The sequence below is a fragment of the Crossiella sp. S99.2 genome (assembly GCF_023094165.1).
GTDB lineage: Bacteria > Actinomycetota > Actinomycetes > Mycobacteriales > Pseudonocardiaceae > Crossiella.
This window is the reverse complement of record NZ_JALMDK010000001.1, coordinates 1014309-1071979: the sequence shown is the minus strand read 5'-3', so window position 1 is coordinate 1071979 and position 57671 is coordinate 1014309. Positions and strand designations below refer to the sequence as shown.

Genomic DNA, 57671 nt, shown 5'->3' with positions numbered 1-57671 from the left:
GCGCGCGCTCGGTCAGCAGCACGGCCCGGCCTTCGCCGGGGTCACCGAGGTGCACGCCACCGGCGACGGTTGCGCGGCGGCCAGTGTGGTGCTGCCCGAACAGGCCCCGCCCAACCCGCGCTTCGCCGCGCACCCGGCGGTGCTGGACTCCTGCCTCCAGGTGCTCGGCGCGGCGCTGCCCCCGGCCGCGGACAACGAGTTGCACCTGCCGATGGAGTTCGGCGCGATCCGGGTCTACGGCGAGGTCGGCCGGGGCGGACTGTGCCAGGTCACGGTGTCCGGCGAGGGCGGCGGGGTGCTGGCCGACGTGCGGCTCAGCGATCCGGACGGCAGGCTGGTGCTGGAGATCAACGGCGTGTTCGTGCGCCGGGTGCAACGCACCGAACTGACCGTGCCACTGGGTGAGCTGCTGCTGGAAACCGTCTGGCAGCGCGCTGATCCACCACCCGGCCCGGTCGCGGAGACCAGCGGGACCTGGCTGGTGATCGGCGAGGACGACCGGCTGACCTGCGACCTGTCCGACGGCCTGCTCGCCGCCGGCAGGCACCCGATCGTTCTGTCCACTGTGGACATAACCCCCGAACTGCTGACCAGTGTGCTCGACCAGACCGCACCGGCCGGGATCGTCCTGGTGCAACCGGAACCGGACGGTCCCGAGGGCCTGGACGCGGCGCTGCGGCTGACCGTGGCCGCCTCCACCCTGGTCGGCGCGCTCGCCGACCGCGCGCTCACGCCCCGGTTGTGGCTGCTCGGCGCGGGTGGCGCGGATGTGGTGGGCGCGGAACTGGTCCGCCCGGCCGCGGCCGCGCTACGTGGTCTGGCCAGGGTGCTGGCCTTCGAGCAACCGGCGCTGCGGGCGAGCTGGGTCGACGTGGATGACACCGCGGCGGTGACCGGGTTGCTGACCGAACTGCTCGGCGGCGGCACCGAGGACGAGGTGGCCTGGCGCGGCGGGATCCGGTACGCGACAAGGCTTCGCCGGGCCACGCTGCCCGAGCCGGGCGAGGCCCCGGTGGTGCGTTCCGGCGGCGCGTACGTGGTCACCGGCGGACTCGGCGGGCTGGGCCTGGTGCTGGCCCGCTGGCTGGTCGAACGCGGTGCGGGCAAGGTCGTGCTCAACGGCCGGTCCAACCCGAACTCGGCCGCCCAGCAGGTGATCGCCGACCTCCGCTCGCACGGCGCGCTGATCGAGGTGGTCACCGGGGACATCGCCGATCCCGGTGTCGCGGAACGGATCGTGGCCACCGCCCAGGACGGCGCGAGCCTGCGCGGCGTGGTGCACGCGGCCGCGGTGCTCGACGACCGGGTGCTGGGCAGGCTGGACGCGGACAACGTGCGCCGGGTGTGGCGCCCCAAGGCTTATGGCGCCTGGCGGTTGCACGAGGCCACCGCCGGACTGCCGCTGGACTGGTGGCTCGGCTTCTCCTCCGCGGCCGCGCTGCTCGGCTCCCCCGGCCAGGCCGCCTACGCCGCCGCGAACGCCTACCTGGACGCGATCACCGCCCGCCGCCGCGGCGAGGGCCAGCCCGCGGCCACCATCAACTGGGGCACCTGGGCCGAGGTCGGCCTGGCCGCGGACCGCGAGGTCGGCGCGGTCGCCCCGATCACCCCGGAACAGGGCCTGACCGCACTGGAAGCGGTACTCGCCTCGGGTCGCGCGGCCACCGGCGTGCTGCGTCTGGACGTCCGGGCACTGGCCGAACTGTTCCCGGCAGCAGCCCGTACCCCGTTCTTCGCCGATCTCATCCCGGCCGCACCCGCGGCCACCCCGGACTGGCCCGGCGTCTCCGCACTGTCCACAGTGGACCCCGTTGAGGCGCGGCGGATCGCCGGTGGCCAGTTGCGGGCTCGGATCGCCGGACTGATGGGCTTCGCCGCCGAGGCGCTACCCGCCGACACTCCACTGACCGGGCTGGGCCTGGACTCGCTGCTCGCGGTCCGGGTGAAGAACGCGGTGCAGCACGATTTTGACCTCACCCTGGCCACCTCGGTGCTGCTGCGCGGGGCCAGTCTGGCCGAGCTGGAAAGCTGGCTGTTCGCCGAACTCGCGCTCGGCGCAAGGGAATCCGGCCCGGCCAAGCCAGTGCTGGTGCCCCCGAGGGACGCGGCGGAACGCCTGGTCGGCGCGGTGTGGCAGGAGGTGCTGGTGCGCCCGGTCGGCGTCACCGAGACCTTCGAGGCGGCGGGCGGCACCCCGGTGCAGGCCGAGCGGATCGCCGCGTTGCTGGCCGAGCGCAGCGGTCGCACGCTGCGGGTGGACGAGCTGTTCGCGGTGCCCACGGTGGAGGGCATGGCCCGCTGGGTGCGGGAGCGGGAGGTCGGCAGCGGGCAGTCCCCGCTGCGGGTGCTCCGCCGCGACGGCGGCCAGCCCCCGCTGTTCTTCTTCCACCCGGCGGGCGGCGACACCGCGGTGTACCGGCAGCTGGTCGATCTGCTCGATGCCGATCAACCCGCCTACGGCCTGGACCGCGTCGACCACGTGCGCGAGCTGACCGAGAAGGCCGGGTGCTACCTGGACCACGTCCGCGCGGTGGCGCCACACGGCCCGTACCGGCTGGCGGGCTGGTCACTGGGCGGGTTCCTCGCCTACGAGGTCGCCCAGCAACTCACCGCGGCCGGCGCCGAGGTCGAGTTGGTGGCGATGTTCGACTCGCTGAACCCGCTGCCGCTACCCGCGGGCCTGGACGAGGTACGGCTGGCCGAACTCCGCTTCCGGCGGTTCGCGGACTTCCTGGAAACCAGCTACGGCAGGCGGATCGAGCTGCCCTACGACGTGCTGGCCAGGCTGGGCGATGAGGAGCAGATCGATCTGCTGATCGAGCAGATGACCACGCACGAGCTGGTCAACGTCGAGGTCAGCACCGCGATCCTGCACCACCAGCGCACCTCCTTCCTGGACACCCGGGTCCTGGAGCGCTACCAGCCCGAGCTGTACGACGGCCGGGTCGTGCTCTACAGCGCCGCCGACAAAACCCCCGGCGGCCTGAAAGACCCCCGCTTCGACCGCGACGACCCGCCCCTGGGCTGGGACGAGTTCTGCCCCGGCCTGGAGGTGATCCGCGTCCCCGGCCACCACCTGTCAGTCCTCGACCCACCCAACGTCGAGGCCATCGCCACCCACCTCCGCGACCTCCTCCGCTCCCTCACCCCAACCCCCCACCACCCCTGACGCCGAGTTGGCCCAACTGGTACAGCCAGTTGGGCAAACTCGCCGTACCAGTTGGGCCAAGTGAGCGGGCTACAGCTCTGGGTCGGATTCGACCACTCGCCAGCTGACCGAGCTGATCCCGGGTTCCAGGCTCATCCGGCTGACCGCGGATTCGAGTTCGGTGCCCTGTTTGCCCTTGCCGGACAGTCTCGCGGTGACCTCGACCTTGCCGGAGGCGCCCAGGTCCTCGCTTTCCAGGCCCTGCAACACAAATCCGGCCGAGGTCACCGACTGGACCACCAGGGCCCGGATGTGCGCCTCCTCGGCGTCCCGGCAGACCGCCTTGAAGTCGTACAGGTAGCGGCGATCCGTCTCGGACTGGGTGCGGTCCACCTTGCGGGCCAGGGAACGCAGGACCACGTTGGCCAGCACGATCGCCACCGCGCCTGCCGCGGCGATCGGGTACAGGCCCGCGCCGGAGAGGCAGCCCACGCCCGCGGCGCCCCAGATGGTGGCGGCGGTGTTGATGCCGCGCAGGCTGACGCCGTCGCGGATGATCACACCGGCGCCCAGGAAACCGATGCCGGAGACCACCTGGGCGGCGATCCGGGTGGGGCTGCCCTCTCCTGGGGTCAGCACGCTGAGCAGCACGAACAGCGCCGCGCCGGTGGCCACCAGGGCGTTGGTGCGCAGGCCGGCCATCCGGGCCCGCCACTGCCGTTCCAGGCCGATCACCGAACCGAGTACCAGGGCCGAGCCCAGGCGGGCGCCGACCTCCCACCACAGCAACGTCATGACCGCTCCCCATCCGCCAGCACCAACTCGTGTGCGACCGCGTCGAAGTCGAACAGCTCGCCGTAGCGTCCCCAGTCCACCGCCACGGCGAGTTGCCGCATCGCCTCCTGTTGGGTGAAGCCGCGGCGCAGCAGATCCAGGAAGAAGGTCTGCCGCAGGCGGCCGGTGCGGCTGGTGCGCAAGGCGTGCGTGATCATGCCGATCAGCGGGGCGTTGGCCTCGGCCAGCTTGGCGAACTGGCGCTTGCTGTCCGGGATGTTCGCCTCGGCCCAGGCCTGGCCCTCCAGGGTCAGGTGCGCGCCCGCGCCTGCCACCTGGACCAGGCCGAGCATGCCCGCCGCGTCCACCAGTGGCATCAGGTCGTCGACCTCGAAGGACAGCTTGGCGGCCAGCTCGGGCAGCTCGGCCCGGCCGCCGCTGCCCGCGACCAGCTCGACCAGTCCCGCCAGGCCGCCGACGGTGGCCTCGGGCAGTGGGCGCATCAGCGGGGTGCGCGGGTCCGGGATCGAGCGGCCGGCCGCGGACCCGGTGAGCGCGGTGTAGATCTGGTCCACGACAGCCAGGAATCCGGCGCCGCGCCGGTCCCTCGGCCTGCTCAGCGGCACGCTGATCTCCGCGGTGATCCGGCCTGGGTTCGCGCCCAGCACCAGCACCCGGTCGGCCAGCAGCACCGCCTCCTCGATGTTGTGTGTCACCACGCAGATCGCCCTGGTCGGGAACTTCGCGCTGCCCCACAACGCCATCAGCTCACTCCGCAGGTTCTCCGCGGTGAGCACGTCCAGCGCGGAGAACGGCTCGTCCATGAGCAGCGCGTCCGGCTCCAGCACCAGCGCGCGGGCGAAGCCGACCCGCTGCCGCATGCCGCCGGAGAGTTCCTTCGGGTAGGCCCCGGCGAACCCGTCCAGCCCGATCAGGTCGATCATCTCCTCGGCCCGCCGCCGCCGTTCCGCCGGCGCGACGCCCCTGGCCTGCAGACCGAGTTCGACGTTCTCCCGCACGGTCAGCCAGGGCAGCAACGCGAAGCTCTGGAACACCATGGCGGTGCCGGGGTTGGCCCCGCGCAACTGCTCGCCGCGGTAGCTGACCCGGCCGCTGCTGGGCTCGACGAGTCCGGCGATGGTGCGCAGCAGGGTGGACTTGCCCGAACCGGACTTGCCCAGCAGCGCCACCACCTCACCCGCGCGCAGTTCCAGGTTGATGTCGGCCAGCACGGGCAGGCCGGTGAAGTTCTTGGAGACGTGCTCCAGCGCCACGATGGTCATCTCGGTACTCCTTGTGCTCAGAGGCGGTAGCGGCGCTGGGCGTGGGCCTGCAATGGCCGCCAGCAAAGCCGGTTGAGGGCGACGACGTAGACACTCATGACCACGACGCCGATCAGGATGTGCGGCTGGTTCCCGCCTTCGGTGGCGGTCTTGATGTAGGCGCCGAGGCCGGTGGCGGTGAGCGTGTCCCCGCCGTAGGAGACGTACTCCGAGACGATCGAGGCGTTCCACGCCCCGCCCGCCGCGGTCAGCGCGCCGGTCACCCAGGCCGGGAACACCCCGGGCAGGATCAGCCGCCGCCAGCGCAGCCAGCCGCGCAACCGCAGGTCCGCGGCGGCCTCCCGCAGGTCGGCCGGGATCGCGCTGGCCCCGGCGATCACGTTGAACAGCACGTACCACTGCGCGCCCAGGCTCATCAGCAGGATGCCGCCCCAGTCCAGCGTGACGCCGGTGCCGATCAGCAACGCGGTGACGAACGGGAACAGGAAGTTGGTCGGGAAACTGGCCAGCACCTGCACCACCGGCTGGGCCAGCCGGGACACCCTCGGATGCAGCCCGATCCACACCCCGATCGGCACCCACACCAGCGAGGACACCGCCACGATCAGCAGCACCCGGCCGAAGGTGACCAGCCCCAGCCAGGCCGCCTCGCCGACATCGGCCCAGCTCGCGGTGCCGGAGAGGTAGCCGACCGCGGACACCGTGCCCCAGCTCAGCAAGGCCAGCACCGCCACCAGCAGCAGCGCGTCCCCGAACCGGCGGCGACCCGGCGCCACCGACCAGTCCGCCCGCGGCCTGCCGAACACCCTGGCCACCCGGTCCAGCCCCGCACCGAGGGGTCGCAGCAGCGCAGCCAGGCGGCGGGGCAGGCTGGAGCGGCGCAGCAGGTCCAGCACCAGGCTGCGTGGGGCGGTCGCCGCCTCGGCCTCCTCGATCCGGAACCGCTCGGCCCAGGCGGTCAGCGGCCGCCAGAACAGCAGGTTCACCGCCAGCACCAGCAACACCATCGCGCCGATCGCGAGCAGCAGCCGGTCGTCCTGCGCGCGTTCGGTGGCCGCGGCCACGTAGGAGCCGATGCCGGGCAGCGCGTAGGTCTGGTTGAGCACGCTGATCGCCTCGGCGGCCACCACGAAGAACCAGCCGCCGCCGAAACTCATCATTCCGTTCCACAACAGCGGAATCACCGTGCTCGGCGCGTCCAGCTTCCAGAACCGTTGCCAGCGGGTCAGCCGCAGCATTGTCGCGGCCTCACCGAGTTCCCGTGGCTGGGCGCGCAATGCCTGATACCAGGCGAAGGTCATGTTCCATGCCTGCGAGGTGAAGATGGCGAAAATCGACGCGCATTCCACGCCGAGGGTGGAGCCGGGGAAAAGCCCGATGAAACCGGTGATCGTGATGGACAGGAAGCCCAGGATCGGCACCGACTGGAGAATGTCCAGCGCGGGCAGGATGACCCGCTCGGCCCGCCGGGACCGCGCCGCCAGCGTGCCCACCACCATGGTGAAGGCCAGCGAGAGCGCGAACGCGGCGAACATGCGCAGCAGCGTCCGGCCCGCGTAGTAGGGCAGCACCGCGGGATCAGTGCTGATCCGGGCCAGTGAGTGGTCGGCGGGCAGCGGGTCGAGAGTGCCCGCGCCGAGGCGGATGGCGAGGTAGAGCAGCAGGCCGACGCCGAGCGCGACGGCGGCGTCAACCGGGACGGTACGACGGCGTGCGGGCACGCCAAGGACTGCGAACATGACAAGGTTCCGAACTGTGCGAAAGCCGGAAAAGGGCAGCAGAAGTCACCGGCTACGCCAGCTCAGGGCGCACCGGGAAATAAGGAAAGAAAGAAGTCAGAAGCGACTACTAGGAGGATCACCGAGAGTCATGGGCGATCACCTCCTAGCGCGCGAAATCGAGCAAACCTTCAGCAGGCTAGCAGCGATTCCGCATCAGCTCCAGCGTTGCTCGTCCCATGTGAACGGGATCCCATGTCCGGACCCGCTGCCGAGGTGGAGAGAAATTCCAGCCGGCCACAACCGCAGCAACAGGTCGAACCGGAACAATCCGCCCACCCGTTCCCTGGGTTCGTAGACCAGCAGCGCGAGCGGACTCTCCGGCGTGGCCTGTGCCGCGGCCTCGGCCAGCACGGTCCGCCCCTGCGCGCGCTGCGCGGGCGAGACGTACTGCCACACCACCGAATGCCAGACCACGGTGAGCACGCCCGGCCGCGGCTGGGCCAGGTGCCGCCGCAGCCAGTCCGGTCCGGCGGCGCGTTCCACCTTCACCGGATCGTCCACGGCCAGCCGCATCGCGCGCTGCAACCGGCGCCAGCGATCCAGCTGGTCCGGCCAGACGAAGGAGGAGAGCTGCCGCTGACCATCCAAAGTGGACACATCCACCGGCTTGAGGTCACAACCGGCGCGCTCGACGAGTTCCAGCGGCACGTCCAGGTCGGTGGGCGGCAGGCCGGTCCACTCCGGGTCCAGCTGCAACCGGCTGCGTTTGTCCCCGAGCACCCGGCCGTCGGAGAGCCGGTAGCCGACCCGGTGCGGGCGCAGGTTGAGCCCGCCGCTCGCGCCGATCTCCAGCAGCCGCACCGGATACGGCTCGGTGCGCCCGGCGGCCTGGGCCGCCCGGCCGGCGGCCACCAGCAGCCCGCCGTAGAGCGGGGCGGTGCGGCCGGGCTCGTTGGTCTGCACGACCGTGGAGCGCACCAGGCCACGCAGTTCGTCGGCGTACTCGGCCAGCACCGGTTCGGCGTCCGACCAGAGCTTGCCCAGATCAGTCGCGCCACCGACGCTGGGGTAATGCTTTGCCAGGCCGGGGGCCTTGCCCTCCAGCACCAGCCGATGCAGTGAGCCTGCGAATCGCAGACCGGGGACAGTTCCGCGGCGGTCCCGCTCGGATCCCGCCATCACCGACGCCGTGACGCCACCGGCGGCCAGATCTTCGGCAGCGGCGGTCAGCAAGGCGTGGTTGAGCGGACTCCGCTGGCGGCAACCACGGGCGGCATCCTGGAAAAGCTCCACGAGCACAGAGGCGAGGCTAGTCCCCCGGCGCGCTGATCGGCAGTCCCCCCAAGGGTTTTCACCCTGCTGCCCAGCGTCGCCGGGGGTGCCGCTGATCACTACCGAATGTCGACCGCGACCGCGTTGTAGGGCGTGGTCGGCGTGGGCGGAGTGGTGAACCGGGCGTTCGGCAGGTACAGCCGGTGACCGAACTGGGCGACGGTGGCTGGCACGTCGAAGCGCGGGTCGGTGATCGACCGGGTCAGCTTGCCGCTGCCGCCATCCGCGGCGAGCTTGAACTCGGTGACCACGTTGAGCCGGTTCTGCACCACGTAGAGCGTGCGGCCGTTGCGCAGCAGGCCGTCGCCGTTGGTCAGCAGCGCGCCACCCAGGTCCACCGCCTTGGCCACACCGGTGCGCGGGTCGACCCGGAACAGCTTGCCGGTGTTGGACTGCACCACCAGCAAGGCGTCCCCGGCCGGCGTGGTGACCAGGCCGTTGGCGTTGACCCCCTCGCCGACCTGGGCGAAGTCCCCGGTCAGCGGGATCTTGGTGAACTTGTCCGCGGCGGGCAGCGCGCCGTCGCGACCCAGCGGCAGCCGGTACAGCGCCGGGTTGCGCGAGTCGGTGAAGTAGGCCGCGCCCGGGGTCAGCACCACGTCGTTGATGAAGCTCTTGCCCGCCTCGGCGAAGGCGTAACTGGCGAGGACCTTGCCGGACCGGGTGTCCACCACCCGCGCGTCCCCGCCGGTGCCGCCGGCGACGAACAGCCGGCCGCGCCAGTCGGTCTTAAGACCCAGCGATGGCGTGCCGGGCCCCTTGCTGAACACCGTGCCCTTGCCGCTGGCGAGGTCAACCTGGTAGATCGAACCGTCCACTCTGGACCCGAAGTAGGCGCTGGTCCCGCCGATGGCCACGCCCTCCGGCTGGAACCCGTTCGGTAGCGCGAACTCGGTCGGGAAGGGCGCCGTTCCGGCCACCGCGACCGGCGCCCCGGCCAGCGCGGTCACCACCACCGCGGTCCCCGCCAACAGTCTCCGAACGCGCATCGCTTGTTCCTCTCACCCAGGGCGAAACCTGACAGCTGGACCCTGTCGGACCCACCTGATGGTTCGCTGAAGATGTTGGCGCGACGGGGATTCAGGGGTTCATGGTGCGCGGTCCGTTGCGTGGAACGACACCCCGCCGGATGGAATCCTCATGGGTCAGCCGGACCCACAGCCGCACCCGAGGGCGGCTGAGCAGGACCAGCACCGCCACGCACGCCGCGAGCATCACAAAGGTGCCCAGCGCGGGCAGCAGCCCGACCGAGATGCCCCGCATCAGCGAGCGGACCAGGCCGATCGAGCAGATCAGGATCGGCAGCGCGGTGGCCAGCTGGGACTGCTGCAGGTTGGGGAAGTCCTGGTGCGCCAGGGAGAACGCGCCGAGCAGGTTGAGCAGGCCGGGACCGGCCACGATGACCGCGATCGGGATCATCACGACCAGACTGCCCTCGCCGCCGATGCTCGCGGCCAGGATGACCGCGCCGAAGGCCAGCATGCCGAGCGCGAGCAGGTAGTTGAGCCCGATCGCGATCGAGACCTCGCTCGGGCGGTTCGCCTGCCCGGGAAGGACCTGGTGGTACCGCGGCTGCGTCATCGTCTCCCCCTGGCTGGACTGCCCCGGCAAGCTACCGCACCCGGCGGCCGAACGGCCTACCCTCGGCCCCATGACGCGGGTGCTGGTGGTCTCCGACGAGGTGGTGGCGCAGCTCTGGACCGAGCAGGTCCGCCAGCACCGGGTCGACCTCATCCTCGGGGCAGGCGACCTGCCGTTCGACTACCTGGAATACCTGGTCAGCGCACTGGACCGGCCATGCGTGTTCGTGCCGGGCAACCACGATCCCGACCTGTCCGGCTACAGCAACGTGCGTGGTCTGTGGACCAGGGACGGCATGCCAGCGCGCTGGCCGGGCCCGGCCGGGGCGGCCAACATCGACGGCGCGGTGGTGGACGTGGCCGGGTTGCGCATCGCCGGACTGGGTGGCTCGATCCGGTACAACACCGGGCCCAACCAGTGGACCGAACGCCAGCAGGCCCGGCGGGCCCGGCGACTGGTCCGGCAGGCGAACTGGCGCAGGCTGCGCGACGGCAAACCGGTGGACCTGCTGCTCACCCATTCCCCGCCGCTGGACTGCGGGGACCGGGACGATCCGCCGCATCGCGGCTTCGCCTGCCTGCACGACACCGTGCACCGGCTGCGCCCGCGACTGCTGCTGCACGGCCACATTCACCCGCACGGTGAAACGACACCCGATCGTCGGCTCGGCGACACGCTGGTGCGCAACGTTGTGGGCTATCACCTGCTGGACATCGGATCGACCGAGGAGGTTCGGCGTGCGCGGTGACACCGGTTTCCCGCGGGCCGACGCGGAGCACGACTTCCTGCGCGCCCGGCGGCGGCAGGTGCTGTCCCGGCTGGCCGCCTGGCTGCGCCGGGAGCCCGACGACGTGAACATCATGCTGCCCTTCGACGAGGTGGTGGCCGCGCTCGGCAGGCAGAGCGAGCGGCGGCTCGGACTGCAGGTGATCCGGCTGGACTCGATCGTCGGCAGCGTGGACCGGACCAGGGATTTCGACCGCCGGTTCCGGCCGACCTCGGCCAGGGTGCGGGAACGCTGGCAGCGGCTGGCGCTGGCCCAGCGGCGCGGGGAGAGCGTGCCGCCGATCGAGGTCTACCGGATCGGCGACCTGCACTTCGTCAACGACGGGCACCACCGGGTCTCGGTGGCGCACGCGCTGGGCCTGCGCACCATCGAGGCTTACGTGACCGAGGTGCGCACCAAACTGGATCCCTACGGCGTGCGGCACCGCGGCGACCTGATCGTCAAGGACTACCGGCGGATCTTCCTGGAGCGGGTGCCGCTGGTCGGGCAGGCGCGGGCCGCGGTGGTGATGAGCGATCCGTGGGACTACGCCGAATTGGGCGAGTCGATCGAGGCCTGGGGTTTCCGGCTGATGCAGGACGAGGGCAAGTTCAGCGACCGGGCCACCATCGCGCGACGCTGGTTCGCCGAGGAGTTCACCCCGGTGGCAGGCATGCTGCGGCAGGCCGACCTCATCGGCGAGCGCACCGAGGCCGAGGCGTACCTGGTGGTCAGCGGCGAGCGCTACCGGCTGATCCGCACGCACCGGTGGAGCGATGAGGTGGTCAACGCGCTGCGGGACCGGATGCGGTCTTGATCGTGGCCCAGGCGACTCGCCTGCCGTCGCCGGTGGGCGTGTAGCCCCAGGTGTGCGCGACCGCGGCCAGCTCCCGGCCGCGGTCGACACCGCCGCCGAGCTGGGGCAGGAACGGGTCGTCCACCCGCACCGCCACGGTGAGCAGCCCGTCGCACAGTTCCACCCGCAACAGCAGGCCATCGCCCCAGGAGGCGTCCCCGGCCAGCGCCTCGAAGATCAGCTGCTCGGCCACCGTGGTCGCCGGCCCCGCGGCCCGCGGCACACCCCAGTTCCGGCACACCTCGCCGACCACCTCGGCGATCCACGGCGGGCTGACCCGGCGCACCGGCACGCTGAACCGCACCCGGTCGCGCGGCGGCGCGTCCAGCACCGAGGCCAGCGCCTGATCCACGGTCGGGAACACCGGCACGAACTCCAGCACGGTGCTGCGCTCCATCACCGCCCGCAGCTCCGGGCCGGGCTCGGCCAGCAGCAGCGGCACCCCCGGCCAGCGGGCCACGGACAGCCGGACCACGGCGAAGACCGACAGCGGCGCCGGCGTGTGCGCGGTGAGCCGGGACAGGTCGACCACCAGCGCGTGCGGGGCCGGATCCACCGCGTGCAGCAGCACATCGCGCAACTGCGGGTAGGAGCTGGAATCCAGCAGACCGTCCACCCGCAGCACCGCGGCGGCACCCCGGGGTTCGATCTTGGTCGCCAGGACGCTGTCCTCGACCGACATCATCTCCAGCCTCGATCTCGGGCGGCCCGCGAGGACTCTGATCAGGGATTAGTGGCGGTGGCGTCGATTCGAGGGGGGAGTTCGGACATCGACGCCACCCGCCTCCGGCACGGCCACGCAGGGGTCAGCAAACGCGTCGCGCCGGTCCTGAGGGCTCCCGGGGGGGTGGAACCCTCTGCCTGACATCGTCGGTCCCGCGCGCCGCCGAAAGGACGGGATAAATACCTATCTTTGGCCCGAACCGCCGGGGTGACCACGCCGGTGCGCCACCCAGGCCGCGATCCGGGCCCGCGAGCTGAAGCCCAGTTTCTGCAGGATCCGCTCCACGTGGCCCTCGGCGGTGCGCACCGCGATCACCAGCCGGTCGGCGATCTCCTTGTTGGACAGGCCCTCCGCGACCAGCTCGGCGACCTGCCGCTCCCGCCTGGTCAGCACGCTGGGCTCGGCCGTCCGGTCCGGCCGGGGCCGGGCAGCCGGGCGTTCGCCCAGGGCCAGGTCGATGGCGGCGTCGGTGGTCAGATCCCGGCCGCGTTCGTGCGCCGCGGTGAAGGCGGCCGCGCTGATGGCCGCCCTGGTGGTGTCCGCGCACCGGGCGTGCGGTTCGGTGAAGTAGCGCGAGCCGAACAGCGGATAGCCGACCGCGCCCCACTGCGCCTCGGTCGCGCCCAGCAGCACCGCGGCCCGCTCCGGCTGACCTTCGGCCGCGGCGACCCAGGCCAGCAGCTCCACCGCGAGCACGATGCCGAGCAGGTCGTGGAAGTCCCGCTTGGCCCGCAGCGCGGCACAGGCGCCCGCCCGCGCGGCGGCCAGGTCACCGCGGCAGAAGTCGACCAGGCCGAGGCAGAAGGTGGCGTAGGCACGGGCCCAGTGCTCACCGGCCGCGGTGCTCAGCGCGCAGGCGGCGTGGCACAGCTCGGCGGCGCGGTCGAACTCGCCGCGGAAGGCCAGCGCCACGGCCAGTTCGACGTAGCACATCAGCACGTGCCCATCGAGCAGGCCGAGCCGGTGGTAGTGCGCCATCGCGGTCTCGAACAGCTCGACCGCCTGGTCCAGGTCGTCGCCGATCAGGCTCAGGCAGCCCTGCCGGTGGATGGCGTAGGCCAGCGCCATGTCGTCGCCGTCGGCCTCGGCCAGCGCCCTGACCTCGGTCAGGGCGGCCACCGCGATGTCCACCCGACCCTGCAGGGTGGCCACGTAACCGTTGACCCACAACGCTTTGCGCCGGGCCGGGTGGTCCGCCGGGCTCAGCTCCAGCGCCCGGCCCAGCCAGTAGCCGCCCTCGGCCAGGTAACCGCAGCCCGCCCAGTAGCACCACAGCGCCCCGGCCAGCCGCAGCCCGTGCTCGGTCCGGTCCGCCTCACTCAGGCAGAACTCCAGCGCGGCCCGCAGGTTGGCGTGCTCGGACTCCAGCCAGCGGAAGGTCTCCAGCTGCCGCGGCCCGAACCACTCGTGCTCGGCCCGTTCGATCAGCCGCAGGTAGTGCCCGCAGTGCTTGATCCGCACGGTGGACCGGGCGGCCGCGCCCAGCTTCTCCCTGCCGAACTCGCGCAGCGTCTCCAGTAGCCGGTAGCGGGCGCCGCCGGGGTGGTCCTCCCGGCTCAGGATCGACTTGTCCACCAGCCCGGCGACCAGGTCGAAGACCTCTTCCACCAGCAGCCCGTCGCCACTGCACACCGCACCGGCCGCGGCCAGGTCGAAGGTGCCGGCGAAGACCGAGAGCCGGGCCCACAGCAGTTGCTCGCGCGGGGCGCACAGCTCGAAACTCCAGTCCACCGCGGCGCGCAGGGTCTGGTGCCTGGGCAGGGCGGCCCGGCTGCCACCGGTGAGCAGGCCGTAGCGGTCGTGCAGGCGTTCCTCGATCTCGCCGACGGTCAGCGCGCGCACTCGCACCGCGGCCAGTTCGATGGCCAGCGGCAGGCCGTCCAGCTGCTGGCACAGCCGGGCCACGGTGGGCCGGTTCTCCGCGGTCAGCGCGAAGTCCGGGGCCACCGCGGTGGCCCGTTCGGCGAAGAGGGTCAGCGCGGTGTCCGGCTGGGCGTCCGCGGCCGGATCGGGCACGACCAGTGGTGGCACCGGCCAGACCTGTTCCCCGGCCACGCCCAGCGGTTGCCTGCTGGTGGCCAGCACCCGCAACCCCGGCGCGGCCCGCAGCAGCCGGGCGGCCAGCGTGGCGCAGGCGTCCAGGAGGTGTTCGCAGTTGTCCAGCACCAGCAACAGGGTCCGGGCACGCAGTTGTTCGGCGAGCACCTCAAGGCGGTCCCGGCCGGTGTCGTCGTGCAGGCCGAGCGCGGTGGCCACCGCGTGCGGCACGAGTTCCGGACCGGTCAGGTCGGCCAGTTCGACCAGCCAGACCCCGTCCCGGAAGGAGCGGCGCAGTTCGGCGGCGGCGCGGGCGGCCAGTCTGGTCTTGCCGACCCCGCCCACCCCGGTCAGGGTGAGCAGCCGGGTGCCGCTGAGTTGTCGTTTGACCTCGGCGATATCCGGACGGCGCCCCACCAAGGTGTTCACCTCGGCCGGCAGGTTCCCCGCCGGTCGCGGTGACAGCGCGCTCCCCACGGGACGACCCTAGGTTGCCAGGGGTAGTCAATCAACCACGGTCAGCGTGGTGCGCCCGACCGGTCCACCGCTTCCTTGATCGCCCGGTCGACCGCCTGCTGGAACGCGGTGACCACGGCCCGGGTGGTGGCCGGGCGTAACTTGCGCAGGGCGACGATCAACTGCTCGCGCTCCTCGGGCAGACCGCCGTGTTCCCGGTAGGGCCGCAGCACCCGGTCGGCGAAGAGCTTGCGCAGGTCCAGCGCGATCCGCTCGGCGTGCTTGTTGATCACCTCGCCGGCGTCCATCAGCAGCTCGAACGGCATCGGCAGGTCGACCAGCTCCAGCGCCAGGGAGAACTCCACCGCGCTGGCCACCCGGAACCGGCCCTCGCCCAGGTCCTCCAGCACGTGCAGCATGACCAGCCTGCCCAGCTCCGCGTCGGTGAGCCGCCGCCCGGCCCGCCGGTCAACCGCGTCCCGGTCCATCTCCTCGTACTCATCGGCCGCCCAGGGCGCGACCAGCGCGCCGTGCAGGGCGATGTCCTGCACGGTGGCATCCGGTTCCAGCCGGGCCATGTAGCGCTCGACCGCGGCCAGGGTGAAGCCCAGGTTCTGCAGTTCGCGGATCAGGTCCAGCCGGGCCAGGTGCTCGGGGCCGTACAGACCGACCCGGCCGCGCAGTTGCGGCGGCGGCAGCATGCCCTTGCCCGCGTAGAAGCGAACCGTGCGCACGGTCATCCCGGCACGCGCGGCCAGCTCGTCCACGGTGAGCATCGGATCGGCGGCGTTGAGCACGGAGTGGACAATACACCCCTGTTGGTGTGACAGTGATGATGTCACACTCATCACGGCACGTTGACCTGACGGAGGTACGGCATGGCTGGCCCGCTGAGCGGGATCCGGGTGGTCGAGCTGTCCGGGCTCGGTCCTGGCCCCTTCGCCGGCATGCTGCTCGCCGACCTGGGCGCCGATGTGGTGATCGTGCAACGCCCCGGCGGCACCGCGCTCACCGGCGGCGGCGGCCGCTACGACCTGCTCAACCGGGGCAAACGCTCGGTGCTGGCCAACCTCAAGGACCCGGCCGACCGGGACACCGTCCTGGACCTGGTCGAACGCGCCGACGTGCTGATCGAGGGCTTCCGCCCCGGCGTCACCGAACGCCTGGGCCTGGGCCCCGAGGACTGCTGGTCCCGCAACCCCAAGCTCGTCTACGGCCGGATGACCGGCTGGGGCCAGGACGGCCCCTGGTCGGCCATGGCCGGCCACGACATCGGCTACATCGCGGTGACCGGCGCGCTGGGCGCCATCGGCCGCGCCGACGGCCCGCCCCAGGTCCCGCTCAACCTGCTCGGCGACTTCGGCGGCGGCGGGATGTACCTGGTGGTCGGCGTGCTGGCCGCGCTGCTCAACGCCAAGACCACCGGCCAGGGCCAGGTGGTCGACGCCGCCATCGTGGACGGCACCGCGCACCTGTCCACCCTCATCTTCGGCATGCTCGCCAGCGGGGGCTGGCAGGACCAGCGCGGCGTCAACATGCTCGACACCGGCGCCCCGTACTACGACGTCTACCCCACCGCGGACGGCCGCCACCTGGCCGTGGGCGCGATCGAACCCCAGTTCTTCGCCGAGCTGCTGGCCAAACTCGACCTCACCGACACCGCCCCACCCCAGCACGACCCGGCCCGCTGGCCGGAACTCCGCGGCCAGATCGCCACCGCGATCGCCGCCCACCCGCTGTCCCACTGGACCAAGGTCTTCGACGGCAGTGACGCCTGCGCCGCCCCCGTGCTGACCCTGTCCGAAGCCCCCAGCCACCCACACCTGGCTGCCCGCGACACCTTCACCACCCGCGACGGCGTCCCCCAGCCCGCCGCCGCCCCCCGCTTCTCCAAGACCCCCAACACCCCCACCGCCGCACCCCCCACCCCCGGCCAGCACACCGAGGAAGTCCTGTCGGACTGGGGCGTCCCCCGGCATGCCTGACCCCGCCAGCGCCGAGTTGGCCCAAGTCGTACGCATAGTTGGCCCAACTGGTCGTCCCACTTGGGCCAACTCGACGGCCCAGCGGCCCTGGGCCCCGCACCACGCCCCTGACACCACTTCCGGCCGCGCCGCCGCGGCCGCACCGACAGGAGACTCCGATGCGCCGCGAGATCTTCACCAGCGAGCATGACGAGTTCCGCGAGCTGGCCCGCACCTTCATCGCCAAGGAGATCGAGCCGAACCACGCCCGCTGGGAGGACAACGGCATCGTCGACCGCGAGGCGTGGCTGGCCGCGGGGCGGATCGGGTTGCTCGGCATGGCCGTGCCCGAGGAGTACGGCGGTGGCGGCGCGCTCGACTACCGGTTCAACACCGTGCTGGCCGAGGAACTCGTGCGCGCGGGCGCCAGTGGGCTGGCCCTGCCGCTGCACAACGACATCATCCTGCCCTACCTGCTGAACCTGGCCACCGAGGAGCAGAAACGCCGGTGGCTGCCCGGGTTCTGCTCCGGCGAGCTGATCAGCGCGATCGCGATGACCGAGCCCGGCACCGGCAGTGATCTTCAGGGCATCGCGACCACCGCGGTGCGGGACGGGGACGACTACGTCCTCACCGGGCAGAAAACCTTCATCAGCAACGGGATCCTGGCCGACCTGGTGATCGTCGCGGCCAAGACCGACCCGAACGCCGGAGCGCACGGAGTCAGCCTGCTGGTGGTCGAGCGCGGCATGACCGGGTTCAGCCGGGGACGGAACCTGGACAAGATCGGGCAGAAGGCGCAGGACACCGCCGAGTTGTTCTTCGACGAGGTCCGGGTGCCCGCGGCCAACCTGCTGGGCGAGGAGGGCAAGGGCTTCGTCTACCTGATGCAGAACCTGCCGCAGGAGCGGTTGTCCATCGCGGTGGCCGCGGTCGCCGGGGCCGAGCGGGTGCTGGAGCTGACCAAGCAGTACTGCAAGGACCGCGAGGCGTTCGGGCGGCCGATCGGCAAGTTCCAGCACAACCGGTTCCTGCTGGCCGAACTCGCCACCGAGATCACCATCGCCCGGGTGTTCGTGGACCGCTGCATCAGCGAGCACAACAACGGCGCGCTGGCCATCGACGAGGCCGCGATGGCCAAGTGGTGGACCACAGAGCTACAGACGAAGGTGGCGGACCGCTGCCTTCAGCTGCACGGTGGGTACGGCTACATGACCGAGTACCCGGTGGCGAAGGCATTCCTGGACGGCCGGGTGCAGACGATCTACGGCGGCACCACCGAGATCATGAAAGAGATCATCGGCCGGACGATGGGGTTCTAGCGGGAAGGATCGCACCATGGGGCGTTACCGGCGGCTGGAGATCATCCGAAGCCTCGACCCGGTCGAGGACCACTGGGAGATCTACCGCCTGTCCGCCAGTTTCGAGTTTCCCTGGGACTACCGGAAAGCGCTGGAGTTCGCGTTGTTCCGCACCTACGCGGTGCCGAGCATCTCCGCGCTGCTGGACAAGACGCGGGAGTTCGCACAGCGCCCGCAGCGGCGCTACGACGACACCCTGCTGCTGATGGGCGCGCTGACCGAGCACGGCTACGACTCCGCGTCCGGCCGGGCCGCGCTGCAACGGATCAACCAGATGCACGGCCGCTACGAGATCAGCAACGAGGACATGCTCTACGTGCTGTCCACCTTCGTCTACGAGCCGATCCGGTGGCTGGCCAAGTACGGCTGGCGCGCGCTGCACGAACACGAGCGGCTGGCCGCCTTCCACTTCTATCGCGAGGTCGGCAGGCGGATGGGCATCAAAGACATTCCTGCCGGCTACGGGAAATTCGAGACCTTCAACCGGGACTACGAGCGCGAGCACTTCCACTACCGGGACACCAATGAACGCGTCGGCACCGCCACCGTGGACCTGTTCTGCTCCTGGTACCCCGCGTTCGGCAGGCCCGCGGTGCGCCGCGCGCTGTACGCGGCCATGGACGAACCGCTGCTGCGCGCCTTCGGCTTCCCGCGCCAGCCCGCCTGGCTGGAGAAGGCGGTGGAACGCGGGCTGGCCGGACGGGGTCGCCTGGTGCGGCACCTGCCGGTGCGGCGCCACTCGCGCAGCGCGCGGGACCCGGGCAACCGCACCTACCCTGGCTACCCCGAGGGCTACCGGATCACCGATCTGGGGGTACCACCCCAGTGAGTTGGGTCTCACCGGCCTCCCGGGGCTACCATGACATCATTACTGTCACATCACCAGTGCACGATTCACGAGCCGCGATCAGGGAGGCTCCCCGCCGATGACGTCAGAGGCCTTTGTCTACGAAGCCGTGCGCACCCCGCGGGGTCGCGGCAAGCAGAACGGATCGCTGCACGGCACCAAGCCGATCAGCCTGGTCGTGGGGCTCATCGACGAGCTGCGCGCCCGGCATCCGAACCTGGACCCGAACTGGATCTCCGATGTGGTGCTGGGCGTGGTCTCGCCCATCGGCGACCAGGGCTCGGTCATCTCCCGCATCGCCGCGCTCAAGGCCGGCCTGCCCGACACGGTGGCCGGGGTGCAGATCGACCGGTTCTGCGGCTCCGGCCTGGAGGCGGTGAACCTGGCCGCGCAGAAGGTCCGCTCCGGCTGGGAGGAACTGGTCATCGCGGGCGGCGTGGAGTCGATGTCCCGGGTGCCGATGGGCTCCGACGGCGGCGCCTGGTTCCACGACCCGGAGACCAGCTACGCGGTGGACTTCGTGCCGCAGGGCATCAGCGCGGACCTGATCGCCACCATCGAGGGCTTCAGCCGCGATGACGTGGACGCCTTCGCGGTGGAGTCGCAGAGCCGCGCGGGCAAGGCCCAGGCCAACGGGTACTTCGACCGCTCGGTGGTCCCGGTGCGCGACCGCAACGGGCTGACCGTGCTGGAGCGGGACGAGTTCCTGCGCCCCGGCACCACCCCGCAGGCGCTGGCCGGACTGCAGCCCTCCTTCGCCGGCATCGGCGAGCTGGGCGGCTTCGACGCGGTGGCGCTGCAGAAGTACCACTTCGTGGAGAAGATCAACCACGTGCACCACGCCGGCAACTCCTCCGGCATCGTCGACGGCGCCGCGCTGGTGCTGGTCGGCTCCGAGCGGGCGGGCGCCGAACTGGGCCTGACCCCGCGCGGGCGGATCGTCGCGGCCGCGCTCAGCGGCGCGGACACCACGATCATGCTCACCGGTCCGGCCCCGGCCGCCCGCAAGGCACTCGGCCTGGCCGGGCTGACCGCGGCCGACATCGACCTGTTCGAGATGAACGAGGCATTCGCCGCGGTGGTGCTGAAGTTCATGCGGGACCTGGACATCCCGCACGAGAAGGTCAACGTCAACGGCGGCGCGATCGCGCTGGGCCACCCGCTGGGCGCGACCGGCGCGATGCTGCTGGGCACCGTGCTGGACGAGCTGGAGCGACGCGGCGGCCGGTACGGCCTGGTCACCCTGTGCATCGGCGGCGGCATGGGCGTCGCGACCATCATCGAGCGACTCTGAGAGCGGAAGGCGACATGTCGGAACACACCTCCACCATCCGCTGGGACGTCGACGAGGACGGCATCGTCCTGCTCACCCTGGACGACCCTGAGCAGAGCGCGAACACGATGAACGAGCGGTACCACCGTTCGATGGCCGAGACCGTCGACCGGCTGGAGGCCGAGCGCGAGCAGATCACCGGTGTGGTGATCACCTCGGCCAAGAAGACCTTCTTCGCCGGCGGCGACCTCAACGACCTGCGCCAGGTGACCCCGGCCGACGCGCAGCGGTTCTTCACCGGGCTGACCGAGATCAAGGCGCAGCTGCGGCGGCTGGAGAAGCTGGGCCGCCCGGTGGTGGCCGCGCTCAACGGCACCGCGCTGGGCGGCGGCCTGGAGATCGCGCTGGCCTGTCACCACCGCATCGCCATCGACGACGGCCGCAGCAAGTTCGGCCTGCCCGAGGTCACCCTGGGCCTGCTGCCCGGCGCCGGTGGTGTCACCCGCACCGTGCGCATGCTCGGCATCGCCGACGCGCTGCTGAAACTGCTGTTGCAGGGCCAGCAGCTGCGGCCGGCGCAGGCCAGGGAAACCGGCATCGTGGACGAGCTGGTGGGCAACCGCGAAGAGCTGATCGCCCGCGCCAAGGAGTGGGTCAAGGCCAACCCGGACGCGGTGCAGCCCTGGGACGTCAAGGGACACAAGATCCCCGGCGGCACCCCGTCGAACCCGAAGTTCGCGGCGAACCTGCCCGCGTTCCCGGCCAACCTGCGCAAGCAGCTCAAGGGCGCGCACTACCCGGCGCCGCACAACATCCTGTGCGCCGCGGTCGAGGGCAGCCAGGTCGACATCGACAACGCGCTGGTGATCGAGAGCCGGTACCTGACCGAGCTGGCCGCCGGGCAGATCTCGAAGAACATGATCAAGGCGTTCTTCTTCGACCTGCAGCACATCAACAACGGCGGCTCCCGCCCGGCGGGCGTGGCCAAGTACGAACCGCGGAAGGTCGCGGTGCTCGGCGCGGGCATGATGGGCGCCGGGATCGCCTATGTCTGCGCCCGCAACGGGATCGAGGTCCTGCTCAAGGACGTCTCGCCGGCCGCGGCGGAGAAGGGCAAGGCCTACTCCGAGGGCATCCTGGACAAGGCGGTCTCCCGGGGCAAGCTCACCGCGGACAAGCGGGCCGAGGTGCTGGCCCGGATCACGCCCACCGACAACGCCGCCGACCTGGCAGGCGCGGACCTGGTGATCGAGGCGGTCTTCGAGGACGTCTCGTTGAAGCACAAGGTCTTCGCCGAGGTGGAGCCGGTGGTCGCGCCGGACGCGCTGCTGGCCTCCAACACCTCCACGCTGCCGATCACCGGCCTGGCCGAGGGGGTGTCCCGGCGGCCGGACTTCGTCGGCCTGCACTTCTTCTCCCCGGTGGACAAGATGCCGCTGGTGGAGATCATCCGCGGCGAGCACACCAGCGATGAGGCGCTGGCCAAGGCATTCGACGTGGTGCTCAAGATCAAGAAGACCCCGATCGTGGTGAACGACAGCCGCGGCTTCTTCACCAGCCGGGTGATCGGCACCTTCCTCAACGAGGGCGTGGCCATGCTGGCCGAGGGCGTGCCGGCGCCCAGCATCGAGCAGGCATCGGCCCAGGCCGGTTACCCAGCCCCGGTGCTCCAGCTGATGGACGAGCTGACCCTCACCCTGCCGCGCAAGATCCGCAACGAGACCAAGGCCGCCTTCGAGGCCGCGGGCCAGACCTGGGTGTCCCACCCGGCCGAGCAGATCATCGACCGCCTGGTCGAGGAGTTCGACCGCAAGGGCAAGTCCAGCGGCGCCGGCTTCTACGACTACGCCGACGGCAAGCGCACCGGCCTGTGGCCGGGCCTGGCCGAGCACTTCCCGGCCACCCCGAACGAGCTGCCCTTCACCGACCTCAAGGAGCGCATGCTCTTCATCGAGGCGATCGAAACGGTCCGCTGCTTCGAGGAGGGCGTGCTCACCTCAGTGCCGGACGCCAACATCGGCTCCATCTTCGGCATCGGCTTCCCAGCCTGGACCGGCGGCGTGATCCAGTACATCTTCGGCTACGAAGGCGGCGTGGACGGCTTCGTAACCCGAGCCACCCAACTCGCCGAAAAATACGGCGCCCGCTTCACCCCACCCGCCGTCCTCTCCGACCCCTCAGCCCGAGAAAAACTCCTCGGCGCCTAACCCTCACAGCGGCCAACACTCCGAAGAGCTTGGAGCCCTTCGGAGTGTTGGCCGCTGTGGTACGGCTCGTTGGCCGTTGTGGGAATGGGTCAGGCTGAGTAGGTCAGGTTCTTGCCGGACTGGGGGTCGAAGAGCTGGATCTTGTCCGGGTCGAACCAGACTTCCAGGTGCTGGCCTTCGGTGGCGGTGGAGGCCGCGGACAGGCGGGTGATGATGGCGCTGCCTTCGGCTGAGCTGGAGCCCAGGTCAGTCAGGCCGGCGTCGGCGGCCAGTTCCTCCAGTTCCGCCGAGCTGGCCCGCTCGCCGGAGACGGTGAAGTAGGCGTACTTGTCCGAGCCCATCGACTCCAGCACGTCCACGTGCGCGGTGAACACCGCGCCGCGGGCCTTGGCGGCCGGGTCGACGACGGCGGCGTCCTCGAAGTGCTCGGGGCGTACGCCCATGATCACCTCTCGGCCCGCGCCCGCCTGTTCGACCAGCCGGCGGACCCGGTCGGACAGCGGGATCTTGCCCAGTCCGCTACAGGCCCGGCCCTCCTCCAGCCGCGCCGGGATGAAGTTCATCGCGGGCGAGCCGATGAAACCGGCCACGAACAGGTTCGCCGGGTTCTCGTAGAGGAACTGCGGAGCGCCGATCTGTTGCACCAGGCCACCGCGCATGACCACGACCCGGTCGCCGAGGGTCATCGCCTCGGTCTGGTCGTGGGTCACGTAGACCATGGTGGTGCCCAGCTTCTTCTGCAGCCGGGAGACCTCGGTGCGCATCTGCACGCGCAGCTTGGCGTCCAGGTTGGACAGTGGTTCGTCCATCAGGAACGCCTTGGGGCTGCGCACGATCGCCCGGCCCATCGCCACCCGCTGCCGCTGGCCACCGGAGAGGTTCGCCGGTTTGCGGTCCAGGTGCTGACCCAGGTCGAGCACCTCGGCGGCCTCGTTGACCTTGCGGGTCACCGTGGCGTTGTCCACCTTGGCCAGCCGCAACGGGAAGGCCATGTTCTCCCGCACGGTCATGTGCGGGTAGAGCGCGTAGGACTGGAACACCATCGCGATGTCCCGGTCCTTGGGCGCCCGCTCGTTCACGCGCTCACCACCGATGCGCAGTTCGCCGGAGGTGATGTCCTCCAGCCCCGCGATCATGTTCAGCGTCGTGGACTTCCCGCAACCAGAGGGACCCACCAGGATGATGAACTCGCCGTCGGCGATCTCGACGTTCACCTCCGAGACGGCGAGCGCGCCGTCCGGGTACTTCTTGGTCACCTTGTCCAACACGATGTCGGCCACGACTCACCTCACCCCTTCACGGCGCCGGACGTCAGTCCGGCGACGATGCGGCGCTGGAAGAACAACACGAACAGAATGATCGGCACGGTGATCACGACCGCGGCCGCCGACGTGGACCCGGTGGGGTCCTCGAACTGCGAATCGCCGGTGAAGAACGCCAGTGCGGCTGGCACGGTCCGCGAGGTCTCGGTGGAGGTCAGCGAGATCGCGAACAGGAAGTCGTTCCAGCAGAAGATGAACACCAGGATCGCGGTGGTGAACACGCCGGGCGCCGCCAGCGGCGCCACCACCTTGAAGAAGGCCTGGCTCGGGGTGGCCCCGTCCATCTTGGCCGCCTTCTCCAGCTCCCAGGGGATCTCCCGGAAGAACGCCGAGAGCGTGTAGATCGCCAGCGGCAGGGAGAAGGTGATGTACGGCAGGATCAGGCCGGGCCAGGTGTCGAACAACCCGAGCGAGCGCTCAATGTCGAACAACGGCGAGACCAGCGAGACCTGCGGGAACATCGCGATCAGCAGCGAGACGCCCACCAGCAACCGCTTGCCGGGGAAGTCCAGCCGGGCGATCGCGTAGGCGGCCATGGTGCCCAGCACCACGGCGATCGCGGTCGCGATGATCGCGATGCCGATCGAGTTGAACAGCGGCCGGAGGAACCCGGTGCTGCCGAAGATCGCGCTGTAGTTCGCCAGCGTCCACTCGGTCGGCCACAGGCCACCGTCGGCCAGCGCCTTCTTGGTCTTGAACGAGAGCGACACGATCCACAGCACCGGGAACATCGCGTACACCACGACAATGGTGTTGATCAGGCCCCAGCCCCATTTGCGGCCGGTCGTCACGGCTCCACCGATAGCCATCAACGCCTCCCCTGCGGGTCGCTGCCGGGTGCCGCGGTGCCGAACACCTTGATGAAGACAAAGGCGATGATCGCCACCGCGAGGAAGATCAGCACCGACATGGTGGACCCGATGCCGAGGTTCAACCCCTTGATCAGGTTGTTGTAGGTCAGCATCGACACCGAGGACGTCTGTTGCCCGCCCGCGGTGAGCACGAAGATGTTGTCGAAGATGCGGAACGCGTCCAGGGTGCGGAACAGCAGCGCGACCAGGATGGCCGGCTTCATCATCGGCACGATGATCCTGGTGAAGCGCTGCCAGCCGGACGCGCCGTCCAGCGCGGCGGCCTTGAGCAGGTCATCCGGCACCAGCGCCAGGCCCGCCATCAGCAGCAGGGCCATGAACGGCGTGGTCTTCCAGATCTCGGCCAGCGAGATGATCAGCAGCGACGGCACCCGCTCGGTCAGCGGCGCGCCTGCGCCGGCGAACCACTCGGCCAGGTAACCGGTTCCTGGGGTCCAGGCGTACTTCCAGGAGAACGCCGCGACCACGGTCACGATGCCGTACGGGATCAGCGCGGCGGTGCGCACCAGTCCGCGGCCGACGATCGTGCGGTGCATGACCAGCGCGAGCGCCATGCCCAGCACCAGTTCCACCACCACGGTGGCCAGGGTGACGATGGAGGTCACCCCGAAGGCGGTCCACCAGTAGCTATTGCCGAGCACCGCGATGTAGTTGTCCAGACCGATGAATTCCTGCTTGTCCGGGAACTTCAGGTCGAACCGCTGCAGGGACAGCCAGACCGAGTAGATGATCGGCCAGCCGGTGACCGCGACCATCACCAGCGCGGCGGGGGCGCACAGCAGCAGACCCAGCCGCCGCTCAGCCCGTTTTCCTTCGCTCAGAACAGCTTTCCCCATTACGGCAGCACCCCCTTCGAGTCGATGGCGTCCTGGATCTCGGTCCGCAGCCGGGCCGCGGTCTTGTCCGGATCGATCGCCGAGGGCGGGGACAGCACGGTGGAGAGCACCGAGGAGACGTTCTGCCAGGACGGCGTCAGCGGCCGGTTCGCCGCGTCCCGCAGTTCCTCGCGGATGGTCTCCTTCATCGGGTACGCCTCGATCATCTCCGGCCGGTCGTAGACCGAGTCGATGGTCGGCGGCACCCCGTCGTTGACCGCGGAGAACAGCTGGTTCTCCGGGCTGCGCAGGCACAACGTGGCCGCGAACGCGAGGTCGGGCTTGCGCGAGTGCTTGCTCACGCCCCAGTTCGCGCCGCCCAGGGTGACCTTGCTCGGCACGCCGGGCACCGCGCCCGGGTAGCGCGCCCACTTGAAGTTCTTGGCCAGCGTCGGGTTGCCCTTCTGCATGGCCGGGTAGACGAACGGCCAGTTCAGCTCGAAGGCGGAGTTGCCGGTCTCGAACTCCCGCTGGATGTCGCCCTCCTCCGAGCTGGTCAGCGAGGCGCTGGCGATACCGGCGGTGGCGAACTCCTTGAGCGTGCGCAGGGCCTTGACCGCACCCTCGTCCACCACGGCCTTGCTGCCGTCGTCGGAGACGATCTTGCCGCCGTAGGAGGCGACCAGGGTGTTGTACTGCACCACCAGGCCCTCGTACTGCTTGCCGGTGATCAGCGCGGTGTGCGGCTTGCCTGCGGCCTTGAGCTGCTTGGCCTGGGCGATCATCTCGTCCCAGGTCGCAGGCGGGGTGGTCACCACGTCATCGCGGTACCAGAGCAGCTGGACGTTGGTGTTCTTGGTGGCCGCGTAGGTCTTGCCCTTGTACTGGGTGGACTGCAGCGGGCCGGCGAGCACCCCGGCCTCGGCCGCCGCCTTGTCCTGGCCGGTCCACTCGCGCAGCCAGCCCGCCTCGGCGAACTCGGCCAGCCAGGGGTTGTCCAGGTAGAGGATGTCCATCTCGGTGTCGTCGGCGGCCAGCCTGCGCACCATCTGCTCACGCTGACCGTCCGCGCCGCGGGGCAGCTTGTTGTACACGATCCGGTACTTGCCGCCCGCCTGCTGGTTGCAGGTGTCGACCACCTTCTGAAAGTTCTGCTCCGGTGCGCCGTAGAGGTTGATGATGTTGCCGCCGGACTCGCCGTTGCCGCATGCCGCGAGCACGGGTGCGGCGACCACGGCGGCGGTGAGCAAACCTACGACCCGAGTGCTTCTGGACCTAGCGCCTCGCCAGGGGCCATCCATGCGCCCTGCCTCCCTTCCTGCTGAAACCCGGAAGGCAAGCCTGGACCGCGTGCAGACGGCCCGGACCGACAAAGCGAGAAGTCGGGCACCTCGTCGTGCCCTCCGGAGTTGGCTCCCGAACCTAGAGCCGCTGATCAGTGGCCGCAACCGGCAAGCAGCAACGATTCAGATACACGGAAGTGGGAAAATTTTCCTACCCGTTCGGCCTAGGAAGTGCCCAGTCATCCGGGCTGCTGCCCCGGCCCGCGCAGGGCGAGCTGGGCCAGCATGTCCCGGCCCTGCTCGGCGTTGCGCGGCGAGCAGAGCACGTCGTAGCGACCGGCCACCAACTGACTGGCCGAGACGAAGTCCCGCTTGCCGCGCTGGGTGGCGTACCCGGCCGCGGCGAAGATCATGAAGAACACCACGCCGGTGACCAGCGAGATCAGGATCGGCCCCAGCGCGATCCCGTCCTGGTTGAACAGACTGAGCAGCACACCCACGAACAGGCCGAACCAGGCGCCGGAGGCCGCGCCGGTGCCCAGCACCTTGCCCCAGGTCAGTCGCCCGGTGACGCGCTCGACCAGCATCAGGTCGACGCCCACGATGGTCACGTCCTGCACCGGGAAGGAGCTGTCCGCGAGGTGATCGACCGCGCGCTGCGCCTCCTCGTACTTGACGTAGGAGCCGATCGGCCACCCGGTGGGCGGGGTGGGCAGGCCACCGGGCCGGGCACCGGAGAACGAACTGGTCACGACAAGCACCTCCGCAGGACTGATACCCCAATCCTGCCAAGGTTGCCCGGTTTACGCCGCCTCGACGCGCACGGAACTAGCCACGGAGTCCATAGTCACGCAGCAAGCCCCGGCTGATGATCGTCTTCTGGATCTCGCTGGTGCCCTCGCCGATGAGCAGGAACGGCGCCTCGCGCATCAGCCGCTCGATCTCGTACTCCTTGGAGTAGCCGTAGCCGCCGTGGATGCGGAAGGACTCCTGGGTGACCTCGACGCAGTACTCGCTGGCGATCAGCTTGGCCATGCCCGCCTCGACGTCGTTGCGCGCGCCGGAGTCCTTGAGCCGGGCCGCGTTGACCATCATCAGGTGCGCGGCCTCGACCTTGGTGGCCATCTCGGCCAGCTTGAACGCGATGGCCTGGTGCTGGGCGATCGGCTTGCCGAAGGTGCTGCGCTGCTGGGCGTAGCTCACCGCCAGCTCGAAGGCGCGGATGGCGATGCCGCAGGCCCGCGCGGCCACGTTGACCCGGCCGATCTCGACCCCGTCCATCATGTGCGCGAAGCCCTTGCCGGAGGAGCCGCCGAGGATCTTGTCCGCGCCGATCCGGAAGTCGTCGAAGACCATCTCGGTGGTGTCGACGCCCTTGTAGCCCATTTTGTCGATCTTGCCGGGCACCTTCAGGCCGGGCAGCACCTCGCCGTAGCCGGTGGGCTTCTCCACCAGGAAGGTGGTCAGGTTCTGGTGCGGCTTGGGCGCGCCCTCGTCGGTGCGCACCAGCACGGCGGTCAGGTTGGAGGTGCCGCCGTTGGTCAGCCACATCTTCTGGCCGTTGATCACGAAGTCCTCGCCCTGCCGCACCGCGCGGGTGCGGATGGCGGCCACGTCGGAGCCCAGTTCCGGCTCGGACATGGAGAAGGAGCCGCGCAGGTCGCCGGTGGCCATCCGGGGCAGCAGGTCCTGCTTCTGCGCCTCGGTGCCGTGCTGCTTGACCATGTGCGCCACGATGAAGTGGGTGTTGATCACGCCGGAGACGCTCATCCAGCCGCGCGCGATCTCCTCGACCACCAGCGCGTAGGTGAGCAGGGACTCGCCGAGCCCGCCGTATGCCTCGGGGATGGTGAGCCCGAACAGGCCCATCTCCTTCATGCCCTCGACGATGTCGGCGGGGTAGCTGTCGCCGTGCTCCAGGGCCTGCGCGTGCGGGATGATCTCCTTGTCCACAAAGGAGCGGACGGTGCTGAGGATCTCCTGCTGGATCTCGGTGAGACCGGCGGTCTGGGCAAGCCTGGCCACGACTTTCCCCTCTCTCTACAGCACTGTAGGCGCGGTTTGTTACCGGCGAGTATGGCTGCTGCGGGGTGGTCGCGCGCTGTGAAGGTGCTCACCACAGCGGGTCAGCTGGCGACCAGCTCCAGGCTCGCACCGCAGTGCCGGCAGGTCTCAGCGAAAACGTGGACCTGGGCGTCGCAATCGCCGCAGGGCCGCAGACTGCGTTCCAAAAGATCATCGTCGGTGCGTTTACGGAAAAAGAACATGCCAGCAGACTCGCTGGTCAGCACCCCCGGAAGGCAAATCAGGTTGCGTTTTCGTGCGCCATCTCACTAATTCCGGCAACAATTAGTATTCAACCCATTGTGCCGCGTAGTTCGATCATGAATTACCTGGAGAACTCGTGTGGCCTGCGCTCCGGCAGCGGGTCGGTGAGGCTGGCCAGCGCGGTGACCGCGTACCCGGCGAGCACCGCGCAGGTGGTGAACCACCACCCGATCGGCAGCGCCTGGTCGGCGAAGAGCAGCGCGCCACCGGCGAAGACGGCCGCGCCGAGCAGGGTGGCCAGCACCCGGCGGTCCACCCGCATCCAGCAGGTGGCCAGCCAGGTGGTCAGCGCCGCGCCCACGGTGATCGCGGCCGGACCGAAGGCCAGTCCGGCCGAGGCCGCGTACAGCCCGCCGACACCGACCAGCACGGCGAGTCCGGCCAGCTCAGCCGGTCGCCGCACCCCGCCGGCGGACTTGCGGCGCACCGCGCGCACCGCGGCCCGCGCGGCCAGGAAGATCACCAGCGCGGTGACCACGACCAGCGCCCAGCGGCCGAAGTCCCAGCTCGTCGGGCCCAGCCGGGTCCACCAGGGGATGTCGATCCAGTCGTCCGGGCGGTGCGCGGTGAGCAGCCCGGCCAGCGCGACCGAGGCGGCCAGCAGCGCGCGCTCGGGTGCGGTGAAGAAGAACAGGAAGGCCAGCAGCAGCGGCTTGAACACGGTCATCGCCACCCGGGCGGCGATCATCGGCACTGTGTAGGACTCGGGTTTGACCGTGCGATGGGCCAGCAGGCCGAGCCGGATCGCGGTGCGCGCCACCCGCACGTCGCCGAGATCCTTGATCTCCTGGTGCCCCACCTCGTACTCGGCGGTCCGCTGCTCCAGCACGCCCGGCGGCAGCGGCGGCGCGGGCTCGGACACGACCGGGTGCGCACCAAGCTCGACACCGTCCACAAAGGACAGTTCGGCGGCCAGTACCGCCCACTGCACGCGTTCGGTGAGCGCGGCCCTGGTCTGGCGCAACGCGGGCGGCACCGGGTTGGGCGCGAGCACCTCGGCCAGTTCCAGCCGCACGGCGTCCTTGCGAGCCTCGAAGCGCTGGCCGAGGAAACGCCGCCATTCCTTGTCCGGCACCGGATTCGTGCTGCCGAGTTCGGCCGCGCCGGGCGGGGTGGTGGCGATCCGCTCGATGTCGGCGAACAGCTCGTCCAGGTCCCGGCCGCGGGCGAACTCGCGCAGCCGGGCCGGATCGGTGAGCAGCGAGACCAGGCTGGCGGCGGCGTCCAACCGGCCCCACATCCAGTCGTTGGCCCGCCATTTCGCCGAACAGAACGCGGCGAACGCGCCAAGGTCGGTGCCGCACAGCTTGTCGTCGGGGGTGAGGGTTTCCTTGCCCGCCAACAGTTTCCGGAAGTCGATCGGGGTGGGCGCGTCACTGGCGATGCGCATGAATCTGATCCGGCCGCCCGCGCTCTGCGCCGCGTGCAACGGCGCGGTCAGCGCGACCACCTGGGCCAGCACGATGGGCAGGTCCGGCGCGGTCTCCAGGAGCTGGTGCACCACCGCGTCCAGCTCGCTCTCGGCACTGCGCGAGCGGCGCGGCGCGGCCTCGGCCAGCCGGGTGGCCGCGGTGAAGACGGCGGGCCAGACCAGGCCGAGCCCGTCCACCGACCGGGGTTCCAGGTCCTCGTCCCGCTGCTCGACGCCGTCGGCCTCCAGCTCCTCGGCGAGTTCGAGCAGCCGTTCCTGGAACCGCTTGTTCGCCTCGATCTGCTCCTGCTCGTCGCCGGGATCGGGGGTGAGCGCGGCCTCCAGCACCCAGCCGAGCGGATCACGCACGCCCGGCCCGAGTTCCCGCTGCGCCTGCCGGTACTCGGTGAACGCGGTCTGCGCCCAGGCCCGCAGGTCGGTCGGCTCGCCGCTCTCCGCCGCGGCCAGCGCCAGCCAGCGCCCGTCGGCGTGATCGGCCAGCACATCGGCGATCTGGCGCAGCCGGTAGAGCACCGCCTTGACCTCGCCGATCGCGGGCAGGTAGTGCTCCTCGGCCCATCGTTCCAGTTCACGGGCCCAGCGAATGCACAGGTCGACGGCCGCGCCCAGGGCGGTGACATCGGTGAAGACGGTCTCCGGGTCCTCGGCGGCCGCGGTGCCGAGCACCTCGGTCAGCCGCGGCGCGAGTGAGCGCCGGGCCTGCGCGGACCAGGCGGCCACCGGATCGTCCTGCAGCGGGGCCCGGCGCAGCAGGCCGGGCGGGCGCTTGGCCGGGTCGAGCAGCACGCCGGTGATCCGCTCGGCGTCCAGGCAGGCCCGCAGGTGCGCGTGCACCGGCCCGACCCGCCCGATGAGTTCGGTGAGCCCGGCGGCGCGTTCGGTGGCGGGCAACGCGGTCAGCGGCGCGAACAGGGCCTGCCGGCGCAGTTCGATCCGGCGCACCTCCCGGTTGTGCGCGTCCAGCTCCTCGATGTCGGTGAGCAGCGATTCCTGGTTGTAGCGCGCGGCCAGCGCGGCCAGCCCGACCGGTAGCCCGCGCCGCCGCTCACTGACCGGTTTGGCGGTGGTGCCCACGATCGGTTCCGGGTTGAGGTAGACCAGCCAGCGATCGGTCGGCCCGTCCGCGGGCGAAGCCGCGATGGCCTTGATCGCCGCGGCCACCGGAATGTTGTCCAGCACCCCGCCGTCGATCACCTGGAACGCCTTGCCCTGGGCAGGGGCCGATTCGGAGAAACACCCCATCAGGTCGACCTCGCCGGCCGGGGTGTCCGGCTGGGCGCGCACGCTCGCGGGCTCGAAGGCCAGCGGGAAGGAGGAGGTGGTGCGGGCGGCCTGGGCGAGCTGGGCCGCGGTCCGCCGCGCCTCACTGCCCGCGGCGAAGTCCGACAACGGATCCCCGGCCGAGCCGCGGTGCCGAAACCGGAACGCGGCCGAGCGCCGCCGCTCCCGGATGGTGGCCAGCCGGTCGTCCCAGCGGGTGACGGTCACCGGGTCCAGCAAGGTCGCGGTCAGCAGCAGATCGACCCGGTCGGCGAGGGGTCCGCGCGCGGGTTCGGCGACCAGCTTCTGCAACCGCTGCCGCAGCTGTTGGCCGAAGTACCCGTCACCCTCCAGCAACGACTGCGGTTTGGGCTGGAACATCCGCGGCGTGGCCCGGCACATCGCGTCCAGATCCCCAAGCTGCACCCACAAGTCCCGGATAGCGTCGAACCGGAACCCGTACACCAGGCTCGCCGCCATGATCGCGCTGTTCAACCCACCGGCCGAGGCCCCGGTGAGCACGTCGATCCGCACCGACTCGTAGCCGGCCAGCCCCGCGAGCCCCGCCCACGGATTCCCCGGCTCGTCCGCGGCCAGCGCACACCGCAACCGCGCGATCTCCGAAGCCGCCCCGCCAATCCACACGGCAAGGGACACCCCACCCCGCATGGACAGCGCGAGCCGCAGCTCCTGGCGGTTGTGGCCAGGCTCGGCGGGGACGGTCTCGGCTGCGGGGTCGAGTGGGCCCATGTTGACCAGTGTCTGATCAACGGGACACGTTCGGGTTGCCGCGCGGGAAGTACACACGGTTGGCCGAGCGGGGCCGCGCAGTCGGGTGCCCGATCGGGCAGTCAGTTCACGCGCTGTGCGCTCGCCCCTTCATTGGCCGGACGGCCACCGATCAGGTTCTTCTCCCAGATCTCGCCGAGGGTGTACTCCTCCAGCCAGATCCGCAGCGCGGCTGGATCAGGCCGGTGGAATCGCGACGAACCGCCCTCTCGTTCGACGACGACAACCTCTTCCACGGCGAACTGGTTCATCAACGTCACCGACTGGGTCGCGATCAACACCTGACTCCGTATCGACGCCGCCCGCAACAGATCGGCGAGCTGAACGAGCGCGAACGGATGGAGACCGAGTTCGGGCTCGTCCAGCGCGACCAGAGCAGGAAGTTCAGGGTGCGACAGGAGTGTTGCCAGGCAAATGAACCGCAGTGTGCCGTCGGACATCTGGACCCCGGAAAGGACGACATCCGAGCCCTGCTGACGCCACCGAAACTGCACCCGGTGCGACTCGTCCGGTTCGAGCACAAAATCCCGCACGAAGGGCGCGACCAACTGAACCGTGGTGACAATTTGGTCGTAGGCCGCCGCGTGAGCAGGAAGATCGTGGTCGCGCAGCGCCATCAGCACAGCAGCGAGGTTGCGCCCATCCCGGTGCAGGGTCAGGTTGTCGGCCGTCGGGGTCAGCCGATTCGGCGGGGTGCCCACCGCGGCGTCATGGAAGTGAAAGGCATGACAACCATGCAGCAGTTCCAGCGCTCGGATGAAGTTGCTCTTGCCCGCGCCGTTCGCGCCGACCAGCACGTTCAACCGGCCGAGTTCGACCGACGCCGATTTGATCGAGGTGAAGCCCTCGATCTCGATCTTGCGCAACAGCCGCTCGGTCACGCGATCACTCTACGGCCGGGCGCCGCGGCCGGTCAGCCGCAGCGCCGTGCCCGGCTCAGCTCTCCGGCGGCGTCCAGCGATCCGTGCGCGCCATCCCCGCCGCCCGGCCCTTCGCGCTGATCACCAGCGCCATCTTGCGCGAAGCCTCGTCGATCATCTCGTCGCCCAGCATCGCCGCCCCGCGCTTGCCACCGGCCTCCGAGGTGAACCAGTCGTAGGCGTCCAGGATGTTCTCGGCGTGGTCGTAGTCGTTCTGGTTCGGGCTGTAGGACTCGTTCGCGGCGTCCAGCTGGCCCGGGTGCAGGACCCACTTGCCGTCGAAGCCCAGGGCGGCCGAACGGCCCGCGACCCGGCGGAAGCCGTCGACGTCCTTGATCTGCAGGTAGGGGCCGTCGATGGCCTGCACGTCGGTGGCGCGGGCGGCCATCAGGATGCGCATCAGGATGTAGTGGTAGGCGTCGCCCACGTCGTAGCCGGGGGGTTGTTCGCCGACGACCAGGGACTTCATGTTGATGGAGGCCATGAAGTCGGCCGGGCCGAAGATGATGGTCTCGATGCGGGGGCTGGCGGTGGCGATGGCGTCGACCTCGACCAGGCCCTTGGCGTTCTCGATCTGGGCCTCGATGCCGATCTTGCCGACCTCGAAGCCCATGGTCTTCTCGATCTGGGTCAGGGTCAGGTCCAGCCAGGCGATCTGGTCCGCGGTCTGGACCTTGGGCAGCATGATGCAGTCCAGGTTCGCGCCCGCGCCCTCGACCACCTCGACCACGTCGCGGTAGGTCCACTCGGTGGTCAGGTCGTTGACCCGGACCACCCTGGTCTTGCCCTCCCAGCCGCCCTCGTTCAGCGCGGCCACGATGGTCTTGCGGGCCGCCGGCTTCGCCAGCGGGGCGCAGGCGTCCTCCAGGTCCAGGAACACCTGGTCGGCTGGCAGGGTGCGGGCCTTGTCGATCATCTTCTGGCTCGAACCGGGAACGGCGAGACAGGAACGACGGGAACGCCTGCGGTCGACCACTGCGGACCTCCTTGTACCGACCAGTAACAACGCGGTGTGGCCGAATGCTGGCACGCCGATCAAGACTCGGCCACTCCGCTGAGGTCTCTCTCACAACGCGTGCGATGCTGAACCGGTGGAGACCACCCGACTGCTGGACGCGGCCCTCCGCAAAGCGGCCGCGGTGTGGATCGCCCCGCATGGCCTGCGCGCGACCCTGGTGTGGGCATTGTGGCGGGATGGCGCGGTGTGGGTCGCGGTCGGGGGTGGCGAGCAGGAAGTGCCGGGGCTGACCGACGGGGTCGGCTGCACCGTCACCGTCCGCTCGCCCAGCACGCACTCGCACCTGACCGAGGTGCCCGCCGTCGCGCACCTGGTCGAACCGGATCCGGATCTCCGCGCGGCGCTGGCCGCGGCCCGGCTGAACGCGGAACCGCGCTACACCCAGGTCTTCCGGGTCGAACCGACGTGATCGCGGTACCCGACCGCTTCGCCGCCGAGACCATCGCCAGGCAGGGCGATTCCGCGCGGCCCTGGCTGGACCGGCTGCCCGGAGTGGTGGGCGAGCTGTGCGGGTACTGGGGCGTCGAGCCGGAAGGGCCTGCCACGCACGGCGCGCAGGCGCTGGTGGTGCCGGTGCGCAGTGGCGAGGAGCGCTACGCGATCAAGGTGACCTGGCTGGACGAGGACACCCGGCACGAGGCCACCGCGTTGCAGCGCTGGGCGGGCAACGGCGCGGTCCGGCTGCTCGGCGAGGACCCCGCGCACGGCGCGATGCTGCTGGAACGCCTGGACGAGACCCGGTCGCTGGAACGGGAACCGCACGACGAGGCCTGCGGGATCATCGGCAACCTGGCCCGGCGGCTGTGGGTGCCGCCCCCGCCGAGCGTGCCCCGGCTGATCGACGAGGCGCTGCTGTGGGCCGCCGACGCGCACCACGAATGGGACCGGGTCGGCCAGCCGGTGCCGCACCGGCTGGTCGGGCGGGCGGTGCGCGCGCACATCGAGCTGACCTCCGGCGGCTACCGGCCCTCGCTGCTGCACCGCGACCTGGACTTCGCGCACGTGCTGGCCGGCCGCCGCGAACCCTGGCTGGCCATCGACCCGAAACCGATCTCCGGCGACCCGCACTACGAGCTGCTGCCGTTGCTGCGCGGCCGGTTCGCCGAACTCGGCAGCGCGGCGGGGCTGCGCAGGCGGATCGCGTTGCTGGCCGATGCCAGCGGTCTGGACCTGGCCCGTTCCCGGGAGTGGGCGCTGGCCAGGGCGGTGGACGAGTGGATCAGCGCGGTCGGCCGCGGGCCCGCCGGTCAGCAGCAGGCCGCGGTGGTGCGCACGGTCGCGGAGTGGCTGGCCGAGAGCTAGCCGGGAATCCGGATCCGGCCAGCGCCGACCTCGACCACCCCACCCCATACGGTGACCTCGGTGGCCCGGCCACCGGTCGCGGTCACTGTGCAATGCAGTTCGGACGGACGGCCCAGCCACTCGCCCTGGCGCACCAGGTATTCGGCGTGGCCGTCGGCGGGCAGCAGGCCGCGGGCCACCAGCCAGACGCCGAGGCCGAGCGCGGCCGATCCGGTCGCCGGGTCCTCGCCGCCGGTGCCGCGGAACATCCGCACGGTCGCGGTCCGGGTGGCCGGATCCCAGGCCACCGGCACGATCCCGCGGCCGACGACCGCGGCGAGCACCTGGTCCGGGCGGGCAGCGGCGGCAGGCAGTTCGGCCGGGTCGGCCAGGAAGTAGTTGAAATCCAGGCCGCAGCCCGCGATCCCGGCGGCGATCGCCGGATCGGCCGGGCGCAGGCCCAGCGCGGCGGCCAGCACGGCCGCATCCAGGTCCGCGCCGAGTTGCGGGGTGCCGCCGGTGAGCCGGGCGCCGTGTTCGTCCACCGTCACCGGCAGCAGGCCGGCGCCGCACTCCTGCGTCACGGTGCCGTGGCCGAGTACGCCGTCCCTGGCCAGCACCCAGGCGGTGCCCACGCTGGGATGTCCGGCGAAGGGCAGTTCCACCAGCGGGCTGAACGCGCGCAGCCGGTAGTCCGCGCCGGGCTGGGCAGGCGGCAGTGGGAAGGCGGTCTCGGACAGGTTCAGCTCGCGCGCGATGGCCTGCATGGCCGCCGTGCTCAGCTGCTCCGCCCCATGCACCACGGCCAGCGCGTTCCCGGCGAACGGGATGCTGGTGAACACGTCCACGAGGTCCATGCGGAGGGTCTTACCCGGTAGTGCCACAGCCCTGACGTTAGCCTGCGGTCATGGCCGGTCCGAACAGGGTTTTCGCCGCACAGCTAGCCGGTTTGACGGTCTTCGGGCCGGATGGGGAGTCCATCGGCAAGGTCCGGGACGTGGTGGTGGGCCTGCGGGTGGACCGCTCGCCGCCCCGGGTGCTCGGGCTGGTGGTGGAGTTGATCACCCGGCGCCGGATCTTCGTGCCGATGCTGCGGGTGACCTCGATCGAATCCAGCGCGGTCGCGCTGGCCACCGGCTCGGTGAACCTGCGGCACTTCCACCAGCGGCCGAACGAGGCGCTGATCATCGGCGAACTGCTGGACGCGCACGTCACGCTGCCCGACGGCGGTTCGGCCGTGGTGGTCGACGCCGGGCTGGAGCCCACCCGCACCCGGGACTGGCTGGTGCAGAAACTGGCCGTGCGCCAGCGCACCGGCAGGCTCGGGCGACGCGGACCGGTGCAGGTGCTGGCCTGGGAGAAGGTCAGCGGACTGGCCCGCGCGCAGATCGCCGAGCAGCCGCAGGGCACCCAGCAGCTGCTGGCCGTCTTCGACGGGATGCGCGCGGTGGACGTGGCCTCGGCCCTGCACGAGCTGTCCCCCAAGCGCCGGTTCGAGGTGGCCGACGCGATGGACGACGAACGGCTGGCCGATGTGATCGAGGAGCTGCCGGAGGAGGACCAGAAGTCGCTGCTGCGGCACCTCGGCGAGGAGCGGGCCGCGGACGTGCTGGAGGCGATGAACCCCGACGACGCGGCCGACCTGCTGGCCGAGCTGGACGAGACCGACAAGGACCGGCTGCTGGAGCTGATGGAGCCCGAGGAGTCCGCGCCGGTGCGCAGGCTGCTGGAGTACTCCTTCGACACCGCGGGCGGTCTGATGACCCCCGAGCCGATCGTGCTCACCCCGGACGCCACCATCGCCGAGGCGCTGGCCAGGGTGCGCAACAGCGATCTGACCCCGGCGCTGGCCAGCATGGTCTTCGTCTGCCGCCCGCCCAGCGCCACCCCCACCGGCCGCTACCTGGGCTGCGTGCACTTCCAGCGGCTGCTTCGCGAACCACCGTCGGACCTGGTGGCGGGCATGGTGGACAAGGATCTGTCCCGGCTGTCCCCGACCGCGACCCTCTCCGACGTCACCCGCTACTTCGCCGCCTACAACCTGGTGTGCGCGCCGGTGGTGGACGAGGGCGAGCACCTGCTCGGCGCGGTCACCGTGGACGACGTGCTCGACCACCTGCTGCCGCAGGACTGGCGGGAGAGCGGACTGCCCGACACCGAGGTCACCGAGGATCCGAGCACGGAGGACCGTTCCCATGCCTGAGCTGCTGCCCCGCCGCCGGCTCGACCAGCCCCGTCAGCCGCGCAGGCTGACCTTCGACGTGGACCCGGAGGCATTCGGCCGCTTCTCCGAGCGGATCGCCCGGTTCCTGGGCACCGGCACGTTCCTGTTCTGGCAGACCATGCTGGTGATCGTCTGGATCGCGATCAACCTGCTCGCGGTGTCCCTGCAATGGGACCCCTACCCGTTCATCCTGCTCAACCTGGCCTTCTCCACCCAGGCCGCCTACGCCGCGCCGCTGATCCTGCTCGCGCAGAACCGCCAGGACGACCGGGACCGGATCTCGCTGGAGGAGGACCGGGCCCGCGCCGAACGCACCAAGGCCGACACCGAGTACCTGGCCAGGGAACTGGCCGCGCTGCGCATCGCGGTGGGCGAGGTGGCCACCCGCGACTACCTGCGCGGCGAACTGGACCGGCTGCGCTCGGACCTGGCCGCGCTCAGCGGCAACGGCGAGCGCAAACCCAAGCGCGACAAGCACCGGGACAAGACCGCCGACCGGGTCCGCGAGGACCCCCGGTGGGCCGAGGATCGGGTCTAGGGCGAGGCGGCAGGTCTCGCGCTAGGCCTGGGCTCGGCGGTTCGAGGCGACCGGTAGCTCGCCGTCGGCGAGCTGGGCGCAGGTGCGGCCCAGTGAGTCCAGTTCCGCGTTGCCCAGCAAGGACACGAAGTGCTTGCTGATGCCGCTCAGGTGGGTGTCCGCGGCCGACCGTAGCCGGTCCAGGCCGCGGTCGGTGAGCACGGCGACCACCCCCCGGCCGTCGCCGTCGGCCCGCTCACGGCAGACCAGCCCGGCTCGCTCCAGGCGGTCGACCAGGCGGGTCACCCCGGAGCGGGAGAGCAGCACGGCTTCGGCCAGCTCGGTCATCCGAAGCTGGCGCTCCGGGGCCTCGGCGAGCTGGACGAGGACGTCGTAGGCGGCAAGGGACAGGCGCTGTTCGGTGATGAGCTCGGCTTCCAGCCAACGGGTGATGCGGGCGTGGGCGCGCAGGAACGCACGCCAGGTCGCCAGCTCGCTGCTGGTGGGTAATCGAGCCGTACCGGGGTCCGACACGATCCACCATGTTACGGAGAGCTGCAAACCGATCGCGGAGTGCCCCGTCAATTCGGTCTGAAAAAGTGGTGGAACCTGCCGGTGGGCGGGGTTGAACTGCCGCTGGACGTAGCATGGACGGGTGACCTCTTCACGTGTCAGCCCGTCCGTCGACGCCATCCGCGAGGCCCTGTCCCACGTCCAGGACCCGGAGATCCGGAAACCGATCACCGAGCTGGGCATGGTCAAGGACGTCGAGGTGGCCGAAGACGGGTCGGTTGACGTCTCGGTCTACCTCACGGTGGCCGGCTGCCCGATGCGCGACAAGATCACCAAGGACGTCACCGAGGCGGTGTCCGCGGTCGCGGATGTCACCGGCGTGCGGGTGCACCTGGACGTCATGAGCGACGCCCAGCGCACCGAACTGCGCAAGAGCCTGCGCGGCGGCCAGGAGGAGCCGCGCATCCCCTTCGCCGAACCGGGGTCGCTGACCAGGGTCTACTGCGTCGCCTCCGGCAAGGGCGGGGTGGGCAAGTCCAGCGTGACGGTCAACCTGGCCGCCTCGATGGCCACCAAGGGGCTCTCCGTCGGCATCGTGGACGCCGACATCTACGGCCACTCCATCCCGCGCATGCTCGGCGCCACCGGCAAGCCGACGCAGGTGGAAAAGATGATCATGCCGCCGTCCGCGCACGGCGTGAAGGTGATCTCGATCGGCATGTTCACCCCCGGCAACACCCCGGTGGTGTGGCGCGGCCCGATGCTGCACCGCGCGCTGCAGCAGTTCCTGGCCGATGTGTTCTGGGGCGACCTGGACGTGCTGCTGCTCGACCTGCCGCCGGGCACCGGCGACGTGGCCATCTCCATCGCCCAGCTGGTGCCGAACGCGGAGATCCTGGTCGTCACCACCCCGCAGCAGGCCGCAGCCGAGGTGGCCGAGCGGGCGGGCGCGATCTCGCTGCAGACCCGGCAGCGGGTGGCAGGCGTGATCGAGAACATGTCCTGGCTGGAGCTGCCCAACGGCGAGCGGATGGACGTCTTCGGCACCGGCGGCGGCCAGATCGTGGCCGACTCGCTGAGCACGGTGATCGGTTCCCCGGTGCCGCTGCTGGGTCAGGTGCCGCTGGACCCGCGGCTGCGCGAGCAGGGCGACGCGGGCGAGCCGATCGTGCTGGCCGCGCCGGAGACCGCCGCAGCCAAGGTGCTCAACGGCATCGCGGAGAAGCTGAGCGTGCGTTCCCGCGGCCTGTCCGGCCGCCTGCTCAGCGTCAGCCCGGCCGGCCGCTGAGGCCTGATCCCGGACGCGATCGTCAGGTCGCGTCCGGGTCGAACGGCGGGCGCTCGTTGTAGCCCAAGGGCCGCTGCACCGGCGGCTGGACCACCGGGGCCTGGCCGGACGCGCTGGGCGCGTGGCCGTTGGGCTTGTGCTGGTAGTCGTCTTCCAGGTCGTTCAGCAGGTGCTTGGTGACCGCGCGCCGCGGGTCGAAATCGCGGATCTTGCGCAGGTCCTCCAGCGGCTTGCGGAACTCCTCGAACTCCGGGCCGATCTCGGACTTGAGCTGCTCGCGCGCGCCGGTGGCGTACTCGCGCACCTTGCGCAGCGTCTTGCCCAGCCAGGCCGCGGCCTCCGGGAGGCGTTCCGGGCCGAGGATGAACAGGCCGGCCACGATGAGCACGAGGATCTCGGCCCACCCGATGCTCTCGAACACCCCAAGCCTCCCTAGCCCTTGCCCGACGAGCCCAGACTAGTCGGACTTGAGCGTGACGTTGAGGGTCAGTTGGCGGCCCTGCCGGGCCAGCAGCACCGGCACCGTCTCGCCGATCTTGTGCTGCTGCACCGCGACCAGCAGCTCGTCGGCGTTCTTGATGTTGCGCTCACCCAGCTTGAGGATGACGTCGCCCTCCTGGATGCCCGCGGCCGCGGCTGAGCCGTTCTGCACCACGTTCTGCACCTGGGCCCCGCTGACGGTGTTGTTCATCACCGACTTGAGGTTCAGGCCGATGTCCGGGTGCTTGACCGAGCCGCCGCGGATGAGCGCCTCGGCGATGACCTTGGCGTCGTCGATCGGGATGGCGAAGCCCAGGCCGACCGAGCCGCCACTGCGGGAGACGATCGCGGTGTTGATGCCGATCAGCGCGCCGGTGGAGTCGACCAGCGCGCCGCCGGAGTTGCCCTGGTTGATCGCGGCGTCGGTCTGCACCGCGTTGAAGACCACGTCCTCGATCCGGAACGGCCGGTTGACCGCGGAGACGATGCCCTCGCTGACCGAGCCTGCCAGGCCGAGCGGGTTGCCGATGGCGATCACCTTGTCGCCGACCTGCAGGTCACCGGACTTGCCGATCTGGGCCACGGTCAGGTTGGACACCTCGACCTTGAGCACGGCCAGGTCGTTCTTGGGGTCGCGGCCCACGATCCGGGCCGGGGCCCGCTGACTGTCGTGGAAGACGACCTCGACCTTGGCGTTCTGCGCGTTGGCCGCCATCTCGACCACGTGGTTGTTGGTGATCACGTAGCCCTTGCCGTCGATCACCACGCCGGAGCCGAGGCCGCCGCTGTCGCCGAGGCGGACCTCGATGGAGACCACCGAGGGCAGCACCTTCTTGGCCAGGCTGGCCAGCGAGCCGGGCTCGCGCTCCTTGCCGGGCGAGACCTCGGCCAGGGTGGCGTCCGGGTCGTTGAGCGGGTTGGCGCCCTCCGCGGTGAGCCTGCCGACGATCCCGCCGACCAGGCTGATCACCAGCACGAAGCCGACCAGGCCGAGCAGCGCGGCCGGGGTCAGGCGCTTGCCGAAGGCCAGTTCCCGCAGGCTGAGCCGGGCGCCGGGTCCGGTGAGCACCGGCCGCTCCGACGGCGGCGCGGCGGTGGCCGCACCGGCGGGCGGGCCGAGCACGGCGCCCGCGGCCGGATCGCGCCAGGCCGGGCCCTCGGGCTGGCCGTTGGCCGACCACAGCACCGGCTCGGGCTCGGGCCGAGGGTCGACCGGCTGCTCGCCGGGCGGACGCTGGAGCAGTTCCGGGGAGCCGGCCGGGCGGCCGAAGGCCTTGCTCAGCGCCTCGGGCGGCGGCGCGGCCAGCCGGATGCCGTTGCCCGGGGTCTCCGGACGATGCGGATCGAAGGCGCTGGGCACGCCGGTGGGGCGGCTGAACACCGCGGACTGCGCCGGGTCGACGGCGGGACGGTGCAGCGGGCGCGGTTCGAGCCGCGGCCGCTCACCCGCGCCGGGCTGACCTGTGCTGGGCTGCTGCTCGCTCATCGTGGTCGAGCCTGCCAAAGAGTTGGTGAAGTCCTCGTACGAGGAGGAAGTGTGCGATCTACCGGCCGGTCAGCTGCGCGGGAATGCCCGCGGGGACCTTGCCGATGAGGCCGCCCTGGGAGGGCTGCTGGTTGACGTCGGCGACCGGCGCGGAGGCAGCCGGGACGGCCAGGGCGAGCGCGCCGAGCATGAAGCCGGAGACGACCATGCCCGCGCCGTTGCGCACCCGGCGGTTGCCGAGTCCGAAGCGGCGCTGGCTCCCGAAGGACGGGCCCGCGCCGAACGGAGTGCTCCCACCCAGCACGGGGCCGGAACCGAAACCACTGACCGGGCGGGCGGCGGCGGCCGCGCGGGCGGCGTTGGGCCGCTGCACGGTGACGAGCTGCCCGTCCGCGGTGACCGCCAGCTCGTCCGGCATCGCCGGCAGCTCGACCTCCTGCGGGATCGCGCACAGGGAGGCCATCAGGCGGTTGGAGATCCCAGGGGTGCCCGCGGCTCGGACCGCGGCCTGGGCGCAACGCTGGGCGGAGACCTCGGCCGCGCACCGTGGGCACCTGGCCACGTGCGCGGACGCTCGGTCGTGGGCCACCGGCGACAGCTCCCCGTCGACGAACGCGACGATCGCGTCCGGGGTGAGGTGCTGTTCCGACCTGACCCAACCGCGCAGGTCCGTCATCCGTTCTCCTCCAACGAAGCGAGTTCGCGGTGCCGCTCCAGCGCCGCCTTCATTGCCTGCCGGCCCCGGTGGATCCGGCTGCGCACGGTGCCGAGCTTCACGCCCAGCGTCGCGCCGATCTCCTCGTAGGACAACCCCTCGACGTCGCAAAGAACAACAGCGGCGCGAAACTCCGGCGGAACCTCGTCCAGCGCGGCCTGCAGCTCCGGGCTGAGGTGGGTCTCCTCGTAGACCTCCTCCGGCGTGGGGCCGTCGTCGGCGATGCGGTCCTGGTCGTCCGGCAGGCCCTCCATCTTGACCCGCTGCTTGCGCCGGACCATGTCCAGGAACAGGTTGGTGGTGATCCGGTGCAGCCAGCCCTCGAAGGTGCCGGGCTTGTACGCGGTCAGGTGCCGGAAGACGCGGATGAACGTCTCCTGGGTGAGGTCTTCGGCGTCGTGCTGGTTACCGGTCAGGCGGTAGGCCAGCCGGTACACCCGGTCGGCGTGCTCGCGCACCACCTCGTCCCACGTGGGGACCTTCCACTCGGCCACCTCAGCCGGGACGGCGGTCGCCGTGCCGGTGGCCAGGCCTCTCTCCTGGGTACGCATCGTGCGGGTTGGCACCTCCTGCGGGCGGTTGCTCCGCCCTGTCGAGTCAACGCTTCGGGGTTTGTCTTTAGTTCCCAGGACGCGCCACGGGTACTTCTGGTTCACCCTCTGCTTCTTGTTCGACCTACTGTGTCCGAGGCCGGTGAGGGCGGGGTTAGAGCGAGCTGAGAACAGCCTGAGAATCCTCCGGAACCGCCGTCCGGGTGTACTTGCCCGCCGTGCACTGCCCTGATGGGCGTTCGATACGGCGCGTACACCCGCGCGGTGGGTTGCTGCCAGTAACCTTCCCGCTCGTGACACCGGAGACGCCGACCACCTCTGCATCGGCCCTGCGCGACTACGTGGAGGACTACCTCGCCGAGGACGAGGTGCTGGCCGCCGCCCGCGCCCGCGGCCGCGAACTGGGCTGTACGCCCATCGCGCCCAGCGGCGGCTCGGCGCTGCGCTTCCTCGCGGCCGCCCTGCAGGCCAGGGTGGTGGTGGAGGTCGGCACCGGCGCCGGGGTGAGCGGGGTGTGGCTGCTCCGCGGCATGGCCGCCGACGGCGTGCTGACCTCGATCGACCTGGAGCCGGAGCATCAGCGGGCGGCCCGGCGGGCGTTCGTGGCCGCCGGTGTCAGCCCCGGCCGCACCCGGCTGATCCTGGGCCAGGCCCTGGACGTGCTGCCCCGGCTCACCGACGGCGGCTACGACCTGGTGTTCGTGGACGCGGCCAAGGCCGAGTACCCGCGCTACCTGGAGGAAGGCGTCCGGCTGCTGCGGCCCGGCGGCGTCATCGCCTTCGACAACGCGCTCTGGCACGGCCGGGTGGTCGATCCGGCCTACAAGGACCCGGACACCAACGGCATGCGCGAGGTGGCCCGCCTGGTCCGCGCGGACGAACGCCTGGTCCCGGTCCTGCTCCCGCTCGGCGACGGCCTCCTGCTGGCCGCCAAGGCAGGCTGACACCCACTTGGCCCAACTCGTACGCCGAGTTGGGCCAACTTGGCGTACCACTTGGGCCAACTCGCCGTACGACAACGGCCAACTCGCCGTACGAGTTCGGCCAACACGCGCGGTTAGTCGGCTCGGACGCCCTTGCCTAGGACGACGATGCCGCCGGCGGACACGGTGTAGCGCTCGCGGTCGGCGGACAGGCTGACGCCGATGCCCGCGCCTGGGGCGACCACCACGTTCTTGTCCAGGATCGCGCCGCGGACCATCGCGCCGCGGCCGATCCGCACGCCGGGCATGAGCACGCTGCCCTGCACCTGGGCGCCGGCCTCGATGAGCACGTCGGAGCTGATCACCGAGTTGCTGACCAGGCCGGAGACGATCGAGCCCGGTCCGACGATGGACTCCTGCGCGGTGCCGCCCTGCACGAACTTGGCCGGGGCCAGCGGCGGGGTGGCGGTGCGGATGGGCCAGGCCTGGTTGTAGAGGTTGAACACCGGGTGGATGGACACCAGGTCCATGTGCGCGTCGTAGTAGGCGTCCAGGGTCCCGACGTCCCGCCAGTAGCCGCGGTCCCGGTCGGTGGCGCCGGGCACGTGGTTGTCGGCGAAGTCATAGACCGCGGCCTGGTCCCGTTCCACCAGCATGGGGATGATGTCGCCGCCCATGTCGTGGTCGGAGTCGGGGTTGGCCGAGTCCTGACGCAGTGCCTCCAGCAGCGTCTCGGTGCGGAAGATGTAGTTGCCCATCGAGGCGAAGGTGACCTCGGGGTCGTCCGGGGTGCCCGGCGGCTCGCTGGGCTTCTCCAGGAACCGGGTGATCTTGCCGCTGGCGTCGGCGTCGATGCAGCCGAATGCCTTGGCCTCCGCCCGCGGCACCCGGATGCCGGCCACGGTGACCCCGGCGCCGGATTCCACGTGCTGGCGGATCATCTGCGCCGGGTCCATCCGGTACACGTGATCGGCGCCGAAGACCACGATGTGGTCCGGCCGTTCGTCGTGCACCAGGTTCAGCGACTGGTAGATCGCGTCCGCGCTGCCGGTGTACCAGCGCGGACCGAGCCGCTGCTGGGCAGGCACCGGGGTGATGTACTGCCCGAGCACGCTGGACAACCGCCACGTGGTGGAGATGTGCCGGTCCAGGGAATGGGATTTGTACTGCGTCAGCACGCAGATCTGGGTCAGCCCGGCGTTCACCAGGTTGGACAGCACGAAGTCGATCAGGCGGTAGTTGCCGCCGAACGGCACCGCGGGTTTCGCCCGGTCCGCGGTCAGCGGGAACAACCGCTTGCCTTCCCCGCCCGCGAGCACGATTCCGAGGACGTGCGGCTGGCCTCTCACGATCACCGACCCTATATGTGACGCTTCGCTGCGACTAGCCTCCCGAAGCGTGCGAGTTGCGTTGCTGACACGGGAATTTCCGCCGGACGTCTATGGCGGGGCTGGTGTGCATGTCGGGTTCCTGACACCGGAACTGCGGTCCATCGTGGAGGTGGACGTGCACTGTTTCGGTGCACCGCGGCCGGATGCGGTCGCGCACTCCGTCCCACCTGGACTGGAACGGGCCAACCCGGCGCTGAGCACGCTGGGCGTGGATCTGTCCATGGTGGACGCGGTCGGCGGCGCGCAGCTGGTGCACAGCCACACCTGGTACGCCAACATGGCCGGGCACCTGGCCGGGCTGCTGCACGGCATCCCGCACGTGATCACCGCGCACTCGCTGGAGCCGCGCAGGCCGTGGAAGGCCGAGCAGCTCGGCGGCGGTTACCGGCTCTCCTCCTGGGTGGAGCGCACCGCCTACGCCGCCGCGGACGCGATCATCGCGGTCAGCGAGGGCATGCGGGCCGACGTGCTGGACTGCTACCCGGAGCTGGACCCGGCCCGGGTGCACGTGGTGCGCAACGGCATCGACAGCGCCAAGTACCACCCGGTCCGCGAGACCGACGCGCTGGAGCGTTTCGGCATCGACCCGGACCGGCCGATCGTGGCCTTCGTCGGCCGGATCACCAGGCAGAAGGGCGTCGGGCACCTGGTCGCGGCCGCGCATCGGATCGACCCGGCCGCCCAGCTGGTGCTGTGCGCAGGCGCGCCGGACACCCCGGAGATCGCCGAACAGACCGCGGCCGCGGTGGCCGAGCTGTCCGCGGTCCGGCCAGGGGTGTTCTGGATCCAGAAGATGCTGGAGCAGCACGAGGTCCGGCAGGTGCTCTCGCACGCCACGGTGTTCGTCTGCCCCTCGGTGTACGAGCCGCTGGGCATCGTGAACCTGGAGGCGATGGCCTGCGGCACCGCGGTGGTGGCCTCCGACGTGGGCGGCATCCCGGAGGTGGTCGACGACGGCGAGACCGGGCTGCTGGTGCACTACGCGGAGGCCGAACCGGCGGCCTTCGAGGCCGGGCTGGCCACCGCGGTGAACGAGCTGCTGGCCGATCCGGCACGGGCCCGCGCCCTGGGCGAGGCGGGCAGGCGGCGGGCCGAGACGGAGTTCTCCTGGGCCACGATGGCCGCGCAGACCGTTGACGTGTACCGACGTGCGCTCGGCCAGTAGTACGCCGAATGGCCGTGACCGTCATCACAGTTTGATCTTTCTGTAACCATACAACCCCGCAACCCGATTCTGCGCCTTAGCCGGTAGAGGGAATTGATCTCCACTACCGGAGGGGTTTGTCGTGGCGGTGTGTGCCGACGGAGTACTGCGTACGAGCGTGCTCGCGGTGGTGCTCCTGGGCGCGGGCTGTGCCGCGCCGCCGGAAGCGCCCAAGCCCGACCCCGCGCCGGTGCCCATCGACGTCTCCATCAGCGGCAAGCGGCTCAGCGGCGGCCAGCATCTGCAGGCCGCGGCCGAGGCGTCCATCACCAGGGCGCTGGCCCAGCAGAAGGTGGCCCGCTCCGGGGACGGCAGTGTGCACTGCTGGTTCGCCAAGGTGGACCCGAACACCCAGACCCAGCAGGGCCGGGCGGTCGATGTCACCGACACGCTCTGGTGCGGCCCGGTGCAGGTGCCCGGCACCGGGCCCGCCCCGGACTGGATCCCGGTGCCGCTGACCCAGCAGAACGGCCAGTTCGCCGTGGGCGAGCCGAAACTGCCCGAACCGGGCACCTCCAGCACGCCCTCGACCGAGATGGTGCGGGTGGACGGCACCCAGGCCAAGCCCACCGGGTCCGAGCAGCGCAGCGCCGGTCCCGGCTTCTTCGCGGTGGTCGCGGACAACGGCGGCAGGACCAACGGCGACCTGGGCCTCATCCCGGTGGACGCGATCAAGGTCCGGGACGATTTCCTCAGCGTCAAGGCCACCGGCTGGGGCAACCCGCAGCAGTTCACCCTGCCCGACGGCGGGGTGCTCAGCCCGGAACCGGGCAGCAGGCTGGCGGTGCTGCGCCTGCACAGCGACCGGATCAGCCAGCTGGACCAGGAGCTGACCGAGCTGGCCTGGAGCCGGGGCGCGCCGCCGCGGCCGGAGCTGGCGCTGGACCTGCCGGATGGCTGGCACGACGTGCCGGACTCCCAGCTGCCCAACTTCGGCGGCTTCTTCCTGGTCTTCACGCTGCCGGCCAAGGACACTGGCCAGGCCCCGCCCCGGCTGGTGCTGCGTTCCAAACCCAGTCCAGGGGTGGAGCAGCAGATCGAACTGCCCAGCGGCAAGTCGAGCTATCCGCTGCCGGAAGCCCTGCGCCGGGCGGGTTCCGGGGCGGCCCCGACCACCGCCGGTCAGGACCTGACCTTCCAGCACAAAGGCAGCTCCGGCACGGCCCGGCTCACCGTGCAGGGCGTGCGGCTGGGCCTGCAGCGCCCGGTCCTGGACAGTTCGGGACGGCTGCAAGTGATCACCGCGGAGCCGGGCAAGGCACTGCTGGAGATCAGGGTCCGCGGCGAGGGCAGCCTGCCGGAGGCGCTGGGCGGACCGCTCACCGGCGAGCACATCGTGGTGAAGCTGCCCAACGGGACCAAGGCCCCGCTCAAGGGCCTGCGCTACGGCGGGGACGTCTTCCCGACCGCGCTGGTGGTGGAGGTCCCGGCCACCGTGCCCTCGGTGACGGTGGCGCTGTCCTCTGGCACCGTCACCCTGCCCAGCCGCGGCTCGTTCAGCTTCTCCGCGACCAGTCCGGCGATGACCTTGTCCCTGGACTTCTGAGCCGGCCGGACCCCGCGGTCGGACCGCCAGGCCAGGCCCGCGGCCAGGGCCGCGCCACCGGCGGCCAGCACCCAGCAGCAGGACATGATCACCACGCCGCCCCAGCCGAAGGGCGCGTAGACCAGGCCGCCGAGGGTGCCGCCGACACTGCTGCCCAGGTAGTAGAAGAGCAGGTAGATCGCTGAGGCCTGACCGCGTGCCGCGGCCGGGGCGCGGGCGCCGACCCAGCCGCTGGCCACCGCGTGCACGGCGAAGAACCCGCCGGTGAACACGGTCAGGCCGACCACGATCAGCGGCACGTTGTCCGGCAGCGTCAGCAGCAGACCGGTCAGCACGAAGCCGATCGCGCACAGCAGCACCGGCAACCGTCCACGCCGGTCGGCCAGCTTCCCGGCCAGCGCCGAGCCCCCGCTGCCCGCGGCGTAACAGAGGAAGACCAGCGAGACCACCGCCGGCGCCAGTGAGAACGGGGCGTCGGTGAGCCGGAAGGTCACCACGTTGTGCACCGCGACGAACACCCCGGTCATCAGCATGGCCACCGCGTACGGCCCGAACAGCACCGGATCGCGCAGCGCGGTGCGCACCCCGGCCAGCACCGCGGGCAGTCGCAGCCCGGGCCGACCGGCCCGGGAACGCGGCATCAGCACGATCGCGCACAGGCCGCTGACCGTGGCCAGCGCCGCCGCCGCGGTCAGCCCGCTCTGCCAGCCGCCCCAGCCGGTGGCCAGCCCGGAGATCAGCCGCCCGGACAGTCCGCCGAGTGAGTTGGCCCCTACGTAGCGCCCCATCGCCGCGCCCACCCGGCCCGGTTCGATCTCCTCGGCCAGGTAGGCCATGGCCACCGCGGGCAGTCCGGCCACCGCCAGGCCCTGGGCCGCACGCAGGATCAGCAGCGTGCCGAAGTCCCCGGCCAGCGGGCAGAGCAGCCCGATGGCGATCGCGGTGACCAGCGCGCCGATCATCACCGGCCGCCTCCCCACCGCCTCGGACAGCATGGCCAGCGGCAGCACCCCGACGGCCAGCGCGAGGGTGGCCAGGGTGACCGAGAGCGCGGCCTCCGCCTCGGTCAGCCGGAAGCCGGTGGCCAGCACCGGCAGCACCGACTGCGGCGCGTAGAGCAGCGTGAAGACGGTGAATCCGCCGGCGGCCACGCCGAGGGTCAGCCGGGCTTGCCGCCAGCGCTCCGAGGTCATGGCCCCGACCGTAGGAATCGTTTTCTAATACGTCCAATGTCGGAATGTGCGACGATCCATACCCTCATGGATGAGTCAACCGAGCCACTGGTCAACGCGCTGGCCCCGCGCCTGGAACTGCTGCGCGCGCTGGCCGAGCACCGGCACGTGACCCGGACAGCCGAGTCCCTCGGCGTGCCCCAGCCCACAGTGACCCGATGGGTGGCCGAACTGGGCCGCACCCTGGGTGCCCCGCTGGTCACCCGGCAGGGCCGCGGCATCCGGCTCACCAGGGCCGGTCAGCTGCTCGCCGAGGCCGCCGGCGAGGCGCTCGCGGTGCTGGAGGGCGGCTGCCGCCGGGCCGCCGAGGAGGTCGATCCGGAACGCGGGCACGTGGCCCTGGGCTTCCTGCACGGCTTCGGCCGCTCGCTGGTGCCGGACCTGCTGCGCCGCTTTCACGCCGAGCACCCCGGCATCCGGTTCAGCCTGGCACAGGCCGCGCACATCCACATCGTGGCCAAGCTGCTCACCGGCGAACTGGACCTGGTGCTCACCGCCGCCACGCCCAGCGGGTTCCCGGACCGGCTGCACCGGGTGCCGATCCTGGAGCAGCGCCTGGTGGCGGTGCTGCCGGAGCAGCACCCCCTCGCGGGCCGGGCCGAGATCGGCGTGGCCGAACTGGCCGAGGACGATTTTGTGCAGCTCGAACCCGGCTTCGGCCTGCGCCTGATCACCGACGAGCTGTGCGCCGCGGCCGGGTTCACGCCGCGGATCGCCTTCGAGGGACAGGAGACCGAGACCCTGCGCGGCCTGGTCTCGGCCGGCCTGGGCGTGTCCCTGCTACCCCCGGCCGAGCGGGTGCCGCCGCCGGGGGTGGTCGAGGTGGAGCTGACGCCCCGGCTGGTGCGGACCGTCGAACTGGTCTGGGCCGCGGGTCAGCGACTCCCGCCCGCGGTCCGCGCCTTCCGGGACTTCACGCTGCGCGCGGCCCCGGCTCAGGCGTAGCCGGCGACCAGTTCCACCAGGGTGCGCGCGGCGAAGCCGGTGGCGCCGCCGGTCACCTCGTCGTAGGCCTTCTCCGCGCGGGCCGGGCCCGCGATGTCCAGGTGCGCCCAGGGCAGTCCGGCGGTGAACTCGCGCAGGAACAGCGCGGCGGTGACCCCGCCCGGTCCCGGCGGGCACTGCCGCAGATCGGCCAGCTCGCTGCGCACATCGTCCTCGTGCGCGGCCAGCAGTGGCATCCGCCACCAGGCCTCGCCGACCCGCGCGCCCGCGCCGGTGATCCGCTCGGCCAGGTCCTCGTCGGTGGCGAACAGGCCGCCGGTGCGAGTGCCGAGGGAGACCTTCATCGCGCCGGTCAGCGTGGCCACGTCGACCAAGAGGTCCGGCTGGTGGGTGACCACGCCGTAGGCCAGCGCGTCGGCCAGCACCATCCGGCCCTCGGCGTCGGTGTTGGTGACCTCGGTGGTGGTGCCGCCGTAGTGCCGGACCACGTCACCGGGCCGATAGGCGGTGCCGGAGACGTGGTTCTCCGCGCACGGCACCAGGCCGGTCACCTTGACCGGGAGCTTGAGCGCGGCGATGCCCAGCAGCGCGGCGATCACCGCGGCCCCACCGGACATGTCGGTGCGCATCAGGTGCATGCCGGCCGCGGGCTTGATCGAGATGCCGCCGGTGTCGAAGGTGATGCCCTTGCCCACCAGCACCAGGTGCGGGGAGTCCGCGCTGACCTGTTCGGGCCGCCAGGTCAGTTCGACGAAGCGCGGCGGGCGGGACGAACCGCCGCCGACCGCGAGCACGCCGCCGAAGCCCTGCTTCGCCAGCCACTTCTCGTCCCGGACGGTCACGGTCAGCCCGTCGACGCCCTTGCCCAGCCGGGCCGCGGTGCTCGCCAGCCAGGCCGGGTCCTTGACATCCGAGGGGGTGTTAGCAAGATCACGTGCGATCGAGGTCACCCGGGCGCGTTGCGCGGCTCCGGCGACCGCATCGGCCAGCTCCGGGGCGGCCACGCCCTCGGGCAGCACCAGCTCGACCGCCTTGGTGACCGGGGCCTGCTTGCCGCCGGTGACCTTGAACTTGTAGCCGCCCAGCGCGACACCGGTGGTGAACGCGGCCACCCGCTCGGCGTCGGCGTCCGAGGGCAGCAAGACCTGCAACTGCTTGGCCGGGGTGCGGCCGTTCTCCTCATCCGCGGCGGCCCGCGCGTCGGCCGCCCGGACCAGTGCCGCGCCCGCCGAACGCCAGTCCTTCACCGTGCCCGCGCCCAGACCGAGCACCCAGGCCAACCCGCTGCCGGACTGCGGCACCACCCGGGTCTCGCCGGCCGAACCGGTCAGCGCGAGCGCCTCGCTCCAGCCGGCGGGCAGGTCGAGGGAGTCCGCGCCGGTGCCGACCTCCGGACCCTGTTCGCCCTTGTGCGCCAACACAACCGGCGGCGCGGCCTTACGCCGTTTGCGCGCGATCGTGACTTCGGGCACCGGGCTGGGCGCGGTGGGCACCACGGATGGCACTGAAGGACCTCCAGGGCGAAACGACTGGGAGCGTGCGGCGGAGTTGAACCTTCGCACACCGTCGTGTGAACGTAACAAGTCCCCGGCTTGCGTGACGCAAACCGGGGACTGAAAGAAAGCGGAACCTGGTGTACGGCGTCAGCCGGCGGCGGCCTTCAAGGCATCGCCCAGGTTGCTTGCCTCCTCCGCCGACATCTCGACGACGAGGCGCCCCCCACCTTCCAGCGGAACGCGCATGACAATGCCGCGGCCCTCCTTGGTGACCTCCAGGGGACCGTCACCGGTCCGGGGCTTCATGGCCGCCATCGCGTGCTCCCTCCGTCAACAACCTTCCCCGCCGGCACATCCCCCGACATACCGGTAGGTCTCCATTGTCCCCCATATGTACGCACCTGCGAAACCGAACCGATCATCTCGTGTCGCGCTCGGGCTGGTCGAGGAGTCTTCGGACTGACAGACTCGGCCGTCGTGCGGGCTCGTTCAGCGTTGTTCGACGTCTATGGCGGACATCTTCGTGCCAGGGGCGGTGCGGCGACCGTCGCCGCGCTGGTCCGGCTGTTGGAGCCGTTGGGTTTCGCCGCTCCTGCCGTGCGTACCGCGGTGTCGCGGACGGTCCGTCAGGGCTGGTTGAAGCCCGTTCGGCTGCACGGGAGCCCAGGTTACGCGCTCACCCCGCGAGCCGAGCGGAGGCTCGACGAGGCGGGTGCGCGAATCTATCGAACGCGTCCGTCCACATGGGACGGCCAGTGGCATCTGGTGGTCCTGGAGGAGCTGCCGGCCCGGCCCGAGCGGGAGGAACTCACTTCCTCGCTGAAGTTGCTGGGTTACGGAGAGTTGGGTCCAGTGACTTGGGTCGCACCCCGCTTCTCAGCTGAGCTTTCCGAGCTGCTGAGCACCGAGAAGATCGCCGCGCGCACCTTCTTCGCCGCGCACGAGGGCAGCGATGTGGAGCTGGCCGCCAAGGCCTGGGACCTGGGCGCACTGGGTGCGGACTACCAGCGTTTCGTGGCCGACTGGGAGCCCCGACTGTCCGCAGTGGACCCGGCTTCGCCGCCCTCGGCCTTCGCCGCCAGCCAGGAGCTGCTGCACGCGTGGAGAAAGTTCTTGTTTCGTGACCCTGGCCTGCCGCCGCAGCTGCTGCCCGCGGACTGGCCGGGGCACACCGCGGCCCGGTTCTTCGACACCAGCACCCAGAAGCTGGCCAGGGGCGCGGTCGCGTTCCTGGAGAGCTGTCTCGACTGACCAACTCAACGCTGAGGAGTCCACTGTGTCGCTGCTCATCGACGATTCCGACGGGGTCCGCACGTTCACCCTGAACCGGCCGGAGTCGTTCAACTCCTTCACCGTGGCGTTGAAGGAGGGCCTGCTGGCCGCCCTGCACGAGGCGGCCCAGGACCCGGCGGTGCGCGCGGTGGTGATCACCGGCGCGGGCAAGGCCTTCTGCGCCGGTCAGGACCTCAAGGAACACATCTCGCTGCTGGAGCAGGGCGATCCGATGCCGTTGGAGACGGTGCGCAGGCATTACAACCCGATGGTGCGCGCGGTGACCGGGATGCCCAAGCCGGTGATCGCCGCGGTGAACGGGATGGCCGCCGGCGCGGGCGCCTCCCTGGCCTATGCCTGCGACCTGCGGATCGCGGCCGAGTCGGCGAAGTTCCTGATGGCCTTTGCCAACGTGGGGCTGACCGCGGACTCCGGCGCGTCCTGGACGCTGCCCCGGCTGATCGGCTACGGCCGGGCGATGGAGCTGATGCTGCTGGCCCAGCCGATCGCCGCGCCGGAGGCCAAGGAGATCGGCATGGTCAACCGGGTGGTGCCCGACGGCGAGGCCCTGTCCGCGGCCCAGGAGCTGGCCGCGCGGCTGGCGGCCGGGCCGACCACGGCCTACGCCATGCTCAAGGAGGCCATGCTGACCGCGGCGGGCGCCGATCTGGAGGCCGCGCTGGAAACCGAGGGCCGCACCCAGGCCGAAGCCGGTCAGACCACCGACCACCGCGAGGCGGTGGAAGCCTTCGTGGCCAAGCGAAAGCCCACCTTCACCGGCCGCTGACCACTTGGGCCAACTCGTACGCCGAGTTGGCCCAAATTGGCGTACGAGTTGGGCCAACTCGGCGCTAGGCGGCGATCCAGCAGTCGGTGAGGTGGTCGTCGACCATGCCGGTGGCCTGCATCAGGGCGTAGCAGGTGGTGGGGCCGACGAAGGCGAAGCCGCGTTTCTTCAGCGTCTTGGCCATGGCGGTGGACTCCGGCGTGATCGCCGGGACCTCCGCCATGGTCTTCGGCCGGGGACCTGGTTGTGGCGCGAAGGACCACAGCAGCTCGTCCAGGGGCTGGTCCAGTGCGGCCAGCGCGTTGGCGTTGCGGATGGTGGCCAGGATCTTGGCCCGGTTGCGCACGATGCCCGGATCGCCCAGCAGGCGGTCGATATCGGCCTCGCCGTAGCCGGCGATCAGCACCGGGTCGAACCCGGCGAAGGCGGCCCGGAAGTTCTCCCGCTTGCGCAGGATGGTGATCCAGGACAGCCCGGACTGGAACGCCTCCAGACACATCCGCTCGAACAGGGCCTGCTCGCCGCGCAGCGGACGGCCCCATTCGGTGTCGTGGTAGTCGAGGTAGTCCGGGGTGGAGGCGCCCCAGGCGCAGCGCAGCCGCCCGTCCGGGCCTGCCACCGCGCCGGTCACGGGCGGCGGTCCCGGCACACCCTGGCGAAACGGTCCAGCGAGCGCCGCAGACCCCAGGTGAAGGCCGGGCGCAGCAACGGCCAGCCCGCCTTGCCCAGCGGGCCGTAGGGCAGTTCCAGCCGTTCCCACCAGATGATCTTGGACAGTTGGTCCGTGGTGGGCTCGATCCGGAATCCGCCGAGGCCACGCAGCAGCTTGCCGGTGTGCCGGACCTCGCAGCTGCGCGGCGGGTCCCAGCCGGTGATCTCCATGGAGTCGAAGAAGCCCAGCCCGGCCACGCCGGTGAAGGCGACCATGGTCGACCCGGCGCTCTGCCCGTCGCCGCCGGTGCGGTGCACCTCGGTGCCGAGCATCCACTCGCCCTGGTTGGACCAGTCCGAGGCCACCGCCCAGGCCACCTCGGCGGCGGCGGGCACGGCCACCGTCAGGGTCACTTCCTCACTCACCGGCGACGGCCTCCTGCTTCTGCTCTTCCAGTTCCGCGACCCTGGCCCGCAGCAGGTCCAGCTCATCGGCGGCGCGCTGCAGCACCCAGTCCACTTCGGACATCTTGTAACCGCGCACGACCTGCTGGAACCGCACGGCGCGCACGTCCTCGCCGCTGACCTCGCCCGCGGGCAGCTCGGTCGGGGTCGCCCCCGGCGCCAGCGGCGCGAGCTGCTCACCACGGCCGAAGACCAGTGAGGCGACCAGGAACACCACGGCCGCCACGAAGACCATGACGACGAGGTAGATGAGGGCGGTGGTCACGCCAGAGATGGTGGCATGAAGCGGTGGGGTCGTGTGCGGGGGAGGTTGGTCATGAGCGTCGGAGTCCAGATTGTTCCTGGTCGTGTCGACGTGGTGGCCTCGTACCGGTGTTGTACGTGGCCGCCGCGGCGGCGCGGTCAGGGGCGATCTGGGCCCGGCGATCGCGACCAAGATCCCCCGCACACGACCCGGGTCTCAGGCGGCTGACAACACGAAGCAGCGGCGGGTCAGATGTACCAGGTAGGCCAGCACGAACGCGGCGGCCAGCGAGGTCAGGAGGGCCGAGGGGTGTAGTAGCAGGCCGTCCATGGCCATGCCGCCGATCACGATCGGCAACTGCAGCACCAGGTAGCCGCCGAGCATGATGGTCATGAACGCGCCCGCCGAGCGCCCGAGCATCCGGGCCGACACCCAGCGCTGCGCCACCCGTTTACCGACCACCAGGGCCAGCACGGAGAACACCGCGATCAGCACCCAGACGTAGTCGATGGCGTTGGTGAGCATCAGGAACCAGTCCGGCGGCAGCGTGTCACCCTGCCAGAGCGCGCCTTCCCACACCTGGCGGGAGGCCTGGTGGATGACGTGGATCAGCGGGATGGCCAGCAGCAGCGAGCGGATCGCGTGTGTGCCGTGCGCGGCGGCCAGCTCGGCCTGGTACTCCCGGGCGATCATCGGGATCGGGCCGAACTCGCGCACTGCCCGCGCCTCGGCATCGGCGATGCCGGCCTCGGTGTACGCCTCGGCGACATCGCGCAGGCTGTGCTCAGCCTCGGCCAGCAGGTCGGCCTTGGCCGCCCGCGGACCGCTCAGTCGCGAGTCCAGCTCGCTCAGGTAGGACTCGATCAAGCCTTTGCAGGCCATGGTCCGCCTCCGAGTACACCCTCGATGGCCGCGGTGAACTCACGCCAGGCGGTGCGTTCCGCGGCCAGTGCCCGCTTCCCGGCGCCGGTCAGCTGGTAGGTGCGCCGTTGCCGCCCGGCAACCGTACTCCACTCGCTGCGGACGTATCCGGCCCGTTCCAGCCTGCGCAGCGCCGGGTAGACCGTCCCGGTCGGCAGGTCGAGCGCTCCGCCGCTGAGTAGCTGCAATGCCTCGATGATCGCGTAACCGTGGAGCTCCCTGCCGTCGAGAGTGGCCAGCAGCAGGGCGTCCAGGTGCCCACGTAGAGCGTCCGACTTCACACGTTGAGTGTAGGGGAGCCTAAGTAGATCAGGTAGCCCCACTACACATGCGATGGATCTCACTCATCGGCGGCCGGTCTACCAGCGCGATCTCGGTCGCGTCGGGCAGCCATTCGCCGGCGACCTGAGCGAACTGGATGTAGGGCCCCGCATCCGCCTCGACCTCGCAGCGGGACAGCGCGGTGCCCAGGATCTGCCGGGCCATCACGCCGAGCTGGGCCAGTGAGCGGTTGCGGTGTTTGCGCACGCCGAGGTTCACCTGGGCCAGCCCGTTCAGGCCGTACCGGGCGTGCGCGTCCAGCAGCAGACCGATCTCCACGCCGTAGCCGGGGGCGAAGGGCACCGAGCAGAGGAAGTCCCGGCGGGCGGCGTACTCCCCGCCCAGCGGCTGCACGATCCCGGCCAGTTCCGGGCGCAGCGCGTTGAGCACCGGGCGGGCCAGCAGTTCGGTGACCCGGCCGCCGCCCTCGCTCTCCAGCCGCAGTGGACGCCGGTAGAAGCCCTTGACCAGCGCGACCTCGGGTTCGGTGAGCAGCGGGCCGAGCAGCGCGGGCAGGAAACCGGGGTCGAAGTCGACCAGATCGGAGTCCAGGAACACCACCAGGTCGCCGGCGGTGGCGGCCAGCGAGCGCCACAGCGCCTCGCCCTTGCCCGGCCGCGGCGGCAGCTCCGGCAGCACGTCCTCCCGGCGCACCACCCTGGCCCCGGCCGCGGCGGCCACCTCGGCGGTGGCGTCGGTGGAACCGGAGTCCAGCACCACCAGCTCATCGGCCAGCGGGCGCGGCCCACTGGCCATCGGCAGCAGCGCCGCGACGATCGCGCCCACCGTCTTCTGCTCGTCCAGCGCGGGCAGCACCACGCTCACCGTGCGCCCGGCCTTGGCCGCCAC

General features: G+C 70.9%; 53 protein-coding genes (2 of these 53 cut by a window edge). 18 read left to right on the top strand and 35 right to left on the bottom strand.

From position 1 onward, the window contains the following. On the top strand, positions 1 to 3169 hold the 3' portion of the coding sequence (locus MZC64_RS05250) for a type I polyketide synthase (protein WP_247755892.1). 3353 nt of this gene lie to the left of the window's left edge; only the last 3169 of its 6522 coding nucleotides appear in the window; its start codon lies off the left edge, out of view; it ends in the stop codon at positions 3167 to 3169. 69 nt (positions 3170 to 3238) lie between these two features. On the opposite strand, the gene MZC64_RS05245 is transcribed toward MZC64_RS05250, so the two are convergent. The 6 genes from MZC64_RS05245 to MZC64_RS05220 form a co-directional block, all read right to left on the bottom strand. After that, positions 3239 to 3943 carry an MgtC/SapB family protein gene (locus tag MZC64_RS05245; RefSeq protein WP_247755891.1) on the bottom strand — a complete coding sequence of 235 codons (705 nt, stop codon included), beginning with the start codon at positions 3941 to 3943 and terminating at the stop codon, positions 3239 to 3241. Beyond that, the gene (locus MZC64_RS05240; protein ID WP_247755890.1) at positions 3940 to 5205 is read right to left on the bottom strand and encodes a nitrate/sulfonate/bicarbonate ABC transporter ATP-binding protein; all 1266 of its coding nucleotides are present in this window, start codon (positions 5203 to 5205) and stop codon (positions 3940 to 3942) included. The genes MZC64_RS05245 and MZC64_RS05240 overlap by 4 nt, the downstream gene beginning before the upstream one ends. Positions 5206 to 5222: 17 nt before the next feature. Then, positions 5223 to 6944, bottom strand: a complete 1722-nt coding sequence (locus tag MZC64_RS05235; protein ID WP_247755889.1) for an ABC transporter permease subunit — start codon at positions 6942 to 6944, stop codon at positions 5223 to 5225. Between the two features lie 195 nt (positions 6945 to 7139). Beyond that, the gene (locus MZC64_RS05230; RefSeq protein WP_247755888.1) at positions 7140 to 8225 is read right to left on the bottom strand and encodes a DUF2332 domain-containing protein; all 1086 of its coding nucleotides are present in this window, start codon (positions 8223 to 8225) and stop codon (positions 7140 to 7142) included. Between the two features lie 92 nt (positions 8226 to 8317). Next, positions 8318 to 9247 carry a superoxide dismutase gene (locus MZC64_RS05225; protein ID WP_247755887.1) on the bottom strand — a complete coding sequence of 310 codons (930 nt, stop codon included), beginning with the start codon at positions 9245 to 9247 and terminating at the stop codon, positions 8318 to 8320. Between the two features lie 91 nt (positions 9248 to 9338). Continuing rightward, positions 9339 to 9839 carry a hypothetical protein gene (locus MZC64_RS05220; RefSeq protein ID WP_247755886.1) on the bottom strand — a complete coding sequence of 167 codons (501 nt, stop codon included), beginning with the start codon at positions 9837 to 9839 and terminating at the stop codon, positions 9339 to 9341. Between the two features lie 70 nt (positions 9840 to 9909). On the opposite strand from MZC64_RS05220, the gene MZC64_RS05215 reads away from it, so the two are divergent. Next, positions 9910 to 10587 carry a metallophosphoesterase gene (locus MZC64_RS05215; RefSeq protein WP_247755885.1) on the top strand — a complete coding sequence of 226 codons (678 nt, stop codon included), beginning with the start codon at positions 9910 to 9912 and terminating at the stop codon, positions 10585 to 10587. After that, entirely contained in the window at positions 10577 to 11422 is an 846-nt protein-coding gene (locus MZC64_RS05210) for a chromosome partitioning protein ParB (protein WP_247755884.1), read from the top strand. The genes MZC64_RS05215 and MZC64_RS05210 overlap by 11 nt, the downstream gene beginning before the upstream one ends. Here the strand turns inward: MZC64_RS05210 and MZC64_RS05205 are convergent. The 3 genes from MZC64_RS05205 to MZC64_RS05195 all read right to left on the bottom strand — a co-directional run bounded on the left by MZC64_RS05205 (position 11391) and on the right by MZC64_RS05195 (position 15475). Beyond that, the gene (locus MZC64_RS05205) at positions 11391 to 12143 is read right to left on the bottom strand and encodes an STAS domain-containing protein (RefSeq protein ID WP_247755883.1); all 753 of its coding nucleotides are present in this window, start codon (positions 12141 to 12143) and stop codon (positions 11391 to 11393) included. The genes MZC64_RS05210 and MZC64_RS05205 overlap by 32 nt on opposite strands. Before the next feature lie 225 nt (positions 12144 to 12368). Further along, positions 12369 to 14699, bottom strand: coding sequence for a LuxR C-terminal-related transcriptional regulator (locus tag MZC64_RS05200; protein WP_247755882.1), 2331 nt, complete (start codon positions 14697 to 14699; stop codon positions 12369 to 12371). A gap of 41 nt (positions 14700 to 14740) precedes the next feature. After that, the gene (locus MZC64_RS05195; RefSeq protein WP_247755881.1) at positions 14741 to 15475 is read right to left on the bottom strand and encodes a MerR family transcriptional regulator; all 735 of its coding nucleotides are present in this window, start codon (positions 15473 to 15475) and stop codon (positions 14741 to 14743) included. Positions 15476 to 15556: 81 nt separating this feature from the next. Between MZC64_RS05195 and MZC64_RS05190 the strand changes: the two genes are divergently transcribed. From MZC64_RS05190 to MZC64_RS05170, 5 genes are all read left to right on the top strand, one after another. Beyond that, positions 15557 to 16663, top strand: coding sequence for a CaiB/BaiF CoA-transferase family protein (locus tag MZC64_RS05190; RefSeq protein ID WP_247755880.1), 1107 nt, complete (start codon positions 15557 to 15559; stop codon positions 16661 to 16663). A gap of 158 nt (positions 16664 to 16821) precedes the next feature. Then, complete coding sequence (locus MZC64_RS05185; RefSeq protein ID WP_247755879.1) at positions 16822 to 17964, top strand: acyl-CoA dehydrogenase family protein; 1143 nt, start codon at positions 16822 to 16824, stop codon at positions 17962 to 17964. A 16-nt stretch (positions 17965 to 17980) separates the two neighbouring features. Further along, positions 17981 to 18832, top strand: coding sequence for an oxygenase MpaB family protein (locus MZC64_RS05180; protein WP_247755878.1), 852 nt, complete (start codon positions 17981 to 17983; stop codon positions 18830 to 18832). Positions 18833 to 18929: 97 nt separating this feature from the next. Continuing rightward, positions 18930 to 20144, top strand: a complete 1215-nt coding sequence (locus tag MZC64_RS05175; protein WP_247755877.1) for an acetyl-CoA C-acetyltransferase — start codon at positions 18930 to 18932, stop codon at positions 20142 to 20144. A 14-nt stretch (positions 20145 to 20158) separates the two neighbouring features. Next, positions 20159 to 22330, top strand: coding sequence for a 3-hydroxyacyl-CoA dehydrogenase NAD-binding domain-containing protein (locus MZC64_RS05170; protein WP_247755876.1), 2172 nt, complete (start codon positions 20159 to 20161; stop codon positions 22328 to 22330). An 89-nt stretch (positions 22331 to 22419) separates the two neighbouring features. Here the strand turns inward: MZC64_RS05170 and MZC64_RS05165 are convergent, their stop codons facing one another. The 10 genes from MZC64_RS05165 to MZC64_RS05120 form a co-directional block, all read right to left on the bottom strand. Beyond that, a complete protein-coding gene (locus MZC64_RS05165) occupies positions 22420 to 23610 on the bottom strand; it encodes a sn-glycerol-3-phosphate ABC transporter ATP-binding protein UgpC (protein WP_247755875.1) in 1191 nt (396 codons plus the stop codon). Between the two features lie 8 nt (positions 23611 to 23618). Beyond that, positions 23619 to 24461 carry a carbohydrate ABC transporter permease gene (locus tag MZC64_RS05160; RefSeq protein WP_247755874.1) on the bottom strand — a complete coding sequence of 281 codons (843 nt, stop codon included), beginning with the start codon at positions 24459 to 24461 and terminating at the stop codon, positions 23619 to 23621. Continuing rightward, entirely contained in the window at positions 24461 to 25360 is a 900-nt protein-coding gene (locus tag MZC64_RS05155) for a carbohydrate ABC transporter permease (protein ID WP_247755873.1), read from the bottom strand. Before MZC64_RS05155 ends, MZC64_RS05160 begins: the two co-directional genes overlap by 1 nt. After that, the gene (locus tag MZC64_RS05150) at positions 25360 to 26640 is read right to left on the bottom strand and encodes an ABC transporter substrate-binding protein (RefSeq protein WP_374205621.1); all 1281 of its coding nucleotides are present in this window, start codon (positions 26638 to 26640) and stop codon (positions 25360 to 25362) included. The genes MZC64_RS05155 and MZC64_RS05150 overlap by 1 nt, the downstream gene beginning before the upstream one ends. A gap of 221 nt (positions 26641 to 26861) precedes the next feature. Beyond that, the gene (locus MZC64_RS05145; RefSeq protein ID WP_185000038.1) at positions 26862 to 27383 is read right to left on the bottom strand and encodes a general stress protein; all 522 of its coding nucleotides are present in this window, start codon (positions 27381 to 27383) and stop codon (positions 26862 to 26864) included. Between the two features lie 67 nt (positions 27384 to 27450). Beyond that, complete coding sequence (locus tag MZC64_RS05140; RefSeq protein WP_247755871.1) at positions 27451 to 28647, bottom strand: acyl-CoA dehydrogenase family protein; 1197 nt, start codon at positions 28645 to 28647, stop codon at positions 27451 to 27453. A 101-nt stretch (positions 28648 to 28748) separates the two neighbouring features. Next, positions 28749 to 28913: a hypothetical protein gene (locus MZC64_RS05135; RefSeq protein WP_247755870.1), complete on the bottom strand. Its 165-nt coding sequence runs from the start codon at positions 28911 to 28913 to the stop codon at positions 28749 to 28751. 98 nt (positions 28914 to 29011) lie between these two features. Then, a complete protein-coding gene (locus tag MZC64_RS05130; RefSeq protein ID WP_247755869.1) occupies positions 29012 to 32392 on the bottom strand; it encodes a patatin-like protein in 3381 nt (1126 codons plus the stop codon). A 101-nt stretch (positions 32393 to 32493) separates the two neighbouring features. Then, entirely contained in the window at positions 32494 to 33312 is an 819-nt protein-coding gene (locus MZC64_RS05125) for an AAA family ATPase (protein WP_247755868.1), read from the bottom strand. 55 nt (positions 33313 to 33367) lie between these two features. Next, entirely contained in the window at positions 33368 to 34327 is a 960-nt protein-coding gene (locus MZC64_RS05120) for a CoA ester lyase (RefSeq protein ID WP_247755867.1), read from the bottom strand. Positions 34328 to 34442: 115 nt separating this feature from the next. Here MZC64_RS05120 and MZC64_RS05115 point away from each other — a divergent pair, with 115 nt between their 5' ends. Next, the gene (locus MZC64_RS05115; RefSeq protein ID WP_247755866.1) at positions 34443 to 34778 is read left to right on the top strand and encodes a hypothetical protein; all 336 of its coding nucleotides are present in this window, start codon (positions 34443 to 34445) and stop codon (positions 34776 to 34778) included. Then, the gene (locus MZC64_RS05110; RefSeq protein WP_247755865.1) at positions 34775 to 35671 is read left to right on the top strand and encodes an aminoglycoside phosphotransferase family protein; all 897 of its coding nucleotides are present in this window, start codon (positions 34775 to 34777) and stop codon (positions 35669 to 35671) included. Before MZC64_RS05115 ends, MZC64_RS05110 begins: the two co-directional genes overlap by 4 nt. Here the strand turns inward: MZC64_RS05110 and MZC64_RS05105 are convergent. Beyond that, positions 35668 to 36507, bottom strand: a complete 840-nt coding sequence (locus MZC64_RS05105; RefSeq protein ID WP_247755864.1) for a PhzF family phenazine biosynthesis protein — start codon at positions 36505 to 36507, stop codon at positions 35668 to 35670. The genes MZC64_RS05110 and MZC64_RS05105 overlap by 4 nt on opposite strands. A gap of 50 nt (positions 36508 to 36557) precedes the next feature. On the opposite strand from MZC64_RS05105, the gene MZC64_RS05100 reads away from it, so the two are divergent. Together MZC64_RS05100 and MZC64_RS05095 are read left to right on the top strand one after the other, a co-directional pair. Beyond that, positions 36558 to 37853, top strand: coding sequence for a magnesium transporter MgtE N-terminal domain-containing protein (locus MZC64_RS05100; protein WP_247755863.1), 1296 nt, complete (start codon positions 36558 to 36560; stop codon positions 37851 to 37853). Further along, on the top strand, positions 37846 to 38412 hold the full coding sequence (locus MZC64_RS05095; RefSeq protein WP_247755862.1) for a DUF1003 domain-containing protein: 567 nt from the start codon (positions 37846 to 37848) through the stop codon (positions 38410 to 38412). The genes MZC64_RS05100 and MZC64_RS05095 overlap by 8 nt, the downstream gene beginning before the upstream one ends. Positions 38413 to 38433: 21 nt before the next feature. Here the strand turns inward: MZC64_RS05095 and MZC64_RS05090 are convergent, their stop codons facing one another. Then, the gene (locus MZC64_RS05090; RefSeq protein ID WP_247755861.1) at positions 38434 to 38925 is read right to left on the bottom strand and encodes a MarR family transcriptional regulator; all 492 of its coding nucleotides are present in this window, start codon (positions 38923 to 38925) and stop codon (positions 38434 to 38436) included. Positions 38926 to 39046: 121 nt separating this feature from the next. Here MZC64_RS05090 and MZC64_RS05085 point away from each other — a divergent pair, with 121 nt between their 5' ends. Next, positions 39047 to 40192, top strand: coding sequence for an Mrp/NBP35 family ATP-binding protein (locus MZC64_RS05085; protein ID WP_247755860.1), 1146 nt, complete (start codon positions 39047 to 39049; stop codon positions 40190 to 40192). A 22-nt stretch (positions 40193 to 40214) separates the two neighbouring features. Here MZC64_RS05085 and MZC64_RS05080 read toward each other — a convergent pair whose 3' ends face one another. The 4 genes from MZC64_RS05080 to sigE are packed head-to-tail and all read right to left on the bottom strand — an operon-like array spanning position 40215 to position 43424. Next, on the bottom strand, positions 40215 to 40613 hold the full coding sequence (locus MZC64_RS05080) for a sec-independent translocase (RefSeq protein WP_247755859.1): 399 nt from the start codon (positions 40611 to 40613) through the stop codon (positions 40215 to 40217). A 36-nt stretch (positions 40614 to 40649) separates the two neighbouring features. Continuing rightward, positions 40650 to 42158 carry a S1C family serine protease gene (locus MZC64_RS05075; protein ID WP_247755858.1) on the bottom strand — a complete coding sequence of 503 codons (1509 nt, stop codon included), beginning with the start codon at positions 42156 to 42158 and terminating at the stop codon, positions 40650 to 40652. A 58-nt stretch (positions 42159 to 42216) separates the two neighbouring features. Then, complete coding sequence (locus MZC64_RS05070) at positions 42217 to 42834, bottom strand: anti-sigma factor (RefSeq protein WP_247755857.1); 618 nt, start codon at positions 42832 to 42834, stop codon at positions 42217 to 42219. Then, the gene (sigE, locus tag MZC64_RS05065; protein WP_185000052.1) at positions 42831 to 43424 is read right to left on the bottom strand and encodes an RNA polymerase sigma factor SigE; all 594 of its coding nucleotides are present in this window, start codon (positions 43422 to 43424) and stop codon (positions 42831 to 42833) included. The genes MZC64_RS05070 and sigE overlap by 4 nt, the downstream gene beginning before the upstream one ends. 293 nt (positions 43425 to 43717) lie before the next feature. Between sigE and MZC64_RS05060 the strand changes: the two genes are divergently transcribed. Next, positions 43718 to 44368 (top strand): O-methyltransferase, encoded by a 651-nt coding sequence (locus MZC64_RS05060; RefSeq protein ID WP_247755856.1) that lies wholly within the window; start codon positions 43718 to 43720, stop codon positions 44366 to 44368. Between the two features lie 113 nt (positions 44369 to 44481). Here the strand turns inward: MZC64_RS05060 and glgC are convergent, their stop codons facing one another. After that, entirely contained in the window at positions 44482 to 45696 is a 1215-nt protein-coding gene (glgC, locus tag MZC64_RS05055) for a glucose-1-phosphate adenylyltransferase (RefSeq protein ID WP_247755855.1), read from the bottom strand. A 28-nt stretch (positions 45697 to 45724) separates the two neighbouring features. On the opposite strand from glgC, the gene glgA reads away from it, so the two are divergent. Beyond that, positions 45725 to 46903 carry a glycogen synthase gene (gene glgA, locus MZC64_RS05050; RefSeq protein ID WP_282104911.1) on the top strand — a complete coding sequence of 393 codons (1179 nt, stop codon included), beginning with the start codon at positions 45725 to 45727 and terminating at the stop codon, positions 46901 to 46903. A gap of 1422 nt (positions 46904 to 48325) precedes the next feature. On the opposite strand, the gene MZC64_RS05045 is transcribed toward glgA, so the two are convergent. After that, a complete protein-coding gene (locus MZC64_RS05045) occupies positions 48326 to 49681 on the bottom strand; it encodes an MFS transporter (RefSeq protein WP_247755853.1) in 1356 nt (451 codons plus the stop codon). A 66-nt stretch (positions 49682 to 49747) separates the two neighbouring features. On the opposite strand from MZC64_RS05045, the gene MZC64_RS05040 reads away from it, so the two are divergent. Further along, positions 49748 to 50665, top strand: coding sequence for a LysR family transcriptional regulator (locus tag MZC64_RS05040; protein WP_247755852.1), 918 nt, complete (start codon positions 49748 to 49750; stop codon positions 50663 to 50665). Here the strand turns inward: MZC64_RS05040 and MZC64_RS05035 are convergent. Both MZC64_RS05035 and MZC64_RS05030 read right to left on the bottom strand, forming a co-directional pair. Next, positions 50656 to 52170: a leucyl aminopeptidase family protein gene (locus MZC64_RS05035; protein ID WP_247755851.1), complete on the bottom strand. Its 1515-nt coding sequence runs from the start codon at positions 52168 to 52170 to the stop codon at positions 50656 to 50658. The genes MZC64_RS05040 and MZC64_RS05035 overlap by 10 nt on opposite strands. A 138-nt stretch (positions 52171 to 52308) precedes the next feature. Then, positions 52309 to 52476, bottom strand: coding sequence for a DUF3117 domain-containing protein (locus MZC64_RS05030; protein WP_149848953.1), 168 nt, complete (start codon positions 52474 to 52476; stop codon positions 52309 to 52311). 3 nt (positions 52477 to 52479) lie between these two features. On the opposite strand from MZC64_RS05030, the gene MZC64_RS49070 reads away from it, so the two are divergent. Then, positions 52480 to 53412, top strand: coding sequence for a PaaX family transcriptional regulator C-terminal domain-containing protein (locus MZC64_RS49070; protein ID WP_374205619.1), 933 nt, complete (start codon positions 52480 to 52482; stop codon positions 53410 to 53412). A 25-nt stretch (positions 53413 to 53437) separates the two neighbouring features. Further along, positions 53438 to 54220, top strand: a complete 783-nt coding sequence (locus tag MZC64_RS05015; protein WP_247755850.1) for an enoyl-CoA hydratase-related protein — start codon at positions 53438 to 53440, stop codon at positions 54218 to 54220. Between the two features lie 64 nt (positions 54221 to 54284). Here MZC64_RS05015 and MZC64_RS05010 read toward each other — a convergent pair whose 3' ends face one another. From MZC64_RS05010 to MZC64_RS04985, 6 genes are all read right to left on the bottom strand, one after another. Next, a complete protein-coding gene (locus tag MZC64_RS05010; protein WP_308300959.1) occupies positions 54285 to 54851 on the bottom strand; it encodes a DNA-3-methyladenine glycosylase I in 567 nt (188 codons plus the stop codon). Then, positions 54848 to 55297, bottom strand: coding sequence for an SRPBCC family protein (locus MZC64_RS05005; RefSeq protein ID WP_247755849.1), 450 nt, complete (start codon positions 55295 to 55297; stop codon positions 54848 to 54850). The genes MZC64_RS05010 and MZC64_RS05005 overlap by 4 nt, the downstream gene beginning before the upstream one ends. Continuing rightward, positions 55290 to 55601, bottom strand: coding sequence for a DivIVA domain-containing protein (locus MZC64_RS05000; protein ID WP_247755848.1), 312 nt, complete (start codon positions 55599 to 55601; stop codon positions 55290 to 55292). Before MZC64_RS05000 ends, MZC64_RS05005 begins: the two co-directional genes overlap by 8 nt. Positions 55602 to 55796: 195 nt before the next feature. Beyond that, complete coding sequence (locus MZC64_RS04995) at positions 55797 to 56447, bottom strand: permease prefix domain 1-containing protein (protein WP_247755847.1); 651 nt, start codon at positions 56445 to 56447, stop codon at positions 55797 to 55799. Continuing rightward, complete coding sequence (locus tag MZC64_RS04990; protein ID WP_086783113.1) at positions 56444 to 56782, bottom strand: PadR family transcriptional regulator; 339 nt, start codon at positions 56780 to 56782, stop codon at positions 56444 to 56446. Before MZC64_RS04990 ends, MZC64_RS04995 begins: the two co-directional genes overlap by 4 nt. Before the next feature lie 28 nt (positions 56783 to 56810). After that, positions 56811 to 57671: the 3' portion of a glucosyl-3-phosphoglycerate synthase gene (locus MZC64_RS04985; RefSeq protein WP_247755846.1), read on the bottom strand. The gene runs 72 nt beyond the window's last position; the window shows 861 of its 933 coding nt (coding positions 73-933); its start codon lies off the right edge, out of view — the gene reads right to left on this strand; it ends in the stop codon at positions 56811 to 56813.

Bases quoted from the DNA above. Each gene is read 5' to 3' on its own strand.
- MZC64_RS05190 (WP_247755880.1), top strand. From the start codon at position 15,557: ATGGCTGGCCCGCTGAGCGGGATCCGGGTGGTCGAGCTGTCCGGGCTC.
- MZC64_RS05075 (WP_247755858.1), bottom strand. From the start codon at position 42,158: ATGAGCGAGCAGCAGCCCAGCACAGGTCAGCCCGGCGCGGGTGAGCGG.
- MZC64_RS05240 (WP_247755890.1), bottom strand. From the start codon at position 5,205: ATGACCATCGTGGCGCTGGAGCACGTCTCCAAGAACTTCACCGGCCTG.
- MZC64_RS05100 (WP_247755863.1), top strand. From the start codon at position 36,558: ATGGCCGGTCCGAACAGGGTTTTCGCCGCACAGCTAGCCGGTTTGACG.
- MZC64_RS05215 (WP_247755885.1), top strand. From the start codon at position 9,910: ATGACGCGGGTGCTGGTGGTCTCCGACGAGGTGGTGGCGCAGCTCTGG.
- MZC64_RS05130 (WP_247755869.1), bottom strand. From the start codon at position 32,392: ATGGGCCCACTCGACCCCGCAGCCGAGACCGTCCCCGCCGAGCCTGGC.
- MZC64_RS05205 (WP_247755883.1), bottom strand. From the start codon at position 12,143: ATGTCGGTCGAGGACAGCGTCCTGGCGACCAAGATCGAACCCCGGGGT.
- MZC64_RS05245 (WP_247755891.1), bottom strand. From the start codon at position 3,943: ATGACGTTGCTGTGGTGGGAGGTCGGCGCCCGCCTGGGCTCGGCCCTG.
- MZC64_RS05225 (WP_247755887.1), bottom strand. From the start codon at position 9,247: ATGCGCGTTCGGAGACTGTTGGCGGGGACCGCGGTGGTGGTGACCGCG.
- MZC64_RS05070 (WP_247755857.1), bottom strand. From the start codon at position 42,834: ATGACGGACCTGCGCGGTTGGGTCAGGTCGGAACAGCACCTCACCCCG.
- MZC64_RS05185 (WP_247755879.1), top strand. From the start codon at position 16,822: ATGCGCCGCGAGATCTTCACCAGCGAGCATGACGAGTTCCGCGAGCTG.
- MZC64_RS05045 (WP_247755853.1), bottom strand. From the start codon at position 49,681: ATGACCTCGGAGCGCTGGCGGCAAGCCCGGCTGACCCTCGGCGTGGCC.
- MZC64_RS05180 (WP_247755878.1), top strand. From the start codon at position 17,981: ATGGGGCGTTACCGGCGGCTGGAGATCATCCGAAGCCTCGACCCGGTC.
- MZC64_RS05170 (WP_247755876.1), top strand. From the start codon at position 20,159: ATGTCGGAACACACCTCCACCATCCGCTGGGACGTCGACGAGGACGGC.
- MZC64_RS05220 (WP_247755886.1), bottom strand. From the start codon at position 9,839: ATGACGCAGCCGCGGTACCACCAGGTCCTTCCCGGGCAGGCGAACCGC.
- MZC64_RS05160 (WP_247755874.1), bottom strand. From the start codon at position 24,461: ATGGCTATCGGTGGAGCCGTGACGACCGGCCGCAAATGGGGCTGGGGC.
- MZC64_RS05105 (WP_247755864.1), bottom strand. From the start codon at position 36,507: ATGGACCTCGTGGACGTGTTCACCAGCATCCCGTTCGCCGGGAACGCG.
- MZC64_RS05030 (WP_149848953.1), bottom strand. From the start codon at position 52,476: ATGGCGGCCATGAAGCCCCGGACCGGTGACGGTCCCCTGGAGGTCACC.
- sigE (WP_185000052.1), bottom strand. From the start codon at position 43,424: ATGCGTACCCAGGAGAGAGGCCTGGCCACCGGCACGGCGACCGCCGTC.
- MZC64_RS05095 (WP_247755862.1), top strand. From the start codon at position 37,846: ATGCCTGAGCTGCTGCCCCGCCGCCGGCTCGACCAGCCCCGTCAGCCG.
- MZC64_RS05175 (WP_247755877.1), top strand. From the start codon at position 18,930: ATGACGTCAGAGGCCTTTGTCTACGAAGCCGTGCGCACCCCGCGGGGT.
- MZC64_RS05040 (WP_247755852.1), top strand. From the start codon at position 49,748: ATGGATGAGTCAACCGAGCCACTGGTCAACGCGCTGGCCCCGCGCCTG.
- MZC64_RS05155 (WP_247755873.1), bottom strand. From the start codon at position 25,360: ATGGGGAAAGCTGTTCTGAGCGAAGGAAAACGGGCTGAGCGGCGGCTG.
- MZC64_RS05150 (WP_374205621.1), bottom strand. From the start codon at position 26,640: ATGGATGGCCCCTGGCGAGGCGCTAGGTCCAGAAGCACTCGGGTCGTA.
- MZC64_RS05235 (WP_247755889.1), bottom strand. From the start codon at position 6,944: ATGTTCGCAGTCCTTGGCGTGCCCGCACGCCGTCGTACCGTCCCGGTT.